Origin of the sequence: Nocardia arseniciresistens, assembly GCF_046764875.1 — a bacterium.
GTDB classification, from domain to species: Bacteria; Actinomycetota; Actinomycetes; order Mycobacteriales; family Mycobacteriaceae; genus Nocardia; species Nocardia arseniciresistens.
On the sequence record NZ_JBKORD010000010.1, the window covers coordinates 223,281 to 278,077 of the forward strand.

Below are 54,797 nucleotides of genomic sequence, written 5' to 3' on the forward strand. Positions count from 1 at the left end.
TCGTGGGCTGCAACTGGTGAACGTGGCATTGGGTGGCACGCTGATCCAACACCTGCCGGATGTGCTCGGGCATACCGACCATTCGCGCGTTCCGGGGGTCTTCACCATCGTGCGGGTCGCCACCGTGCCGGGCAGCCGTGTCGCCACCATCGCGGGCGCTGATCTGGAAGTGCACTGTCATCACCATCAGGCCATCGATGTGCTCGCGGCCGACCTGGTCGCTGTCGCGCACGCGACCGACGGCACGATAGAAGCGGCCGAGGCCATCGCCGGTCCATTCCTGGTCGGCGTGCAGTGGCATCCCGAAGCCAACGCCACCGACCGCCGCCTGATGCGAGCATTCGTCGAGGCCGCTGCGGCACACCGAAGCGAGCGAGCCTCGTGATCGAGCGTCAGCAGGTGGAATCGTGAGCGAGGGTGCGGACCACAGACACGGCGGCCCATTGAACACCGACGGAATCGAGCGTCGCGCTGATGGAATCGTGAGTACGGGGGCATACCGAAGGGAGCTGAATCGATGACGACGGCCAACGTGGTCAACCCCGCGACCGAACAGGTTGTGGCGACGATCGAAGCGACAACCGAGGCGCAGACCGATGCCGCCATCGAGCGCGCGCACCGAGCCGCGGTGCGGTGGCGCGAGGTCGCGCCGGGTGACCGGGCCCGGCTGCTGCGCCGATTCGCCGATGTCGTCGACGCGAATCTGGAGCAGCTCGCGCAACTCGAGGTCGCCAACTCCGGGCACACCATCGGCAACGCCCGCTGGGAGGCGGGCAATGTCCGCGACGTGCTGCACTACTGCGCCGGAATACCGGAACGGCTGCTCGGCAGTCAGATTCCGGTGGCGGGCGGGGTGAACATCACCTTCCAGGAGCCGCTCGGCGTTGTCGGCATCATCGTGCCGTGGAACTTCCCGATGCCGATCGCGGCATGGGGCTTCGGGCCCGCGCTCGCCGCGGGCAATACTGTGGTGCTCAAGCCCGCCGAACTGACCCCGATGACGGCGATCCGCCTCGGCGAGCTCGCGCTGGAGGCTGGATTGCCCGAGGGCGTGTTCCAGGTGCTGCCCGGCAAAGGGACGGTGGTCGGGCAACGGTTCGTCACCCACCCCGCGGTCCGCAAGGTCGTATTCACCGGTTCCACCGAGGTGGGCAAGCAGATCATGGTCGGCTGCGCGCAGCAGGTGAAGCGGGTGACCCTGGAATTGGGCGGCAAGAGCGCGAATATCGTCTTCGCCGACGCTGATCTGGAGCGGGCCGCCGCGACCGCGCCCTACGGCGTCTTCGACAACGCCGGCCAGGACTGCTGCGCCCGATCCCGGATCCTGGTGCAGCGCAGTGTCTTCGATCGTTTCATGGAGCTACTTGAACCGGCCGTGCGCGGCGTGCGGGTCGGCGACCCTGCCGACGAGACCACCGAGATGGGCCCGCTGATCTCGGCGGCGCACCGCGAGCGGGTCGCCGCGTTCGTCGAGCCGTCGACCAAGGTCGCCTTCACCGGCGAGCGGCCCGACGGGCCGGGATTCTGGTATCCGCCAACGGTTGTCCTGCCCGGCGCGCCGACCGATCGGGTGCTCACCGAGGAGGTGTTCGGCCCGGTGGTCGCGGTGGTCTCGTTCGAGGACGAGGCCGACGCGCTGCGGATCGCCAACGCCACCGAGTACGGCCTGTCCGGCTCCATCTGGACCAACGATGTCGGCCGCGCGCTGCGGGTTTCGCGTGGCGTCGAGGCCGGGAATCTGTCCGTGAATTCACATTCCTCGGTGCGGTATTGGACTCCGTTCGGCGGTTTCAAGCAATCCGGGCTCGGTCGCGAGCTCGGGCCGGACGCCGCCCTCGCGTTCACCGAAACCAAGAACGTTTTCATCGCAACCACCTGAGTCAGCACAAGTCGAAGAGGAGACACGTTGCAGCGCTTACAGGATCGAGTGGCCGTCGTCACCGGCGGCGGTAGCGGCATCGGCCTCGCCACCGTCCGCCGCTTCGCCGCGGAGGGCGCCAAGGTCGTCGTCGCCGACATCGACGCCACCTCGGGTTCAGCGGCGGCCTCGGAGGTCGACGGGTTATACGTGAAGGTCGATGTCACCGACGAGGCGCAGGTAGAGGCATTGTTCCAGGCCGCGGTCGATACCTATGGCGGTCTCGATGTGGCCTTCAACAATGCGGGAATTTCGCCGCCCGAGGACGACTCGATCCTCACCACCGGCATCGAGGCGTGGCGGCGCGTGCAAGAGGTGAATCTGACCTCGGTGTACCTGTGCAGTAAGTACGCGATCGGCCACATGCTGGAGCGTGGAAAGGGGTCGGTGATCAACACCGCCTCGTTCGTGGCGGTGATGGGCGCCGCGACCTCGCAGATCTCCTATACCGCCTCCAAGGGCGGTGTGCTCGCGATGAGCAGGGAGCTCGGTGTCCAGTTCGCCCGCAATGGGATTCGCGTCAATGCGTTGTGCCCCGGCCCGGTCAACACGCCGCTGCTGCGGGAGCTGTTCGCCAAGGACCCTGAGCGCGCCGCCCGCCGCCTTGTACACATTCCGGCGGGCCGGTTCGCCGAACCGGAGGAAATCGCGGCTGCGGTGGCATTCCTGGCCAGCGACGACTCGTCCTTCATTACCGCATCACAATTCCTGGTGGACGGCGGTATCTCGGGCGCCTACGTGACTCCGCTATAGCGCGGTGGGCCATGTACTGTTCGACCTTCGGCGCGACTACCTGCGCCGTCGTGGATCGACCGTTGTTCGTGGACGGCATAATTCGCTATTTGCCGCCGATCGGAGGAGGCTCCAAGAATGAGTCAGGAAGACGGGCAAGCACCCGGACTGTTCAGTCACGACGCGGTCCTGGCGGAGACATCTCCCGTCCCGGAGACCGACAAGGCGGATTTCCGCCCGGTCTTCAGCCGCTCCGATGGCTCGGGTCCGGGTGCGTACGTGCCCTCGGATGATCTGAGGTAATTCTCGCTGTGCTGTTCGGCGCTCAGGATGCGCCGAACAGCTCCAGCAGTTCGTTCTTTCCGAAGATCGCGGCCGCCTCTCGCGCTGAGGGCGTGCCGGCATCCGGATCCGCGCCCGCCGCGAGCAAGGCACGCAGGATTTCGGTTTCACCCTTGAAAACTGCTCCTGCCAACGGGGTTTGGCCCTTGTCATTGGCTCGGTCCGGCTCGGCGCCACGCGCGAGCAACACCGCGACGGCCTCCTGGTGGCCGTGATAGGCGGCCAGCATCAGCAAGGTGTCGCCCCTGTCATTGGTGAGATTCGCCGGAACACCGGCATCCAGATACCCACGCAGAGCCTCGGCTTCACCCTTGCGGGCGAAATCGAACACCTTCGTCGCCAATTCGATCAGTTCGGGATCGGTCTCGTCAGTACTCATCCATCCATTACTACCCGCCCCGGTGGGAGTCCCGCGAGTGGGACACGGTGCTGCATCGCTCGACTATGGTCTCTTCGGCTACCCGGGTGTGCCGAGACGGGCACCGCCGTCGACGCGGATGACTATGCCGGTGGTGAAGGTGTTGCCGACCAGGAACTCGATGGCGTCGGCGACGTCGTCGGCGGTGCCGACCCGCCCGGCGGGGGTGGCGGTGGCGATGGAGTCGAAGACACCGGCGCGGGCGTCCTCGGGCAGGAAGCTCCACCAGTCGGTGTCGATGACGCCCGGTGAAACCGCGTTCACCCGCAGCGGTGCCAGCTCGACCGCGAGCACCGGGACCATCGCTTCGACACCCGCGTTGATCGCCGCGAGCGCGGCCGTGGTCGGCATCGCGCCGCCTGCCGATGCCGCCGACACCAAGGTGACCGATCCGCCCGCGCTCAGGTGCGGGAGCGCGGCCTGCATTGTCGCGGTGTGCGCCATCAATTTTCCGGAGTAGTGCGCTTGTAGTTGCGCGAGGTCGATCTCGCGGAATGGGGTGGTGCCCGACGGGCCCGTCACCGTCACGACCAGGTGATCGATCGGTCCGACCTCGGCGAAGAGGCGCTCGAGGTCGGCCTCGTCGCGTGCGTCGACCCGCTGCCCGGTGGCACCGCTCCCCAGTTCCGCGAGCGCGGCGGCGAGACGTTGCTCGTTGCGCCCGGCGATCACCACGTCCATGCCGTCTTTCTCGAGTCGGTGCGCGGTTGCCAGACCGATGCCCGAAGTCCCGCCGACGATGACGACTTTCTTGCTCACAACAGCCTCCTGAATTACGAACCTCTGTGTCTCGAAATATAAACGAGGCACGGTGTCTTGTAAAGTGATCCGTATGACAGGTACCAGGGGCCGCCCCCGCAGCGAGGACGCCAGGCGCGCGATCCTGCACGCCGCGCTCGAACTGTGTGAGCGCGGCGGCTACCAAGACCTGACCATCAAGGCGATCGCCGATGCGGCGGAGGTCGGGCGGCAGACCGTGTACCGCTGGTGGCCGGACAAGGCCTCGATCCTCATGGAGGCGCTCGTCGATCTCGGGCACGAACACGAGGCGGTGCTTGTCCCCGCCGATTCCACCGACGTGCTCGGCGCTGTCGAACGGCTACTGACCACCACCTACGAGCTCGCGAGGAAGGTCACCGGACCGGCGCTCGTCGGCCTGATGGCGGACGCGCAGCGCGATCCTGTCCTGTCGAAGCGGTTGCAGGACAGCGTGATCGGACCGCGTCGCGTGGCACTACACGCGGTGCTGCAACGCGGCGTAGACACCGGCGAGCTGGTCGCCGCGGTGCCGCTGGACCTCGTCGTCGATTTCGCCTTCGGCGCAATGTGGTACCGGCTGCTGAGCCACCATGCACCGGTCGACGCGACCATGGCGAGTGCGGTCACCGAGGGCATCGCCGCGATGTTCGCGCAACGCTGAAAAATATTGGAGGTCTGGGCGTTACGCTGCGCCAATGGTTGATGAGGAGCTGGTCCCGGGTGGGCAGTTATCGGGTACAGCCCGAGTAGAAGCGTTCAGCGACGGCGTGATGGCGATCGCGATCACGCTGCTGATTCTGGAAATCAAATTGCCCGAATACGAACCGGGCCATTTGCTCGGCGCGCTCGGCCATATCTGGCCGTCGTACCTCGCCTATCTGGCATCTTTCCTGACGATCGGCGTCATCTGGATGAACCACCACGCGTTCTTCAGCAGGTTGCGCCATGTCGACCACGTGGTCCGCTGGTGGAATCTGATGATGCTGCTCGGCATCTCCGTATTGCCCTTTCCCACCATGGTTCTCGCGGAGAATGCAGTGCACGGCCACGGTAACGACGCGAAGGTGGCCGCCGCGCTCTACGGCATCGCCGGAGTCATAATGACGATTCCGTGGGCGCCGCTGTGGTGGCGGTTGGTGCGCAGGCCCGAACTGTTCGAGCCCCGTCCCGGTTTCGACTCCGCGTTCGCCCGCCGCGAGAGCATTCGCGCCTACCCGGGCATCGTGATCTATTCGATCTGTATCGGCGTCGGCCTCATCCAGCCGGTGGCCGCACTGATCCTCTACCTCGTTGTCGCCATCTTCTACGGCTTCACCAGCCAGGGATGGGGGACGAAGCAGGGCGACGACTCGGACTAGGTCGTCCCCGACAGCGCCCGCCGATCGGAAGACACCTTGTCGGGAGACACTGGATCGCTATGGATTTTCGAAGTGTGGGTTCTCAGGTGAGCGAGCGGGTCAGGAGTTTCCCGACGGGTCTGCTCGATGTCGTCATCGCCGTCGTGGTGACCGTCGCGTCGGTCGGGCCTGCCGTCGTCGCGGGCGCCTCATGGTGGATCGTCGGCGGTTCGGTTCTCGCCTCTACACCTGTCCTATGGCGTCGCCGCGCGCCGATTCTGGTGCTGCTCGTTGTCGGTCCTGCCATCACCGTGCTCGCCTGCCTGCACGCCATGCCCACGCTGCCCTACGGAACCGTCGTCTGCGTGTACACCATCGCCGCCTACAGTCCGGCCGTGCGGCGGCGATGCGCGCTCGTCGGTGTGAGTATCGGCGTACTTTTCTCGCTGGTCGTCCCCAACGAGAGTCCCGACTCCTACGGCTACGCCGCCATGTCCTTCGCTACCGCGTGGGCGCTCGGCGCCGGTGTGAGGGCTCGGCGGGCGCAGATCGAGATGCTGGAGGAGCGGGCCCTTCGGCTCGGCGAGGAGCAGGCCGCCGCGGTGGACAGGGAACGGTTGCGGATCGCCCGCGATATGCACGACATCATTGCGCACTCGGTCGGGCTGATGATCGTGCAGGCCGAGACCGGACCGCTGCTGACCAGGGTCGAACCGGCACGAGCCGACGCGACCTTCGCCGGTATCGCCGACACCGGAAGGGATGCATTGCAACAGCTCCGGCGCAGTCTCGGCGCCTTGCGCGGCGCGAAGGCCGACCCGCCGCATCAGCCGGGAATCGACGCGATACCGGACCTGGTCGAGATGTCGCGGCACACCGGGCTCGCCGCCACCTTCGACGAAATCGGGCAACGCCGACCGGTGACCGGCGAGGTCGCGATCACCGCGTATCGCGTGGTTCAGGAGGCGCTGACGAACACCAGGAAGCATGCGCGTGCTACGGCGGTGCGGGTGTCGCTGCTGTGGTCCGAGGACCGACTGACCGTGCGGGTGTCCGATGACGGCCGCGCCGCCGCCGACGGTGTGAGTAAGAGCGGGCACGGGCTGCTCGGTATGCGTGAGCGAGTCACCGAATCCGGCGGCACACTGCACCACGGCCCCTCGGGCAGCGGCTTCGATGTCACCGCAGAACTACCGACTGCCGCCGAACTAGTGACGACACAGGAGAGTTGAGTATGCGGGTGCTCGTTGTCGACGATCAGGACTTGTTCCGCGCCGGATTCCGGCTGATCCTCGATGCCCAGCCCGACATCACCGTGGTCGGCGAGGCCGCCGACGGGCTGGAAGCGATCGAGCGGGCCATCGAACTCGAACCGGACGTCGTGGTCATGGACGTGCGGATGCCGCGCTTGGACGGCGTCGGCGCAACCCGCCGCATCTGCGCGGAGACCGCAGCGAAGGTGTTGGTGCTGACAATGTTCGACCTCGACGAATACGTCTACGATGCGCTGCGGGCCGGTGCGAGCGGGTTCCTGCTCAAGGATGTCCGCCGCGAGGAACTGGTCGAGGCGGTGCGCGTGGTCGCCGCGGGTGAGGCGTTGCTCGCGCCCACCGTCACCCGGCGGCTAATCGCCGATCTCGCCCAACGTGGCCACTCCCGCCCCGAACTGGTCAGAAGGCTCGATGACCTGACCGAACGGGAACGAGAGATCCTGGGTCAGCTCGCCACGGGCCTGTCCAACGCCGAACTCGCCACGGCGCTCGTTGTCAGCGAGCACACCGTAAAAACCCATGTCAGTTCGGTGCTGACGAAGCTCGGGCTACGCGACCGGGTGCAGGCTGTGGTTTTCGCCTACGAGGCAGGCCTTGTCATCCCTGGTCGCACGCAGGAGTGAGCTGAAGACCGCTCGTCTCGGTGATGTGCGCGACGGCGCCGCACGAGGAGCATCGGATCGCATCCGATCAACGATCCGTGGGGTTCCTCGATGAAGCGTTTCCTGACCATGGCCGCGGCGGTCCTGGTGTCCGCGGTGCTGTGGTACTACGGCACCGGGCTACGGCCGATCCCCGGCATGGCATTCCTCGCGCCATTGCCGGTGCTGCTGCTCGCCCCGCGAGTATCGGCGAGCGCGGCGTTCCTCACCGGGGCACTCTCGTGGTTGGGTGGTGGGCTACAGATGTGGCCGTACTTCACCGACACCCTGGAGCAGCCGGTGCCGGTCAACGCCCTGCTGCTCGGGATCACCGCCGTCGTGTCCGGTGGATTGGTGGCGACGACCCGCGCGTTGCTGTTACGCGGCCGACCGGGCCTCGCGGCGCTCGCGCTGCCCACGGGCTGGGTGAGCTTCGAGTTCCTGCTCGCACTCGCGGGGCCGTTCGGCGCGTGGTGGAGCATCGCCTACACCCAGGCCGATGTGCTGCCGCTGGTCCAGACGGTGGCGCTGACCGGGCCGTGGGGGATCACGTTCCTGATCATGCTGGTACCCGCGACCATCGCGGTGCTTACCGCGCCCGCGGTGACACATACGCAGCGACTGCGCGTGGGCGCGGCAACCGCAGTGGTGTTCGTCGCGGTCGCCCTATTCGGGTTCTGGCACTTGGCCGTTGCGACCGAGCGCGACCAGGTGCGCGTCGGTCTGGTCGCCCTGTCCCAGCCGCCGGAGTACATCGCGGTGGACTCACCGGACGGCCGAGACATGGTGGCGCGCGCGGTCATCGAGATCGACCGTCTTGCCGACCAAGGTGTACAAGCTGTGGTGTTTCCCGAAAAAGCGTGGCGGGCAGACGAATCGACGCTGCCGCTACTCTCCGGACCGCTCACCGAGGTCGCGAACCGCCGAAACGTCCACGTCGTAGCGGGATTGACGCTCACTACCGGTGCCACGAGCATCAACGCGGCGATCGACTTTCCCTCCGGCGTCGTCTACGCCAAGCACTACCTGATCCCCGGACTGGAGGACGAGCTGACGCCTGGCACCCAGTGGCAACGCGTTCCCGGCGAACCATGGTCTCTGGCAGTGTGTTTCGATCTCGATCGACCGGGCCTCGTCCGCGAGAACCGAGAGCTGGGCGCGACGTTGCTGCTGGTGCCCGCACTCGATTTCACCGACGACCGCTGGCTGCACAGCCGGATGGCGGTGCTGCGCGGCGTCGAATCGGGCGTCGGTGTCGCGCGGGCACCGCAGCTCGGCGAACTGGTCGCCAGTGACTCGCGCGGACATGTCATCGCCTCGGCGCCAACGGATGTCACATTCACGCGCTCGGTAGCGGCGTCGATTCCCTTGGACTCGGGCACGACGATCTATGTGCGGTTCGGCGACTGGTTCGCATGGTTGTCGGTAGCGGTGCTCGCACTCGCGGGGGTAGCGGCGCTGTGGCTGCGGCCTACCGGTGGTCGCTCGCGAGGTCTCCGAGCCGGTCGTAGAGCACCGCGAGGTCGCGCCGATACTCCAAATTCCCTGGATCGGCCTGCACCAACTCTTCGGCGATGACCAAGCCGCGGCGGTAGAAGTGCGCCGCCTCGCCGAGACTGCCGTTGGCGCTCGCGAGGTTGCCCAACTTATCGCAGCTCACCAACAGGTCACGACGATTGCGCGGCTTGGCAGGGTCGGTGACGACGAGTTCCTCCGCGAGTGCCAAGGCATGGCGATAGCGGTCGGCCGCTTCGGTGCCCTCGCCCCGCGCGCGTGCGATATCGCCCAGTTTGTCGTAGGAGATCGAGAGATTACGGCGGTATTCGAGTTCGGAAGGGGCCGCTTCGACCAGGCTTGTGTCTATGGCCAACACATGTTGGTACAGGCGGTCCGCCTCGTCGAGATCACCGGTGGCGAAGGCGATGTCGCCGAGCTTGCTGTAGCTGATCGAGAGGTCGCGGCGGTAGCCGAGGTTGGTCGGCTCGGCCTTCACGAGTTCTTCCGCGATGGCGAGACCCCGGCGATAGAGGCCACCTGCCTCCGCGATGTTCCCGTCGGCGCTGGCCAGGTTGCCCACCGCGTTGCAGGAGATCATGAGGTCGCGTCGATACATGCGGTTGATGGGATCGGCGAGTTGTAGTTCTTCGGCGATCGCCAGGGTGTGGCGATATAGGCGGTCCGCCTCGGTGATATTGCCCGCGGAAAGGGCTAGAGCGCCCAATCTTTCGAAGCAGATCGAAAGGTCGCGCCGGTAGCGGAGGTTCGAGGGCTCGGCCGCCACCAGCTCTTCGGCGATGATATTGGCGTGCTGATAGAGCCGGGTCGCCTCGGTCGAATCGCCCACGGCGGTGGCGATGTCACCGACGGACTGATACGAGGACATCAGGTCACGCCGGTACATCAGGTTCGACGGATCGGTCTTGACGAGGACTTCGCTGATAGCGAGGGAACAGTGGTGCAGACGGACGGCCTCGTTGGAGTCACCGCGAGCGTGTATGAGGTAGGCGAGTTTGTCATAGCAGACCGAGAGATCGCGCTGATAGCCGAGATTGGCCGGTTCAGCCTGCACCAACTCCTCGCTCAGTGCCACCGCGCGAACTAAGTGCCGTTCGGTCTCGTCGAGATCGCCTACGGAGCGTGAGAGGTCACCCAGTTTGTCGTAGAGAATCGACAGGTCGTAGCGGTGCGCGAGGCTGTCGGGCTCGGTCTCCGCCAGTTCTTCGACGATCGTCACAGCCCGCCGATAGAACTCGATCGCACCGGCGGAATCGCCACGGGTGCGGGCATTTTCACCCAACTTGCCATAGGAGACCGACAGGTCGCGCCGATACTTGCCGTTGGTGGGTTCGGCCTCGACCAGGATTTCGGCGATGGTGAGTGCCCGGCGAAACAGCTCGGTTGCGGCCGCTGAATCGTCGGTGAGCGAACCGACCTTATTGCACGAGACCATCACGCCGCGTTGGTATCCGAGGTGTCCTGGTTCGGCTGCGACGAGTTCTTCGGCGATGGCGAGTGCGCGGCGATGCAACCGCGCCGCCTCCTCGAGGTTTCCTTCGAGCGTCGCGTCACCTGCGAGCGTGGAGTAGGAAATCGAGAGGTCGTTGCGGTACCGAAGATTCTCGGGTTCGGTTTCTACCAGCGCTTCGGCGACCGTCAGTGCGCGGCGATGCAACCGGGTGGCCTCAGTGGTGTCGCCGACCGACAGCGCGATTTCACCGAGCTTGTCGTAGGCGATCGACAGTTCGCGTTGGTATCCGAGGTTGTCGGGTTCGGCTGCGGCGAGCTCTTCGCACAGTGTCAGCGAGCGCCGATACAGTTCGGTCGCGGTGTCCGAATCACCCTGTGCGAGGGCGATTTCGCCCAGCATGTCACAGCAGATGGATAGGTCGCGGCGGTATCCGAGGTTGTCGGGTTCGGCGTCGGCGAGTCGTCCCGCGATGGTCAGTGAGCGGCGATAGAGGGCGACGGCCTGCTCGGAGCCAGCGGTGAGCGAGCCGACCTTGTTGCACGAGACCAGCAGGCCGCGTTGATATTTGAGGTTGTCCGGTTCGGCCTGCGCCAGTTCGTCGGCGATGGCCAGCGACCGATCGTGTAGGCGGCGCGCCTCGGCGGTGTCGCCCGCGGCGAGCACAACGTTGCCGAGGGTGAAGTAGGACACCGCGACATCGTTGAGATATCCGAGATTGCCCGGTGCGGCGGCGGCCAGCTCTTCGGCAATCGTCAACGAACGGCGGTAGAGCCGGCTCGCCTCGGTGGTGTCGCCATCGGCGAGCGCGAGGGCGGCCAACTTGTCGTGCGATATCAGCAGGTCACGGCGATATTTGAGGTTGCTGGGCTCGGCAGCGACCAGTTCCTCTGCGATAGTCGAGGAGCGGAGATACATCCGCTTCGCCTCGTGGACCCCGTCGTCGGACTCGATCATCCCCACCCCCGAGAAATTTGCGAACTTGGGCAAAGGCGTCTTTTGGTGAGCATATCAGCGCGGGCCGACAGGTAGTGCTGATTCAAGATCGCTTGGGGCACAAGAGGTTTGCCCGCGAAGTGCGATCCGCAATCGCCCGAATTCGAGTAGTGGTCAACCGTGCGCGTCCCGGTGCGGTACGTGGTAAGCACGTCCCGATATGCGCGGGGCGTCCGTGCAGCTGAACCGCGATTTCCGCTACAGTGACGACGCTCACAGTTGATGTTGTTTCCGCAGGTCGCGATGGCCACTTCGGCGGGTATCCGGGCCTGGCGGTTGTTTGCTACCCGCGAAACATGGGTAACGGGTTGTTTCGTGTCGAAACTCTGAAATTCGGAGTTGGCTGAACGAATTGATGTCCGCTGGGCTGGCGGGAGAGGAGCGCGCATGTCGGATCGCACCAAGGAGGCGGTGCCGTTAAAGCGCTCCGTTGCCGCCTCCGCCATGGGCAATGCCACCGAATGGTTCGACTACGGCGTATACGCGGCGACGGCCACCTACCTCACCGATGCGTTCTTCCCAGGTGAGCTCGGCACCATCGGCACCATGCTCGGCTTTGCCGTTTCGTTCGTGCTACGCCCGCTCGGCGGCATGGTGTGGGGTCCACTCGGTGACCGCCTCGGCCGAAAAGTAGTGCTTGCCACCACGATTCTGTTGATGGCGGCCGCGACGGGGGCCATCGGCCTGCTGCCGACGCACGCCCAGGTCGGTTGGCTCGCGCCGGTACTGCTCATCGCGCTGCGTGTTGTGCAGGGCTTCTCCACCGGTGGTGAATATGGCGGCGCGGCGACATATCTGGCCGAGACCTGCTCCGACAAGAGACGCGGCTTCTTCGGGAGCTTCCTGGAGTTCGGCACCCTCGGCGGCTTCGTAGGGGGCTCGGCGGTAGTGCTCGCCTGTCAGCTCGTAGTCGGTTCGGATGCGATGCACGACTGGGGCTGGCGCATTCCGTTCATGCTTGCGGTGCCGCTCGGTCTGATCGGCTGGTACCTGCGCTCGCACCTGGACGAATCCCCGGTCTTCACCGAGGTCGCCGAACAATCGCAAGCCCCGAAGGGCGGGCTGCTCGAGGTGGTGACCACCTATCGGCGTGAGGTGCTGACACTGGCCGGGCTCGTCGTCGCCCTCAACGTGGTGAACTACACGCTGCTCACCTACCAGCCGACCTATCTGCAGAAAACCATCGGCCTCGGGGATTCGACCACCACCGCGATGATGCTGATCGGTCAATTGGTGATGATGGTGGTGCTGCCGTTCTTCGGCAGGCTGTCCGACACGGTCGGGCGTCGTCCGATGTGGCTGTTCTCGCTGGTCGGTCTCGCCATTTTCGCCGTACCGATGTACTGGCTCATGGGCCAGGGAACCGGTTGGGCCATTTTCGGATTCGTCATTCTCGGTCTGCTGTATGTGCCGCAGCTCGCGACCATCAGCTCGACCTTCCCCGCGATCTTCCCCACCCACGTCCGCTACGCGGGATTTGCCCTCGGCTACAACGTCTCCACCGCGGTGTTCGGCGGAACCGCTCCGCTGGTCAACGAGGCTGTGATCGAGTCGACCGGCTGGTCGCTCTTTCCCGCGATCTACATGGTCGGCGCGTCGTTGATCGGCTTGGTCGCATGGAGGTACCTGCGTGAGACCGTGGGGACTTCCCTGCGCGGTACCGAGGTTCCCGATACCAATAGCGGCGAAATCCCCGTCGTCCCCAAGGAGGAGACCGCCAACGCGGCGACCGCTGCGGCCGCGACCGCTGAGGCCGCGACCTGAGAGACACTCAGGCTGCCGTGCGTATCGTGGTCTTTGCGGCCGGTTTGCTCAGCTCGCGCTCCGGCCGAGAAAGGTAATCGGGCGGCCGGTGATGGCTGCCTCCCCCTCGGAACGGAGACGCCTGTGCAGATCCTGATCAACACCGACAACCACATCGGTGGCGACACGAAGCTGATCGAGCGGGCGGAAGCGACGATCTCCTCGGTGCTCGATCGCTTCGGCGACCAGGTCACCAGGGTCGAGGCGCACCTGAGCGACCAGAACGCCGACAAGGGCGGACCGGGCGACAAGCAGTGCGTGCTGGAGGCCAGGATCGCGGGCCAGCAGCCGGTCGCGGTAACCAACCGCGCCGAATCCGCCGATGCCGCCGTCGGCGGCGCGGTGGACAGCATGGCGCATCTTCTCGACAGCCGCTTCGGCCGTCTGCACCACACCAAGGGTGGCGCCTCCATCCGTCACATGTCCCCCGAGTAGAGCGAGGTGCGGCGATATCGGCGGCCGCGTAGGGCCATTCGTTGAAGTAGGTGAACATCTTTGCCACCTGTTCGTCGAAGGCGCGAACCTGTTCGATCGGCACCTGGTGGCTGCGGCAGCGAGACCGGCTGCGCGGCCGAAGGTTTCGGCGATCTGCGGGGGAGTGAGGCGGTCACCCGCCAGCGCGACGGTGCGGCCGATGTAGTCCTCGGGTCGGTCGAAGGCAATCGCGGCGAAAGCGCCGATGTCGTATGCGAGAACCTTCGGTATCCGAGGAGTTGATGGACTGACACCGATGCTGCCGGACGATGGCCCGACCGGAGGACTGTTCGACGCCGCCGGGAATGTGCCCTGGTGATTCGAGCGGGTAGGTCACGCGACGCGCGACCTACCCGCTGCGATTACTGCGCGTTGTCCGTCGAGGCGTTCGCTCGCAGGACGCGGGTGGTGATGCGGGCGAGGGTGGCCATTTCGTCTGGGGTGAGGTGAGCGAGGAAGTCGCGCTCGACGATCTCCAGAGCAGTCTGTCGGGCCGCGGCGAGACGGACGCGGCCTGCGTCGGTGAGCTCGACATCCAGGGAGCGTTTGTCCTCGGCGTTGTGAGTTCGACTCAGCAACCCGGCTGCCTCGAGGGTGGCGAGGTGACGGGAGACCCTGCCGGTGCTCATGCCCAGATCTGCCGCGAGGTCGCGGGCTTGCGGCTGATCGCGTTCGTTGAGGCCGCCGAGCAGGCGCAGCAAGGTCAGGCTCAGCCCGTGTTCGGCGATCATTTCCCGATCGTGCTTGGCCGGGAGCAGACGTGAGATCTCCATGACACCGGCCCACGCGCGCCGCTGGTCGGAGTCCCAGCGGCTACTGAGTTCGTTGCCAAGCAGGTATTCGACGCTGAGCTCGACGGCATCGGCAGGATCTCGGGTGGTGTCGGTCATGGGGTTGGCTTCCAGAATCTCGAGGGGGTTGCCCGATGGACGGTGTCGTCAGCGTAGGTCAGCGGTGTCTGCTGCCGATCCATGGCAATCCTCTCAACCGGTGGGTGTCGGTTCAGGAGAAGGCCGGGGCATCGATCACGACACGCCAGGTTCCGTCCGGTTGGCGGCGGGAGACCTCGGCGGTGTTGATGGTGGTCGGCGCACCTCCTGCCTGGTCGGCCGGGATCGTGTAGGTCGTCGAGGTCAGCGCGATGTCATCGGCGATCAGGGCGGTGCGCTGGGTGCCGGCCATGCCGGTATCGGCCGTGAGCAGGCCGGTGAACATGTCACGGCGGGCATCGGCTCCGGTGAGCTGGGTTCCGTCGGGCTGTGCGGTGATCGCGTTCGGCTCGAAGAGGTCGAGGAGTGCGTCGATGTCGTGGTCGTGCATCGCCTTGGCGAAGGTGGCGTACATTTCTTCGGGTCGTGAGAAAGGCATTGTCGGATCCATTCGTGATGGGGACTGTGAAGTGCTGGTGGGGACTCAGCCGAAGATGACTTGCTCGGTGGCGTACAGGAATTGGGTCTTGGACCGGTCGAGGAAGTTGGCCTCGTCCTCGGCCACGACGGTCTGGTAGGTCTGCGAGGTGAACCACGCGGCGGCGTCGGCGACACTGTCGACCCAGAGCTCGGCCACACCGTCGACCGGGGCTGTCGCGATGCCCGGGATCGAGTCGCCGGTGGGCTGCAGCTGGACGTAGCGGTTCACCGTCACTTCGTCGCTGGGCAGTTGGGCCAGCAGTGGTGTGTGCTTCTGGGTCCAGTAGTCGATGAACTCGTCGTGGGTGAGGTCGCCGCGCCGGGTCAGCAGAATGGTGATCTTGATCATGAGCCGTTCTCCAAAGTAGTTGCCGGGGCAATAGATGCTGGGGCAACTATTGCACGCCGTCGAGTTCTCGCGCAAGAGGGCGGTGGATCTCGCCCCTTCGGGTGATTCCGGCTGTTCGATCAGCGGTATTCGGAGTTCTCGGTTCTCGACGTCGAAGTGCGGGCCAGCGGTCTCGAGGGCGCTGGTTACCTGGGCGGAGACGCTGCCAGCCGCTTTCGATGTTCGAGGGCAGTCGGAGGTGTCCAGTTCGATTTTGGCATAGACGAATTCGTTGAATTCGTCGAGTGGTTGACGCGGGGCTGGAGGGCTGGTGGCTCAGCCCTGTTCGAGTTCCCCGCGCACGGTGGTGGCGATGCGGGTGAGCGCGGTCCCGAGACTGCGGCGTTGAGCGGCGGTCAGTGGATCGAACACGAGTCGTTTTACTTGCGCGACGTGTTGGGGGGCGCTGTCGGCGAGCTTGCGGCGGCCGCCGTCGGTGAGGGTGGCGAAGGTGTATCGGCCGTCGCTGGGGTCCGGGCGGCGGGTGACCCAGTCGCGGGCTTCGAAGCGGTCCATCGCTTTCGACAGGCGGGGCTGGGTGCTGTCGCAGACACGGGCGAGCTCGCTCAGGCGCATCGTGTCGTCGTCGGCCATTGATAGCTGGGCCAGTACGCCGTACTCGAAATTGGAGATGCCCGCGTCGCGCTGGAGCTGTCGGTCCAGGGCTGCCGGGAGCGCGATGACGACCGTGAGCAGTGCCTGCCACAGATCCTGTTGGTCCTCATCGAGCCAGGGCACCGGGGTGTTCATGGACCCATCGTACTTGCCTGGGCAACTTGCACTTGCCTAGGCAAGTAATCCTGCGCTAGTTTCTTACTTGCCCAGGCAAGTTAAAAGAGTTGCCTGGGCAAGTTAAGGAGCCGATTATGATGACCACAAGCCCGGCCTCGCGCAACGGCCGGACCTCGCCCGGGCCAGCCGCCGCGTACGACGACCTCCTTGCGCGCGTGCTGCCACAGTCACGCGAGCAGCGCGTGTGGAGTCCGTCCGATGGGCCGCTGCCCAGCCTGTTCGTCAGCCATGGCGCCCCGTTCACCCTCGACGATCCGCAGTGGGTCGGTGACCTCTTCGCCTGGGCCCAGTCGATGCCCAAACCCCGTGCCATCGTGGTCATTTCAGCCCACTGGGAACACGCGCCCACCGCGATTACCGCAGCCGCGGCAGGCACCCCGCTCTACTACGACTTCAGCGGTTTCCATCCCCGCTACAAGACCCTTCCCTACGCCACCCCGGACGCCTCCGACCTCGCTCGCCGACTCACGGGCCTGCTCGGCAGCACGCCGGTGCACCAGTTCGCCGACCGCGGTCTCGACCACGGCGCGTTCTTCGCCGTCTTCCACCAGCCCGCACTCGCCGGCCAGACCGCGGCCTTCGACGAATGGGCCATCGACGCCCTCGCCCGAGGCGACGTCGACGCCCTCACCGACTACCGCAGGAAGGCGCCCGGTGCCGCGGTCGCCCATCCGAGTGCCGAGCACTTCGTTCCGTTGCTGCTCACCGTCGGCGCCGCCGATGACCCCGCCAGTGCCGTGAGCGCCATCGACCGCATGGTGATGGGCAATTCCATCCGCTCGGTCCAATTGACCTGAGCCTCGACTTCCCGACCTGATCGCCTCATCCCGGGGCGACGACATCGAAACACCCTGGAGGACAGTTCCATGAAGGCAATCCGTTTCCACGAGTTCGGTACCAGTGAAGTCCTGCGCTACGACGACATCGACCGTCCGGTTCCCGGCGTCGGGCAGGTCCTGGTGCAGGTGGCGGCCACCTCGTTCAACCCGGTCGACGACCACATCCGCGCCGGCCATCTGGCGGAGATGATCCCGATCGCGCTGCCCTACGTTCCTGGCATCGACCTGGCGGGCACCGTCGCCGAACTCGGTGCCGACGTGACGGGCCTGTCGGTCGGCGACCGGGTTGTGGCGATGCTGCCACTGGACTCCGCCGGCGGTGCGGCCGAATATGCACTCGTCCCAGCGGAATCCGTGGCCCCGGCGCCGCAGTCGACCGAGCTGGTCGACGCCGCGGCGCTGCCGCTGACCGGTCTCGCGGCCTGGCAGTTGACATTCGAGCTCGCCGAGCTGAAGCCCGGTCAGACCGTCCTGGTCAACGGGGCCGCCGGAGCGGTGGGCAGCCTCGTGGTGCAACTCGCCGTCGACGCGGGAGCGCACGTGACCGCGGTAGACGCGCCGCAGCACGCCGACCGCCTCCGCGGTTACGGCGCGGTCCGGGTCGAAGGCCCCCTCACCCTCGCCGATGGCCCGGACGCGGTGGGCGGTCCGTTCCAGGTCGTGGTGAACCATGTGCGTGTTTCCCCCGAGGAACTCGCACAGCTGACGAACTATGTCGCCGACGGCGGGATCGCCGCGAGCTCGGCAGGCCCGATTCCCGAGGACACCGCCCGCGGGGTCCGCAGCGAGAGCCTGTGGGTCCGTAGCGACGGAGCCCAGCTGAGTGAGCTGGTCGCCAAGGTGGACGCCGGCAAGCTCCACATCCACATCGCCGACCGTCGCCAGGTGGCAGAGCTGGCCGACGTGCACGCGGACGCCGGCGCCGGCCGCCTGACCGGTAAGACTGTCGTGCTCGCCCCCTGATCCCGCCCGATCGCACTCGATCGGGCCACCCACCGCTGGTTCTCCCGCCGGAGGGAGGAGGTCGCCGAGCTCGCGGGGGCGACATGTCGGTTACGCACTCCTTGGGAGCTCGGCTCGGCTGGTGAGCGAGGCGGGCGGGCGCAGCGATGATCTACCGAGACCATCACCGAGGCCGGACATAGCACGGATGCTGTCCAAGTAAGTCAAGGTCGACGGCCGGACTCCCTTTTTCGCTGGGCCAGGAACGCGTTCCTTCCCGTATACGGGGAACGGTGATTCATCGTTTCTACTTGGGAGTGTGTCTTGCGATCCTAAGTCCGTGCAGCGGACCGTTTACGACCGATTAGGGAATAAACAGAACAAATCGGATGAAAGCACCGGCATTGCTGCGGGGTGGCCGGCACGGCGGCGTCTTGTCGTGCAGCGGCTGCGGGCGTGGCGGGCCGCCATTGAGGCTGCCGCGGTTGTGGTAGTGGTGATTCTGGCGACCGGGGCGGCTTCTGCCGAGCCGCCGACGTCTGGTCCGGAGCTCGGCCCGCCGGGGGGATACCAAGCACCCGCCGAGAGCGCTGGTCTACCTGCCCGGCCGGCCATCGTCCGGATCGAGCCGATTACTAACCGGTGGCTGCGGGTGTTCGTGCGGTCATCGGCGATGAACCGGGTCGTGCAGGTGCAGGTGCTACTGCCGGTCGACCGCAGCCGGCTCCGACCCGCCCTGTACCTGCTCGACGGGCGCGGTGCCCCCGAGAACGCCAGCAGTTGGACCGAGCACGGGCATGCGGTGGACTTCTTCGCCGACAAGAACGTCAACGTCGTGTTGACCACCGGCGGACCGGCCAACCTCTACACCGACTGGCAAAAGCGCGACCCCGTCCTGGGCACCAACAAATGGGAAACCTTCCTCACCCGCGAGCTGCCCCCGTTGATCGACGCCCAGTTCGAGGGCAACGGACGTAACGGGATCGAGGGGGTTTCGATGGGTGGTGAGGCCGCGATGATGCTCACCATGCGCAACCCGGGCCTGTACCGGGCGGTGGCCGCCCACAGCGGCTGCTACACCCTCGCATCCGGGGCCGGCCAAGCCCAGGCCCGCGCGATCGTAAAAACCTACGGCGGCGACCCCGACAACATGTTCGGCCGACCGGATGATCCCGACTGGCTCGCCCACGACGTCATGACCCACGCGGCAGCATTGCGCGGCACCGCGATCTACCTGTCCAGCGGCAGCGGCATCCCTGGCGAACACGACGTACCCGGGCAAGTCGACCTGCCCGATGCCATCACTGTCGGCGGCCCCCTCGAGGCCGGGGGCTATGCCTGCGCTGTGGCACTCGCCGATCGGCTCACTCGACTCGAGATTCCCGCGACGGTGAACCTGCGGCCCACCGGCACCCACTCCTGGCCCTACTGGGCCGACGAACTGGCCCGGTCCTGGCCCACCATCGCCCACGCACTCGACATCGACAACTGACACGAGGACCTTGGCTCCGGGCGTGCAGGAAGCGTCCAGCCGTAAAGAATAAGCGATTCGAAAGACGAGGATCTCCCGTTCGTTGAAGTAGGTGACAGGGATGTTCTGGAACAACACCATCTGCTTGGCATCGCTCAGTGCGTTGGCGAGGTTGGTTACGCACTCCTTGCGCGCCGATGTCAGCTCCGGCGAAAGTCTGATGCTCTCGACATCCGGCGTTTGATCATGGTGATCCTGTTGACGTTGCCCGGGATGTCGACTGCTCGTCGTAAACCCGACGCGCCGAATCGATCTCGTGTCGGTGACGATCGGCCCAGCCCGTCAACACCAGCAGCGTCTCATAGAGTTCGCGGGCCATCGGTGTCGCTTCGTATTCGGTCCTGGGCGGCACTGTTGGATAGACCGTCCGGACCAATAGGCCGTCGCGCTCGAGGTTGCGGAGGGTCAGCGTCAACATTCGGCGACTGACACCCTTGATTTCGCGCTCGAGATGCGTGAAGCGCATCGGACGCTGCGTGGTCAGCAGTAAGACGCCGATAGCCCATTTGCCGCTGATCCGGTTGAGCACTTCCAGCACCGAACACGCCTTGTCGATGGATGAGCCCTCAGCTTCGCCAACTCTGATTGCCTCGACCTGCGCTGGAACATCAATGTGCCCCTGAGACATGAAAGTGCCTCCTTCCGCTGAACGTGCTGGTGACAGATCATGCACTTAGTTACAAATAGTGCACCATGACAGCGGAGGACAGCCTGTGACCGACAACCATGAAACCTCGTACGAGCCAGGCCGCGGAGCGCCGCCGACACGACTCTCCGCAGAGAGGTTGGAGCGTTTTCTCGGCGCTAACCGGATGGGGGCGCTGGGTACGATCAAGCGTGACGGGCACCCGCATCTGTCGACGGTTGCCTACAGATGGGATCCGGCCACGCGCATGATCTCGATCGGTTCGACAGCCGATCGCGTCAAAGTACGCCAGCTCACCCGGGATCCGCGTGCCGCGCTCTATGTGAGCAGCGCTGACCAGCTCACTTTCGCGGTCGCCGAGGGCGCGGCCGAAATCTCCCCCGTCAGCACTACTCCCGGAGATGCCACCGGCCGCGAAATGCTCTCGATGTTCCCCGAATTCGACAACCCTGACGACGAAGCGACTTTCCTGGCGAACATGGTCGAGGACAAGCGACTGGTGATCAGGCTTCGTGTGTCCAAGCTGTACGGAGACACCCTCGCCGCCGGGCACTGACCAGGCGAGAGTGCATGGGGGTGCTCGCGGTAGCGGTTCGGTTCCCCACCTCGGGCGGCGCGTGTTAGTGCACCGCTCGTCATCACGCTTGCGGCACAACGGATTTCGCGGGGACTGACCGGATTCCCCGCACATCCAGCGACGCGACTTCGGCAGGCATCTGCGGCGCGGGGCTCCAGGAGTGGGGCGCGGCCGCTGAGTTCGGTGACAAGACCGGACCGAGCTCAGCGACCGGGGTGGAGAGTGCGCCGAGTAGGCGCATCTCTACCGCCGTGCTGACAGCGCACGCCGGAACAGCGTTACTCGAAGAGCTTCAGGTCATTCGCGACCACTTGGAACCGCTGCCCGGTGAGGCGATCGCTTCCTGGTGGGCGCGATTTGAGGCAAACGCCTCATGCGACCACGGTGGCGGCGGACCGATGATCAGGGCATGACGAAGCGAGTTCAGGAATCACGGAGATCACCGGTCATGACCGAATTGACATTCGAACCACCGACCATCGAGCGGTTCGATACGCGCACTTCAGATCACGCACCTGGAGTGCCGGACGGCGGGCGAGTCGATGCAGTCAACGTAAGCCGGCATGTCGGGGTGCGGCAGATTCTCCAGGAGCTGTCGTTGTCGGTCGAACCAGGCGAGTTGGTTGCCATTGCCGGCGGCAGTGGAGCAGGAAAGAGCACATTGCTGGAGATCCTCGCGGGACTGCGACCACCGTCTGCCGGGGAGGTTCGGCATGATGGCGTCGTTCGCGGGGCCCGAGTAAGCGCCGATTCCCGTATCGGCTACGTGCCCCAGGAGGACATCATCCACCTCGAGATGCCCCTGCGCCGCACGCTGCGCTACGCGGCGCGGCTGCGGCTGCCCGCAGGCACATCGGCTGCCGAGGCGGACCGGGTAGTCGAAGAGACCATGCATGACCTCGACCTGGCTGATCGGGCCGAGGTGCCGGTCCGTGCGCTCTCCGGTGGCCAGCGTAAACGGGCCAGTATCGCCGTGGAGCTACTGACCCGGCCACACCTTTTCTTTCTCGACGAACCCACCTCCGGGCTCGATCCGTCGACCGCAGCCGACGTGATGCGCCTGCTGCGCCGACTCAGCCAGCGCGGGGTCACAGTCGTCCTCACGACGCATGAGCCGACCGGCATCGACCGCTGTGACCGGGTGGTATTCCTGGCGCGCGACGGCCACCTTGCCTTCACCGGCAGCCCGACCGAGGCTCGGCGTTACTTCGGCGTCGAGGGTCTCGCCGAGGTGTACGACCGGCTGGCTCGTGAGCACACCCCCCAGATCTGGGCGAAGCGATTCGCGGACAGCGGTGGGAAGTCGAAAACCCAGCCTGGCCTGGCTCTACTGCCCCCCGCCACCCGTTCAGACGTCAAGCGCATAGACATGGTCCGGCAATGGTTGCTACTTACACGACGCAATGTCGATGTTCTCCTTCGCAACCGGCTGACCCTGGCGGTCCTGCTCGGCTCACCGGTGCTGGTCACTGCGATGATGGCGACGCTGTTCAAGCGAGACGCGTTCGATCCGCGTAACGAAGCCGACCTCGGCCCGGTCCAGATCGTGTTCTGGATCGCATTCGCAGGCTTCTTCTTCGGCCTTACCTACGGCCTGCTCCAGATCGTCGGGGAGATGGCCGTCTTCCGGCGGGAGCGCCTGGCCGGGCTCAGCGTGGGCGCCTACGTGGCATCCAAGATGACAGCGCTGCTTCCGGTGCTGGCTGGAGTGAGTGCGGTGCTCCTCGGTGTGTTGCGTGCGCTCGGTCGGCTCCCCGCCGTTGGATGGGACGTGTCCGCCTTCCTGTTTGTGACGATTGTGATCGAGGCGACCTCGGCACTGGCCCTCGGATTGCTCGCCTCGGCCGCGGTCTCCAACGCCGCGCAGGCCGCCCTCGCCCTGCCGATGCTCTGCTTCCCTCAGGTTCTGTTCGGTGGCGCCATAGTCCCCGTTGACGAGATGGCCCTCCCGGGACGCCTGATGAGTCTCGGCCTATCCAACCGCCACGCATTCGAAGCGCTGGGTCGCGACCTGGATCTCGAGCGGTACACCGCCACGCTGCCGGCCATGTCCGCCTACGGCGACACCTTCCACGGAGGCTCCGGCGCCAGTCTCATCGCGCTCGCCTCGTTTGCCGTTGGCCTCATGCTGGCCACGATATGGGTCTTGGACCGGCGGTCCCGGCCCAGCGCATCCCGGCGATGAAGGCTCCGCGCAGTCGGTCCCGTTGTCGGCTCGGCCAACCCGTTACCGGGTCCCGACTGTGCGTAATCAGCCGGGTCTCCGGCGCGCTCCGCATGCCGACCTGCTCGTCAACCGGCCGCGCATCGACTACGCCGTTGAGCCATGTGACATCAAATATCGCACCGGGCAACATCATTGGTGGTTGCCGAGCTGAAGTGCCCGGCGCAGCGGATGCTTCAATTTCCGACGGCCGCATTGACCGGGAACCCCGCCAGACCCCGATCGATCGCGGCGAGACTGGCCTGAGTGCGGTTGTTGACGCCGAGCTTGGCGTAGACACGTTCGACGTGGTTGCGTGCCGTTTTCTCGGCGATGAACAGTTCGGCGGCGATTTCTCTGTTCGATCGGCCCTGCGCGACGAGTCGCAGGATCTCGACCTCGCGGTCGGTCAGCCCGGCCGGCCAGGGCGTCCGCCGCGAGATCCGCGGACCTGTCACCGCAAGCACGGCCGCAGCCGACTCGGCGTCGAAGCGTCCGGCGCGCGCCTTCTTTCGTAGCTGATCGGCAGCGCCGCGAGGATCGAGCGGCGGCCGGTAGGGACGCGGCTCGAGCAGTCGCTGATAAGCCTCTGCCGTGGCAAGCAGCCGGTCCTGCGCGGTCAACTCCGCGCCGGCGATCCCCCGGGGAAAGCCGGACCCGTCGATCCGTTCCCGGTGCTTCATCGCGATGGGCACCACCGACTCCAAGCCGTTAACTCGACTCAGGATCCGGCCGGTCAGATCCGGATACATCCGTACCCGTTCCCATTCAGCCGTAGTGAGCGGCCCCTTCTTCTCCCAGATCTGGTTGGACACTCCCATTTTGCCAAGGCCGTGCACTAGGCCGGCACGGTAGAGATGCGTGACGTCCGACGGCGACATGCCCAGGTGTCGGGCTGCCCCGGCCACCAGGTTCGCGACGCCACGCGAATGCCCCAGAGTGAAAGGAGATTTGAGATCGGCGAAATCAGCGATGGCCTCGAGTAACTCGCCGCTCTCCTCGGCCGTCAGGGTTCGGTCACGATCCGGTGCTTGGGCCAACGCTGCTGTCCAGACGTCGATTTCGAGCAACCCGTCCACGATCGCCGCCGCGTCGCGATCGAACACCGCCGCCACGGCTGGGCTGAACTGACTGCCGCGCCGAGAACGGACAACATCCTTCGCGTGCTCGAGCCCTCCCGTCCGCAGGTGCACCTCGACGACGTCTGCGACGTGAGCGATGTGGATCTCGACCGGGATATCGTCTCCGCGGGAACCACTGGGCAACCCCCGGCCATCCCAGCGTTCGAAGGCATGGGCCAGCGCCTTTCCGACCTGCTCGTCCAAGCCCATCCGATCGGAGAGAACCCCGGCGGAACTGCAATGCGACTGGATGAGTGTGGCGACCTGGCTGCGAGCCGTGACCAGAAAGGCAGTGGCACGGATGCCGCGCTCCCAGCCCGGCAATCCGTGGCCGACATGACTCATCATCAGCCGCAGAAACGGCAGGCCGGTCATGTCCACCGTGTAGGTGTCGGCCCGAAACGCGATGTCGTCGCCGAAGAGTGCCGAGAGTTCGTGGGAGTCGGCGTGACAACCGATCCACCCGACCAGATTGGCGTAGTAGACGGTCGCCCGCTGTTGCAGGTCGAGCCTCATCCGCTCGGCGATCCGTGTCGCGATCAAGGACGACCGAAGCATGTGTTCCATCGGCTGACCCAGACCGAGATCGATCGCGAGCGATATCGCGGCGAGCAGTTCGGCTCTGCTCAGACCCTTACCCGAGCCGGGCACCGTCCCGTGCAGGTGCATCTTCCCATTGTCCACCCCAACATCGGCCATCTCTGCGCGAAAGACGAGACCACCGTGTCTCCGCCCCCGCAGCACGCGGGCCGTGACCAGCGCGTCGATTACGCAGGACTCGCGCGGGTCCGTCCCACTGAAGGCAACGCAACAGCTCGACGCCGGTCAAGACCGGCACCGCCGCAATTGCCGGGAGGCCGCCGCACCACCGTCGCAGCCTGACATAGTCGTCGGGCAAAAACACCGGCATGCCTCGGGCGAAGTCCGGAGGTGCGTATTCCAACCTGCCGTGGTGGATGTATCAGTCAATGGCCTTGGCAATGGCCGCCATCAATTTCTCAGGCGGGAGGTTCATCAGGTCGGTGGACAGCCACAGCGTGCGCAGGCCGTCTTCGTTCACATTTTCGTAATCCATGTAGGTGTCGCCTTTTATTGTCCCGGCCTCGGTGAATCTGATCTGCCAACGGTTGGCACGCAGGTTGCGGATCGCTAACTCCGCCTCGGGATCTCCCGGTAGGTAATCGCCATTCGGATCCATCAACTTGTCGAAATTGCCGGGCAGGCCGGTGTCCAGCGGTCCTTCGAGGTACTTCCGCCATTCTTCCGGAGCGGCTTCCTTTTCCCGCTTGCTCTGCTGGTCCGTCGGAACACTGCCGTCGCCATCCTGCTGGTCACCGCCGCCGTCACCGCCGCCGCCGGATCCACCGTCTCCGCCCGCACCAGAGGCTGCCCCGATCCCTACACCTATGAGCGCGGCAATGCCTACCCAATGAACGAGCTTCACGGGTTTGTCCACCAATTCCTTCATGTCGGGGTCACCCATGCGATTGACTTTCGAGCTGCCCAGAACGGATGCGGCACTTCGGCTATCCGCGCTCCCCAGGGTCGGCACAATGCCCTTCGGTCCGGCGAGGTGATCGCTGGTGGATGACAGCCGGGTACCGAGACCCCTGCACAAATTGGCTGTGGCCGCCGAGAGCCGGTTCACCCCGCCCAGCAAGAGCGTAGTCGGGTGGGGCGAACCGAAAGTGTCTCCGTGCCCGCCGAGTGCCAGTTTTGGTTGCAGGGCCATACGATTTCATCCCAACCGGTGCCATTCGGACATCTTGCGCCACATGGGTTTCGACAGTGCAGGCACCCTGAGGTCAGGGTAATGAGCCTCTCCGAGGACGAAAAGGTCCTGGGAGCACACTCTTTCGGGCGGGCTTCGTGCTTCCTGCACATCTACCGCCCGGGATGGTGCTGCGCGTCATACCGAGTGTCGATGGGAACGATGGCGAAGGCATTCTCGTAAATGACCCTCGCAAAACCGTCCGCGAGGGAGTATGGGTTGCGGCTCAGCGACCGACACACCGAACGCGCCGGGCCTCAACAAAGCACGATCAGCGCTTGTTGTCTACCTTGATGTCGTACTTCACGTTGTCACCATCGACTTCGGTGACATTCAGCGTCAATCCGATCGTGTCCTTGCCTTTGGTCAGGGTGCACCGCATGGTCGTACCCACCTTGCCCTCGAGACCGCCGGGACAATCAATGGCGTCGGGCTTTTGGCCCACCTTCTCGATCAGCGTCTTCTTTACCTGGTTCTCCAAATTCGCTTCTTTGATCTCGGGTTTACTGCCGACCTCGACGGAGCACCCGACGACCACGCACACGAGCACAGAGATCATGGCAAGACTGCTAATTCTCTTCACGGTCATAAAATGGCATGGCAGCGGTGAATCACTAGCCACCAACGGGAAGCTGCGGCGGTGAGGTGCAAGAGTGCGACCCATGTCGGAAGCGCAGCCAACCTCTCACCCCGCCCCGTTGCCCGGTGCGTCCAATGCGTACGGACCACCGCAGGCCCGGGAGGTGAGTGTCGCCTACCGGCGATGGGCAAATATCCTCGTCTGGATCGGCGCAGTCATCGCGGGCCTCGTGGTGGTTGCGCTCGTGGCGAGCGTCGTCCTCCTTGCGCACGCGGACGCGGACGTGGACAACGCCGTCTACGGCTACCTCGCCATCTACATCTGGGTCGGGATCATTGCCGCTATCCCGGCCCTGCTCGCGGTTGGCATCCCCGGTTTGGTCATGAAGTTGCGCGTGCGGCAGCAGGCTCAGGCATCCAGCGGTCTGTGACGGCCGCTTGGCAGCCGGGGCAGGCCCCCGGCGGCGCCCGGAATCACCGCAACGGCGGCGGGGTACTGCTTGGCTCGCCAGTGAGCGTCGGCATGGCGCGCGGTGGTGAATCGCTCCGGCTTTCTCGCCCTGCGCTGCTCGCCTCGGTGTCGGCCCTCTCGTGCGCGCTGGGTGCATTCGCGTTCGCGCTGTTGGTTTTTCGACCGGTTCGTCACATGTCCCCCGAGTAAGCGGTTCGGTAGGAAGAGCAGTCGGGCCCCGACCGGCGTGCGATCGGGGCCCCGACGGAGCCCGCTTCGAGCGGCAGCCAGACGCGAACCGTGATGCACGCCCGCCAGCTCGAAAGGCGACCACACATCGACCACGCAGGGCGTGCGCTCGATTGCTCGCCTACTTTGTCGCCGCCAGGCTGATCAGCTCACTGACCGCGCCGGGCGTGGAAACGCTGACCGCATGTGAGGCCGCGACCTCGACGGTGTGCGCAGAGGCCCGCTCGGCCATAAATCGCTGTGTCTCAATCGGAATGTTCCTGTCCTCGGTGGTCAGCAGGGCGAACGCCGGAATGTTCCGCCAAGCCGCCGTACTCGCGGGTTCTTGCAGAGCCGTCAACGCGACCGGACGTTGAGTCGTGGCCATCAGGTCGGCGATTGCGAGGGGAACGTCAGCCGCGAACTGCGTCGGGAAGTCCTCCTGTCGGATATACAGTTCGGTGCCCGAACTCAGGTCGGCCAGTGGGTATTGCGCCGGGCTGGTGGTCGGCCCGAGCGTGGAACCGGGGAATCTATCGGTCAGCCCCAGCGCGCTTTCCCCCTCTGCGGGGATGAACGCGGCGATATAGACCAGTGCGGTCACGTTCGCCTTCGTGGTGGCGGCGACGGTGATGACGCTGCCACCGTAGGAATGGCCGACCAGGACAACCGGGCCCTCAATGCTGTCCAGAACCGCCCCGATATACGCGGCGTCACTGGCGAGGCCGCGCAGCGGGTTGGCTGCGGCTATCACGGAATACCCTTGTGCACGTAGGTTTGCGACCACACCGTTCCAGCTGGAGGAGTCGGCGAACGCGCCGTGGACCAGCACGATAGTCGGGGTGGTTTCGGTGCTCACGAATGTCTTCCTTCGAGTCGATGTGGAACCGGGCGTTGGTCAGTCGGTGTGGAGTGCCGCCCGCAGCACCGAGACAGCCTGGGCGACAGCTGCTTTGGCGGCATTCGTATCGTGCATGGAATTAACCATGACGAAGTCATGGATGATGCCTCCATAGCGAACCTGGGTCACGGGAACGCCCGCGGCACGCAGCTTCGCGGCGTAGGCCTCGCCTTCGTCACGCAGCACATCGGCCTCGCCGGTGATGACCAGCGCGGGCGGTAGCCCGGCCAGCTGCTCGGTGGCGGCGCGCAGCGGTGACGCGGTGATCTGTGCGCGATCCTCTTCGCTGGTGGTGTACTGGTCCCAGAACCATTGCATGCCTTCGCGAGTCAGGAAGTAGCCCTCGGCGAACTGCTGATAGGACCCGGTATCGAAGTTGGCGTCGGTGACCGGATAGAACAGCACCTGCTGCGCGAACGAGACGTCGCCACGCTGCTTGGCCATGAGAGTCAGTGCGATGGCCATATTGCCGCCGACCGAATCACCGGCGACGGCGAGACGCGAGGAATCCAGTCCCTTGTCCGCACCCTGGGACGAAACCCATTGCGCGACACGGTAGGACTGCTCATTGGCGACCGGGTAGCGCACATCGGGGGAGCGGTCGTATTCGGGGAAAACTACGGCCGCGTGCGCACCGACTGCGAGGTCGCGCACCAGGCGGTCGTGGGTGTGCGCGTCACCGAAAACCCAGCCGGCACCGTGGGTATAGATGATCACCGGCAGTGTCTCGGCCGCTCCCCGTGGCTTGACGATCCGGACGCGCACCGACCCGGTCGGACCACCCTCGACGGTGATCCACTCCTCGTCGATCTCGGGCTTGAAAATAGGTGAATCCTGAACCGAATCAACCGCTTTGCGGCCTTCTTCCGGGGCCAACTGATAGAGGAACGGAGGCTGCGAAGTTGCGTCGACGAACTCCTGCGCCGCCTGCTCCAGTGCGATTCCTAGCGGGTTTCCTGTCATCGTCGGTCCTTTCCGTAGAAATTGAGGTGTTGTGTTGCCGGCGGTTCCGAGGGACTACGCCAGTTCGGCGAGAGCGTTTGTGATGACCGTGGTGACCTCGTCGGGATGGGTCTGCATGACCAGGTGCGGTGCGTCGATCTCGATGACCGATCGCAGCGCGGCCCGCTTGTAGCCGAACCGTTCGACATCGGGGTTGATGGTGTGGTCGGCGCTCGACACGATTCCCCAGCCTGGCTTCGTCTTCCACGCCGCGGTGCTCGCGGGCTCACCGAACGCGAACGCCGACAACGGCCGCTGTGAGACTGCGAGAACCTTCGCCACGGTCGCATCGACGCCCGCCGCGAAGACTTCTGGGAAGGCTTCGACATCGACGGAGACATCGGTGCCCTGTTCGCCGTCGCCGGCCGGGTACGGCGTATAGACCAGGTGGGCGGCAAGCTCGGAGTCCGGGAAGCCGCCCTGCAATTGCCCCAAGCTCTCGCCGTCGTCGAGGGCGTAGCCCGAGACGTAGACGAGGCCGATGACATTGTCGGCGACCCCGGCGACGGTGATGACTGCGCCGCCGTAGGAATGCCCGGCCAGTAGCACCGGTCCGTCGATCTGCTCGATGACGGACTTGATGTAGGCCGCGTCCGCGGAGAGGCTGCGGTTGAAGACCGGGGGCGCGATGACCCGGTGTCCCTGAGCGAGTAGCCGCTCGGTAACCGGGTGCCAGCTAGAGGCATCGGCGAACGCGCCGTGCACGAGAACGATGGTGGTCGCGGAGTTCATGGAGGGTCCTTCTCGATCGCTCGAACCGATATAGGTGGCTTTGCCGAGCATTCAGTTTCCAGTGCGCGATTGACTTCGTGCCCCTCTTCACCGGCCGTGAAAACCCCCGATCAGGACATGGCCGCCGCGCTCGGCACGTCGAAAACAGCGACCGAGTTGGTGGAGCGGTAACGCTGCTGGTACTCGCGCGGCGAGATTCCAAGTCGGGCTACGAATGCGCGACGCAAGGCTTCGCTACTACCGTATCCGGCGCTCATGGCGGCCTCGGTGACACTGCGTCCGGCATGCAGCATGTCCCTAGCGACGCCGAATCGTATGAAGGCTACGTATTCGGCGGGCGAGCGTTCGAGCTCCGCGCGGAATAGTCGCGCCAGGTGCCGGACACTGACGCGGGCGTGCGCGGCCAAAGTCTGGACCGTGTGTGGAAACGCTGGGTCCGCGCAGATCAGGTCGACCGCCTTACGCACGATCGGGCCGCGAGGCACCGGTCCGGCCAGTGATGCCGAAAACTGCGATTGTCCGCCGGAACGCTGCATGTACACCACCAGCAGCTGCGCGACCCGGCGTGCGACACCGGCACCGTAATCCTCCTCGACGAGCGCCAACGCGAGATCCACGCCGGCAGCCACACCCGCCGAGCTGTACAGGTTGCCGTCGCGCACGAAGATCGCATCCGGTTCCACCACGATCGTCGGGTATCGCCGCGCGAGGTCCGCCGCGAATTTCCAATGCGTGGTCGCCCGTCTCTCGTCGAGCAGGCCGAGCTCGGCCAGCACTACAGCGCCACTGCAGATCGAGGCCAGTCGCCGCGTGTTCCACGAAAGGTGTCGTGCCGCGGCTAGCACCTCCGGGGTGACGAACTCGGTAACGGGCAGTTCGCTGCCCGGGATGACGACCGTGTCGAAACGACCAGCGTCGGCGGCCGTGGCGCTCACTTCGATCCGTGCGCCGATCGAGGTCTGCGCCGGCTTCCCGTCGGCCGAGACGAGGACTACATCGTAGCCGGGCACGATCTGGTTGGCCTCTACGAAAACTTCTGCGGGGCCGACGAAGTCGAGCATTTTGACGCCGTCGAAGACAAGAATGCCCACCCGGCGGCGAGGCATCTCCATGAAGTTGGTGGCCATGTCATCCATTATTCTGGAGGCATGACTCCAAAACAAGTGATGTGGGCGATCGCACGTCCGGTACGGTGAAACCCATGGGACGGCCACGCCAGTTCGACGAATCGGGCCTACTCGACGCCTCCACAGAGTTGTTCTGGGCGAGGGGTTTCGACGAGACCTCGGTGGAGGACGTCTCGCGGGCAACCGGCGTTGGAAACGGCAGTATCTACGCCGCCTACGGTAATAAGCGCGGCTTGTTCCTCGCCGCGTTCGAACGCTACTGCCAGCGTCGCGCCCTGTTCGTACGCGATGTGGTCGGCTCCGCTCCGGGCTCGGCCCGCACCGCGGTGCGGACGCTCTTCGAGGCGATCATCGAGGAGTGCACCTCGCATCCGGATCAGCGTGGTTGCCTGATGATCAATAGCATCGCCCAACTCGGCAGCCGAATCCCCGAGGTCGTTATCATCGGCGCTCAAACCACTGCGAGCATGGAACAGGGCGTCGCCGAACGACTACGCAGGTCTGCCCGCCTCAGCGACGGCAGCCTCGACGATGCTGCACTCTCCGCGCACAGTGCCAATATCGTGGTAGTGGCGCAAGGTCTGATTCAACTGAGCCGCTTGGGAATTCCACGGCAACGACTACGCGAAATCGCCGACATATCGAACCAGGCGCTGCCTTCGGCATGGGCAGATGCGTAATGCGCCGTTGTTGAACGACATGCTGAGCGACTGGCTGCCGTCGTCTACTCGTCTTCTGGCCAGTCGATATCGTTGTCTTCGGGCCAGTCCGGCTCGATGATCAAGCGGCCGGTTCGGAGCGCGTCGGCGTACTGTTCGGCGACGAGATCCGTTGGGTAGCTCGGCCAGTAGGAGACAGCTCCGGTGGACTTGTCGATGACGCTGACCGAGCCGCCGATGGCGGGCGGCGCCGGGCGGGCGTGCGGGTCGGTGCCGGGAGGCGGTGGAAAGATCGCGACAACGGTGAAGCAGCAGTCGAATTCGGTGAGCAGGTTCGTGATGCCCCGCTCGACGTCGTCGTCGCCGGATAAGTACCGGTCGGCGATGCGCTCGGCCTCGGTGAGATCCACCGGTGTGCTGGCTTTGGTGGGGTAGGCATGGATATCCATGCACATCTGACGCGTCCGGGCCGCGAATGGTTCCGCATCCGCCGGATTCGGAACAATATGTGGCTCAATCGAACTGGACCTGCAGTGTTGCCACCCACCACCGGAAAATCTTTCGCGGCGCGTGCTGAGGCGATTAGTCGAAGGTGACGGCGGCGAGCATGTGCCGGGCCAGGGCCTCGGGGTCACCGCTGGCGACTGCTTGCGGGTCGGTCGAAATGGCACCGCTCGGGCCGAGGGTCGAATTCTTCAGTGCGCCCTCACGCCAGAGTGCCGCGAAGCCGTGCACGAGAGACCAGGCCGCGAGTTGTCCGGCAGGCTGGCCGGTGCCGGAGGTCAGTACCGCGCGGGATCGGGCGCGGGCGGTGGCCAGGCGCGGATCGTCGGTGTGCACCAGCTCGTGGCGGAACATCACGTCGAAATGGCCGGGGTGCTCCCGGGCGAAGCGAATGTAGGCGACCCCGACCTCGCGGAAGTCCGGCCCGGCCGCTGCCAGCTGATCGGCGAGCAGGTCGAAGCCCTCGATGGCCAGTTCGGTCAGCAGGCCCGACCGATCGCCGAAATGATGGGCGGGCGCGGCGTGTGAGACGCCCGCCCTGCGAGCAAGTCCGCGCAGCGAGATCGCGTCGACGCCGTCGGTGGCTATCTGTTCCGCGGCCGCCGCCAGGATGGTGGCTCGCAGGTCGCCGTGGTGGTAGCCGCTCTTTGTCATGTTTCTGATGGTGGCCGAAAATCTAGTCATTGACAAGTTTGGCCGATCGAGCTTAATCTAGCCACTGTCAAGATTGATTGTTCGACATTCAGGAGATCCCATGGCCCCGCTGGTTGCACTCGTCGTCGTCGCCGGACTGGCTCGGCTCATCGGCTGGCTCGGTGATATTGCCTGGCTCGACTCGTGGTCACATGCCGCCGCCCTCGGACTCGCGGCAATGTTCGCGCTGACCAGCAGCGCCCACTTTCTCGAGCCGCGGCGCAGCGCACTGGTCGAGATGGTGCCCCCTCGCCTGCCCAACCCGACCGCGTTGGTCGCCCTCACCGGGGTGCTCGAGATCGCGGGTGCCATCGGTCTGCTGATCCCGCCCTTCGCGAAACTTGCCGCGGTGGGCCTGTTGTTGCTGCTGATCGTAATGTTTCCCGCGAACGTTCGCGCCGCGCGCGGTGGCATCGGAGTCAAGACGATGCCGCTGCCGTTGCGCACCGTCGTTCAGCTGATCTTCATCGGTGCCTGCGTGCTCGTACTGGTCGGCTAGTAGTAGACCAAGGCCCATCCACGCATCGGATTCTGATGTGCGGGTGGGCATTTGGCTCATCTATCGCTCGAGAAAGCCTTGTCAGCGGCGGGGCGTACTGAGCTGGGTCAGGAATTCGGCGTTGGTCGGCGCTTGGCGCAGACCTTCCAGTAGTAGATCGGTGGCCTGGTGGCCGTCGACCGCGTTGAGGGTCCTGCGCAGTAGGTGGGTGGCGGCCAATTCGTCTGGGGCGAGCAGTAGTTCGTCTTTTCGGGTGCTGGACTGGGCGATGTCGACGGCGGGGAAGACGCGTCGGCTCGCGGTGGCGCGGTCCAGTTTCAGTTCCGCGTTGCCGGTGCCTTTGTATTCCTCGAAGATCACCGTGTCGGCCAGCGATCCGGTTTCCACCAGCGCGGTGGCGATGATGGTCAGCGAACCGCCGTTCTCGATATTGCGGGCCGCGCCGAGGAAGCGCTTGGGTGGCGCGAGCGCGGCGGCGTCGACGCCACCGGAGAGCACGCGGCCGGAGGAGGGGGCGGCGTTGTTGTATGCGCGGGCGAGGCGGGTCAGTGAGTCGAGCAGTACCACCACGTCGCGGCCCATCTCGACCAGGCGTTTAGCCCGTTCGATGGCCAGTTCGGCGAGCGCGATGTGCTCCTTGGGTGCCTGGTCGAAGGTGGCGGCCGCGACATCGGCGGGTACCGACCTGGCCAGGTCGGTGACCTCCTCGGGGCGTTCGCCGACCAGTACCAGCATCAGTTCGCATTCCGGATGGTTCTTCGCGATGCCGTGCGCGATCGCTTGCAGCACAGAGGTTTTGCCCGCCTTCGGCGGTGCGACGATAAGTGCGCGCTGGCCCTTGCCGATGGGCATGACGAGGTCGGTGACCCTGGTCGTCAGGGCGTGCGGTTCGGTCTCGAGGCGCAGGCGTTGGTTGGGGTAGATGGGGACAAGGTCGGCGAAGTGCGGACGTGACTTCGCGCGGCGCGGATCGTGTCCGTTGACGGTCTCGATCACCGCGAGCGGGTCGAGTTTGTCGCCGCGAGCGCCGGGCTGGGCGGTGCCGACGATGAAATCGCCACGGCGCAAACCATATTCACGGATCATGCGGGGCGGGACGTGCAGGTCGCGTTGGCCTGGCAAGTAGCCGTCGACGCGCAGGGCGGCATTGCGGTTGTCCACGATGTCGAGGATGCCGCTGACGGAGCGCCGCGGCTGGTGTTCGGGTTCGGCTGTTGCGAGCCCATCGGGTACATGGTTGGGAGAAGTATTATCGTTCATGGTGTTACTTTCTGAATGTTTGTGTGGGATACGGCGAACAGCCGTGCCGGGCAGCGGCGGAATGCACGCTGCGGAGGAAGATCCCTTGCTTCTGGTGGAAACGATTTCGATGCGGCAGATTCAGCGGCCGGTATCGAAAGGAATCTCAGAACGTCTCGGTGGGAGGTACTCCTACATCCACTGGGAGACATCGGTGACAGTACACGGTCGAACGTCTGTGCGCAATGGTGCAAGGTAACGGCCCGGCCACGGAAGGTGGCAGCCGTGGCCGGGCCGGATACGGATTCGCATCGTTGCGCGAATGGCGTGAACGGCTTCGCGGCGTGTCGCGCTTTAGCTGGTGACCGGAGACGGCAGGAGATACGTGATGACCGACCTCAAACCCTTCTACCAGCAAGTCCAGGCGCACTACGACGTGTCCGACGAGTTCTACCAGTTGTTTCTCGACCCCTCGATGACCTATAGCTGTGCCTATTTCGAGCGCGACGACATGACGCTGGAGCAGGCCCAGCTCGCCAAGATCGACCTCGCGCTCGGCAAGCTCGGCCTGGAACCGGGCATGACGCTGCTCGACGTCGGATGTGGCTGGGGCGCAACGATGTTTCGAGCGGCGAAGCAGTACGGCGTAAAGACCGTCGGGCTCACGCTGAGCCGTAATCAGTTCGAGCACGTCCAGTCGGAGATCGACAGGAGGGGCGTCACAGACGTGAAGATTCGGCTCCAGGGCTGGGAGGAATTCAACGGCAGTGCCGACCGGATCGTCAGCATCGGCGCGTTCGAACACTTCCGGCGCGAGCGGTACACACCGTTCTTCGAGCTGTGCTACCGGATAATGCCGCCCGACGGCCGGATGCTGCTGCACACCATCGTCGGACACACCCTCGCCGACCTGCGGCGCATGAAGATCCCGGTGACGCGGGAGGATGCCTTGTTCCAAATCTTCGTCAAGCGGCAGATCTTCCCCGGCGGGCAGCTGCCGCATGCCGCCGAGGTGACCCGCCTCGCGGGCCGGGCAGGGTTCGGCACCGAGCGGATCGATCAGCTGCGGCTGCACTATGCGCGCACTCTCGACCTGTGGGCAGCGAGGCTGCGGGACAGGCACGACGACGCGGTGCGTGTCGCATCAGAGGAGATCTACGAGCGATATATCAAGTACCTCACCGGATGTGCGGCGTACTTCCGCAGCGGTCATTTCGACATCATGCAGTTCACGCTGGTGAAGTAGGCCTGCGCGCTCGGTCAGAGAACCGCTTGGGTCTGCGTCACCTTGGCGACGAGTTTGTCTGTGCCGTCATGGATTTCGGTTTCGACGATGATGAACGAGCGCCCCGCGTGCAGTGGCCGCGCGGAGGCGATCGCGTGACCGGAGCGCACCGCCCGCAGGAAGTTCGACTTCGACTCGACCGTCGTCGTGCCCTGCTTACCCTCGGGCAGATTGAGGAACGCGCAGACCGCGGCGGTCGCGTCCGCGAGCGACATCAGCACGCCGCCGTGCAGCACGCCACCCAGTGTGCACAGCGACTCGTCCCAGGCGATGCGACTGCGCACCAGTGCGGGCCCGTGCTCCAGAACTTCGACACCGAGCCGTTCGGTGAACGGCATCGACTGGTGGAAAAGCTTGGTGCCCGTCTCATCGATCATGGAGTTCAGCTTGCCTTATGGTTCGCCGCGCGTCGATTACTCCGGAGGTAACGACGAGGACGAGCAGCGCGGTCGCGCCGCCGAGGAGCATGACCGTCGAGGGCGAGGTTCGATCCACGATGATGCCGCCGACCAAGGCTCCGAGCGAGAATGTCGCTTGGAACGAGGCGGTGAACAGTACCGACGCCACCTCCGGGGTGTCACGCACCGCGTTGGCGAACCAGGTCTGCACGGCCACCGGGACCGCACCGTATCCCACACCCCAGACGATCAGCAGAACACCCGCGCCGATTTCCCACCGCCCGAACGTCGGCAGCAACAGCGTCGCGCAGGCCATCAGCGCCGCGGCGCACGCGAGGGTGACTCGTGGTCGGCGGCCGACCAGCGCGCCGCCGAGGAAATTGCCGACAATGCCCGCGATGCCGTAGATCAGCAGCAGGACGGTGATGGTTGCCGCGTTGACACCGGTGACCTGCTCCAGGAACGGCGTCACGTAGGTGTAGGTGCCGAACTGTGCGAGGACGACGAAAAACGTTGCGAGCAGGGCTGATCGGACACCGTTGCCGCGCAGTCCGGCTCGCAGCGTCGACAGGCGAACCACCTGGACCGCGGGCAGCGGCGGCAAGGCGATCAACAGCAGCAACAGCACTCCGGCCGACAGGATGCCCAGCACCACGAACGCCGCGCGCCAGCCTGCGAGGTTACCGACGAAGGTGCCCGCCGGCACGCCGAGCACCGAACCGAGCGGAACCGATGCGAAGATCACCGCCGTCGCGCGGGCGGTGGACTCCGGCGGAACCAACCGTCCCGCGAGCCCGGCCGCGATCGACCAGTAGCCGCCGATGGTGATGCCGATCAGCACTCGGGAGATCAGCACCAGCCAGAAGTCGGGCGCGATCGCGGCGACGGCATTGGCGAGCACCAGCAAGAGCGTGCATGCGCACAGCAGCAGTTTGCGGTCGATGCGCGCGGCCGCGACCGTGATCAAGGGTGCGGCCACGGCGGCGAGCAGGCCGGGCATGGTCATCATCAGCCCGGCCATGCCGTCGGAGACGGTGAAGTCGGCGCCGATCGAGGTCAGCAATCCGATCGGCAGGATCTCGGTGGTGACGATCGAGAATATGCCGAGCATGACGGCAACAACCGCGAGCCATCGCAGCATCGGCGGCCGGATTGTCGTGGCGAGGGCTTCAGAGGAGTCGAGGACAGTGGGCATGCGCTCCAGTTCAGCGATCGCGTCCGTAGATATCCGGCGGGATTGAGACATCACCGTGACGGCCGCCGATGCCCGGCAGGTGACGGGAAGGGCGTCAACTGCCGGGCATCGGAGGGGTTTGGTCTTACGGCGCGTAAACCGCGTTGTAGAACTGGATCGGGCTGGCGATGCCGACCGGAACACCGACCACGATCATGCCCGCGGCAGCGCCGAGGGTGATGCCGATGCCCGCACCGGCCAGGCACAGGCCGATCGGGCCTGCGAAGAAGGTCGGAACAACCAGCGGCGCCCCGATGATGGCGCCCGCGACACAGCCGAGGGCGCCGCTGACGATGGTGCCGACCAGCGTGCCGACCGCGGTAGCAAGGCCGAACTGGGTCGCCGCGGCGCTCAGCGCGGTGTTGAAGTCGGCGCCGCCGAAATTCTCAGCCGATTCGCGCGACGACCGAAACCGGCAGGCGTGGCAGCACCAGATCGATCAGCCGCCACGGCCAGCCCGGCACACAGGCCCGCGTCTTTTCCCGCTCGATCGCACTCACCATCGCCGCGACACCCTTGTCCAGCGGTGCCACCATTCGCGCGTCGCCCGCCTTGGCGGCCATATCGGTGGCGATGAAGCCGGGCAGCAGGGTCGTAATGGCGATCGGCGACTTGGCCAGATCCGTCACGAGCGCCTCGCCGAGTGCCGCAAGTCCGGCCTTGCTCGCCGAATAGGCGGCCTTCTTCCCCGGCAGTCCACGGACCGCACTCATCGAGGACACCAGCACCAGATGCCCTGACTTCTGTGCGCGGAAAATTTCGAGCGCCGCCTCGGCTTGCGCGAGCGCGCTGACGAAATTCGTTGTCGCGGTGGCGAGATTGGCATCGGCGCGCCCGCCGCCGATTACCGCGCCCTTGCCGATCCCCGCGTTCACGATGACCCGGTCGAGGCCGCCGAGTTCGTCGCGCAACTCGCCGAAGATTCGCGGCACCGCCTTGTGATCGTCGACGTCCAGCGCGCGGACCGCGACCGTAATTCCCGGATGTGCCGCGACGAGCTCGTCACGCAGCGACTCGAGCGCGTCGAGTCGCCGCGCGCACAGCCCTACGTCACGTCCTTTGGCCGCGAAATTCCGCGCCATCGCCGCACCCAGCCCGGCGCTGGCGCCGGTGATCAGGATCTTGCTCCTCGTCATGGTGCCGACCCTAGCGGCGCAGCCGGACGAAGTCCGTGCGCGGACCGTGCGTGGGTGTGTGCGATTCAGCCGCCGGACGAACCGGTCCGTGGCGGCGGGGGTACCAGGTGCCAGGGGCCGCAGTTCTCGGTCTTGAACGCGACATCGGTCGCGCTGATCTCGGCACGCACCGGTGTGACCCGAGTGAAGTTGTTATTGATGATGTAGTGCTGATCGGTGTTGTCGCCCTCCACCTTGCGCAGCCGCCGCCAGTCGCAGCCGTTGGCCTGGTCGGGGGTGCCGGGGGCCTCCCAGATGCCGGGCAGAATATCGACGCCGACCAGATAGAGGCCGTCTCCCGGCATGGTGGCTACCGGATCGGCGGCCGCGGTTCCGGAGCCCAGCAGTGTCACCGCGGAGGCCATGGCTCCTGCGATCATGAGCGTGCTTGCACGCATGGTGATTTCTCCTCGGATCATGCTCTCGCTGCCCGAGAGCAGCTGACCTGCGGAGATACCCGAATCTCCCGGGCAAGATCTACCAGAGTCGGTGATGGATTTCGGCCGAATCGGAGATTCCTGTCACCTGGACAACATTTCGCGCATCACAAGGTGGCTTGTCCGACATGGCGGAAAGAACCGGGTTTCGGTGCCGGCGTTGTCACTTCGCGCAGTCGCCGCGATATCTGTTGTATGAGAGTTATTCGGTCGATCACCGATGCCGCGGCCCAGCGCCCCGCGTGCGGGGCAGGTTGCGCGGGACTGTGTACGGACGACGGCATTGCCGCGGTGCTGACGGCCGATCGAGCGCTGTTGCACTGGCGGGCGATGCGTGGACTCGGTGACTCCGGCTTGGCCGAACAGGCGGTGCAGGAGACGCTGCTACGCGCTTGGCGTTCGTGTGCGAAGTTCGATGCGGACAAGGGCACTGTTCGCACCTGGATGTTGGCGATCCAGCGCAACGTGATGATCGATATCGCTCGTGCCCGCGCGGTCAGACCTGGTGACACGGGCTGGGACGAGGTCGAAGATCTCAGCGATGTCCGCTACGCCGATCCGGATTTCTCCGAGGGGCTCGTCGACGGACTATTGGTCGCGCAATTGCTGGAGCGCCTGCCCGCGTCGCAGCGCGAGGCGGTGGTGGAGGTGATCCTGCGTGACCGCGCGTATAAGGACGTCGCCGACGACATCGGCGTTCCGGTCGGCACCGTGAAGACGCGGGTGCACTACGCGCTGCGCTCACTGCGACAGTTGCCGATCGGTGCCTGAGCAGGTGCCGCGCGCGTTCTCGGCGCTGCGGACGGCCGGTCGGACACGATGGTTCGGCGCGTTGACGATGTAGTCGGACGGGACGAGGGAACTGCCCGGCAGCAGGAACTCATCCGCTGCGAGCAGTCCGGACCAGGCTGCGGCGAAACCTGGGATGCGCGCGTCGAGCGGTGTCGGATCGCTGATGCGCACTCCTCGGCGCAGTAGACCGAGCAGCAGCGCCGACATAGCCACCGTGAGGTCACCGCCGTGATCGATCGTCGTCGGCGGTCCGTCGAAGCCCGGTTCGATGTGGACGCGGCCGCGGCGGTCAGCGGCTCGCAGTCCGAGCCGCAGGCATGCCGCCGTCGATTCGTCGGAGGCGGCCTCGAGTGGGGTCAGCACGCTGGTTTCCGGTGCTCGGGCGGCGGCAACCGCGTACAGCGGGAGGGTGGCAGCGGGGACGACGCATCGGAACGGCGTCAGCTCACCCGCGGACGCCCGTGAGGTGGCCGTCAACCCGCTCGCGGTGGACACCACGTATGCGCCGGTCTCGGCGATCAGGTGTCGGGTGCGGCGAACGACGTCCGCCGACACGGGCAACGGGGCGCGGGCCAGCACCGTGCCGCCGGTGACCACCCCCGCCAATAGCATTGCGGTGAGCGCGATTTCGATGGCGCACCGATCGCCGGTCGCGTCCAGAACTGTAGGAAGCGTGATGCGCCCACGCACCGGAACCGGGGTGAACGGCACGGCGACCGACGCGGTCACGAGACCTCCTCGCGGGTCAGCGGGAGTGCCGGAGTATTGCTGTAGCGCTCCTTCACCCGCACGAGGTGGACCCAGCTGTCCACCTCGAGTACCGGGCGTAGCGCGCGGAGGGTGTCGAGGGTTGCCACGACGTCCTCGAGCGCGGTGGTGTGGATCGTGCCGACCGCATCGAACCTCCCGATCGTCGCGGCCAGGAAGCGCAGACCGGGAAGTTCGGCGATGAGCGGTGTGAGCCCAGAGATGCGACCGCTGGTCCGGACGCCGAATCCGACGGCATACTCGGTGTCGGCCTGACCGGGTTTCGACAGTGCGCTGATCCGGACGATGCCCTCATCGATCAGGCGCAGCACCCGTATCCGCGCGGTGCCCGGCGAGGTGCCCGCCGCCGTGGCCAGTGCCGCGTACGACGCGCGCCCGTCTTCTTGCAATACCGTGAGCAAGCGCATGTCCAGCGCGTCGATGGTCGCCACGGATGCCTGCTCCGGCTTGCCGATATCGATGATCAAGTCCGAATAGAACAGTGTGTTGGTGTCACGCACGCCGTCGATGCTGCGGATACGGTCGAGCGCGGCCGCGAGCTGCTGCGGGCCCGGGGTGCGGATTTCGGCGATCAAGGGGTACCGGCCGCTGGTCAGCGAGACATACGGAATATCCGACAACGCGGCCACCCGCGCCGCGACCTGCCGAACCGGTTGATCGACGCTGATCGAGACGTGGGCGAGTGCCTCCAGGCCGATCGTCGACGGATGGACGATGCCGACCACGTGCACCGGCCCCGCCGTAAGCAGGACATTGAGCCGCTTGGACACCGTCGGCCTCGAAACGCCGAGCTTGGCGGCGAGTTCGTTGCGGCCGATCCGCCCATCGATCCGCAGTTCCTCGAGGATGCGCGTGTCGAGATCGTAGGTGCCCGACGTTACGGACGCGGTCATCGGAACTTAACAATCAAAGAATCGAACACTGTGGGTTTACCGATCATTAGGTCTCGCTAGTCTTGATGGCGAAAAAGTAACGCCGGGTGGCTGGAAGATTCACAGAACAGCAGTCTGTGAGGCATGCATCTCAGATTTACGTGTGGACCAAACCTATCGCAGTTTCTATCGTTCCTCTCAGTCGAACGAGAACCGTTCAGCGCAGAAGCATTGGCACTACCGCTGCCGCGGCGACAGGAGATTGATCAGATGAAAACGCTGGGTGTGGTGGCGATGGGGGCGGGTGCGGCGCTGTTGATCGCGGGCTGTGGGAGCGGGTCGGGAGGTAGCGCCGCCAGCGGCGCGGCACCGGCCGGTCTGCTGCGCGGTGGTGAGGTGAGGGTCTGCACCGACCCCGAATACGCGCCGATGGAGTACTTCGAGGACGGCAACACCACCGACCCCGTCGGGTTCGACTCCGATGCCGCGCGAGCCCTCGCCGACCTGTGGAAGGTGAAGGTGACATGGCAGGTCACCTCGTTCGACGGACTCATGCCCGGCTTGCAGGCGGGGCGGTGTGATGTGCTGTGGTCGGCTCTCTACGTCAGCCCCGAACGCACGAAGGTCGCCGACGCCACACCGTTTCTCCGGACCGGCCCCGGTCTGATCGTCCGCACCGGAGAGAAGACGATCACCGGCGCAGCCGATCTGGCGGGCAAGACCGTCGCCGTACAGGGCGGTGGTGCGAATGAGCAGACTCTGCAACGGCTTTCGGAGAAGTTACAGGCCGAGGGCAAGGCGAGTATCACGATCCAGGCGTATCCGAAGACCGCCGAAACGGTCGCCGCGGTGACCAACGGCAAGGCGGATGCGCTGATCGAGACCGATGTCGCAGTGGTCGACATGGTTGGCAAGTCCAACCACGCGCTGACCGCGATTCCGGCCGTATTCGCCGCGGACACGGTGTTCGGTGTCTTCACCAAGAAGGGTTCGCCATTGAGCGCGCCGGTGGCCGCGGCGGTGCGGACGCTTGTCGAGAACGGAAGTCTCGCGAAGATCGCCACCGAGTACGGCCTCGACCCGGCGCGGATCACGGCGGGGTAGCGCCATGACCTTCGACCGCGATATCTTCTTCTCCGCCCTGACCTCGTCCGAATTTCTGCACGGCGCTTGGCTTTCCCTGGCCCTTGCCGCCGTCTCGATGATCTTCGCGACGGTGATCGGTTTCGGGGTCGCGCTGATGCGCATCAGCTCGCGGACCATTCCGCGCGTGCTCGGTGGCGGCTATGTGTGGTTCTTCCGTGCCATTCCCACGCTGTTGGTGCTGCTGCTCATCTGGAACGCGGGCCCGCAGCTGTTGCCTGGTCTGCGCGAGAACTGGTTCACGCCGTTCATCGCCGCGTTCGCGGGATTCGCCGTGGTCGAGGCCGCCTATATGGCGGAGATTCTGCGGTCGGCGCTGCTCAGTGTCGATGAGGGGCAGCACATGGCGGCGCGCGCGATCGGACTGCCGCCGCACAAGGTCCTGCTGAAAGTCATACTCCCGCAGGCGGTGAAGGTCGCGCTGCCGCCAACCGGGAACGAATTCATCGCCATGCTCAAATACACCTCGCTGGCGTCGGTGATCTCGTTGCGCGAGTTGCTCACTACCGCGCAGGTCGGTGTCTCGGTGACGTTCCGGTATGCCGAGTACTACAGCGCGGCGCTGATCTACTACCTGGTGATCGTCAGCGCACTGATGGGCGTGCAAAGCCTGATCGAGCGCCGCTACCGCTGGGTCTCCACGGGCGCCGACCGGGTCGTGACCACCACCAGGAAGGGCACGGTGCCCGCGTGAATGTTCCACTGCTGCAAACGATCGGACTGCGCAAGAGTTACGGCGCGAACGCGGTGCTCGAGGGCGTCGATTTCGACATCGCCGCAGGGCAGGTGAAGGCGGTACTCGGCCCTTCCGGCTCGGGCAAGTCCACCATGCTGCGCTTGATGTCCTTGCTGGAGCCCGCGGATGATGGGGCGATCCTGTTGTACGGCAAGGAAATCGGCGTCGAGATCGGCAGGACCGGTAATCCGGTGCCGATGCCGGAGCGCCGCTCGGCTCGTCAGCGTGCCGATATCGGCATGGTCTTCCAACGCTTCAACCTCTTCGCCCACCTCGACGTCTTGCGCAATGTCACGCTCGGTCTGACGGGCGTTCGTGGTCTCGGCAAGGCCGAGGCCGCGCAGCGCGCCGAGGCCATGCTGGAGCGGGTCGGTATGGCTGATCGTATGCGGCATTACCCCTCGGAGCTGTCCGGTGGGCAGCAACAGCGTGTCGCCATAGCCAGGGCGCTCGTGCTCGAACCGGCGGTGATGCTGTTCGACGAACCGACGTCCGCGCTGGACCCCGAGCTCGTCAACGAGGTGCTTGCGGTGATGGAAGACCTTGCGGCCCAAGGAATGACGATGATCGTGGTTACCCACGAGACCCGATTCGCCCGTCGGGTCGCCCACGAGGTCGCCCTGTTCGATTCGGGTGTCATCGTCGAGCAGGCGCCGCCCGAACAGTTCTTCACCCACCCCGAGCACGAGCGAACTCGCGCGTTCCTCTCGCACGTCCACTGATCCTGTCCCCGAAGGGAATTCGCATGCCGTCCCCGATCGCGGTCTACACCGACCTCGATGATCTCGACCCAGGCCCCGGCGTGGCTCTGCTGGAGGCCGAGGGATTCGAGGTCCGCGTACTCGAAACACGTGACCCCGACGTCATCGCCGGTGCCGCCGTGGACGCCGCCGCGTTGCTCGTCGGCTACGCGCGAGTCGACGACGACCTGCTGGCTCGCCTCCCGAGGTTGCGAATCGTTTCGTTGCTGTCGCGCGGAGTCGACTCCATCGATGTCGAGGCGGCCACCGCGCGGGGCATCTGGGTCGCCTCGGTGGGTGAGCTTGCCTCCGCCGAGGTCGCCACCCACACCTGGGCGCTGGCGCTCGCAGCGGTGCGGCGGCTCGATTTCTTCGTGCTGCACGGGCGTCGCGGTTGGCTGGATCGACCGGAGCACGCCCCGCGCCGATTGTCGGAAGTCACGCTGGGGCTGGTGGGACTCGGCCGGATCGGGACCAAGGTCGCCGAACTCGCCGCCGGTTCGGTCGGCCGTATCCTCGGCCACGACCCGGCCGGGCGTGCCATGCCCGCGGGTGTCACCGCGGCCCCGCTGGCCGATGTCGTCGCGGCCTGCGATCTGGTCTCCATTCACTTGCCGCTCGATGCCACCACGCGGCGGCTCTTCGATGCCGAGCTGCTCGCGTCGATGCGGCGCGACGCGTGGTTGATCAACGTATCCCGCGGTGGCATCGTCGATTCGGCGGCGCTGGCCGACGCGCTGGACGCCGGGCAGCTGGCGGGCGCCGCACTCGACGTACTGGACACCGAACCGCCCCCGGCCGGTGATCGGCTCGCCGAACACCCCAATGTCCTGCTGACCCCGCACGTGGCCTACCTGTCCGACGTGACCGCGCGCGACTATGTGCTGACCCAGGCCCGCAACGTCGTGCACTGGCACCGCGGTGGCCGTCCGCTCACCCCCGTCGCCGAGCCGACCGGGGTGCGCACATGACGGTATCGCTGCGGATCTTCAATTCCCTATGGGCCATGGAAGATCTGCCGTGGCACGCGGCGTTGCGCTGGAGTCTCCCCGAACAGTTGGATCGACTCGTCGAGGCCGAATTCGACGGTGTCGCCATCGATCTCGGTGCCCGCCGCCGACCCGACGCGCTGGTGCTCGCACCGCTACTGCGTGAACGTCGCCTGGACGCCGCGGTGTTCGCGTTCGTCCGCGACGACGACGATCTCGATGCCGCGCTGCGCTACGCCGACAGTGTCGATGCGGACCGAATGGTGGTGTGCGGCTGTGTCTTCGACACCGACATCACCGCAGTCGCGGACACCGTCGGTCGTTGGCGCCGACGCTGCGCCGCCGCCGGGGTCCGGATGCAACTGGAGACCCATCGCAACACTCTCACCGACGATATGCGCACGACAACCCGGCTGCTGAGCGAACTGGATGACGAGGTGAACTTGGCGATCGACCTCTCCCACTATGTATGCGGCAGCGAGATTCCGCTCCAGCCCACCGAGGAGATCGAGGGCCACCTGCGGGCGCTGTTCGCCCGCGCCGAATCCGTGCAGGGCCGCATCGCGACCCGATGCCAAGTCCAGATCCCGCTGGGCTTCCCACAACACCGTGAATGGGAAGAACTGTTCCAGGACTGGTGGATTCGCGCCTTGACCGCCGTTGTCGACCGCCGCCGCCGCACCGCGAGCAGCGAACCGGTCATGTTCTGCACCGAACTCGGCCCTACGCCCTACGCCATCACCGATCGGGACGGTCAGGAACTGTCGGACCGCTGGGCCGACACCCTGACCCTGCGTGAGCGCGCTACCGCCGCGTTCGCCGAGGCCCTGCGCCGCGTCCCGACCCCTCTCTCGTCAGGAACAACGCCATGAGTGACCCGAAATACCCACTGGCCCAACGGTTGATCACCTCGACGGGAAACGTCGTCGTCGACGGTCCGCTGCCAGAGCGGCCCACCGGTCGCGCGCTCGTGCCCGCCCGCGCATACACCGGAGTCGAGGAGTTCCGGCTCGAAGAGGCCCGTATCTTCGCCGCCGGGTGGGTCTGGGCCGGGTACGCCCATTGGGTCGCCGAGCCCGGCGCGGTGCACCCGGTCACGATCGGCGGCAAACCACTGCTCATCGTGCACGGCGACGACGGCCGGATTCGGGTGTTCCACAACGCGTGCCGACATCGCGGGATGGCGCTGACCGAGGAGCCGATGGTGGTGGCACGCCGGATCCAGTGCGCCTACCACTGCTGGTCCTACCAACTGGACGGTGCGTTGGCCGCCGCACCGTTTTACGGGCGTGACCGCCGCTCGAAGGTGGATCCCGCCGTCGCCGACGAGCTCGGTCTGCTTGCCGTGGCCAGCCACGTGTGGGCCGGTCTGGTGTTCGTCGATCTGTCCTCGGTGAACACCGATCCGCAGGCGTGCGCGGACGACTTCACCCACCGCCTCGGTCCGATCCTGAACCGGTGGTCACATATCGATTTCGGCCGGATCCACTTCGCCGAGGAGCGCCGCTACGACATCGACGCGAACTGGAAACTGGTGGTGGAGAACTTCCTCGACTTCTACCACCTGCCCTTCGTCCATCCGCAGGTAGGCCCGGTTACCGCGTCGCTGGACATCGACGATGTCGCGCTGCACCCCGACATCATGGGCGGCACCTACCCGCGCGGCGCCGCGGGCAAGGCGGATAAGACCGAACGGCCGCTGCCGTGGCTCGGCGCCGTCCCTGCCGACCGGCTCGAGCAGCAGGACATTTTCTGTGTCTTCCCCAATGCGCTGTTGTTCCTCGAGGCCGATTGGTTCCAGGTGATCGGTTTCCATCCGCTTGCCCCGGACCGCACCGTCGAGCACATGGCGGTATTCGTCGATTCCGCGGCGGCCGGTGCGGAATTCGCCTCGGCACGCACGCAGCTCACCGACGCACTGTGGCGGGTCAACGAACAGGATCTGCCGATCCTGCATCGCTTGCAGGTCGGACGCCATTCGCCCGCCTCGGATCTGACGAATCTGGTCTCGCACTGGGATCAGATCGGCGCGCTGTTCCAGCAGCGAGTCGCGCAACGGGCGGGTTACCGATGATCGTGGTGAAAAACGATCACGACGCCGCGGAGATCCGGCTGCGCCGTGAACTCGCCGCCGTGTACCGCCTTGTCGCCCACTTCGGCATGGCCGACCTGATCTTCACCCATATCTCGCTGCGGCTGCCCGGGCCGACGCCTCGGTTTCTGATCAACCCGTATGGGCTGCTGTTCGAGGAGATCACCGCCTCGAGCCTGGTGGTCGTCGACCCGTCCGGTCGACCCGTCGGCGCGTCCGGTCAGCCGGTCAACCCCGCCGGGTTCGTGATCCACGGCGCGATTCACGCCGCGCGACCCGACGCCCACTGCGTCCTGCACACCCACACCCGTGCGGGCTGCGCGGTCGCGGCGACCTCCGAGGGGCTGCTGCCGGTCAACCAGATGTCGATGGAGTTCTACGGCCGCATCGGATATCACGACTACGAGGGCGTCGCCCTCGACCTCGACGAGCAGGCTCGGCTGGTGCTCGACATCGGCGAGCATCCGGCCCTTATCCTGCGCAACCACGGTCTGCTGACGGTCGGAACCACTGCGGCGCAAGCCTTTCTACGCATGCACTACCTCAACCGCGCCTGCGAAATCCAGGTGACGGCGGCCGCCGCGGGCACTCTGATACTGCCGCCGTCGGACGTGTGTGAACGCAGCGCACGTCAGCTCACCGGTGCCGACGACGGAGACGACTACACCGATACCGCCGGATACGACCTCGCCTGGGCCGCCCTGCTGCGCCTGCTCGATCGCGTAGCGCCCGGCTACACCGACTGATTCCGGGTTCCCGCCCGAATCGCATCTCTGAGAGGAGCTTCGACCATGTGCGCTGTAGGACCTGTCGACGCCACCACCGTCCCGCGCTACGGCGGATCCGCGACCTTCGCGCGATTGCCGCGTATCGACGAGGTCACCGGTACCGACGTCGCGATCGTCGGTGTCCCGTTCGATACGGGTGTGAGTTACCGACCAGGGGCCAGGTTCGGTCCCAGCCATGTGCGTGCCTCCTCCAAACTGTTGCGTCCTTACAATCCCGTCGCCGATATCTCGCCGTTCGATGTGCTACAGGTAGCCGACGCCGGTGATATCGCGTGCAACCCGTTCGATATCGAGGCGGCGATCTCCGAGATCGAACGCGGCGCCGACGCACTCACCGGCAGCGGAGCCCGACTGCTGACGATCGGCGGCGACCACACCATCGCGCTGCCGCTGCTGCGGTCCATCGCGCGACGGCACGGACCGGTCGCGGTGGTGCACTTCGACGCGCACCTGGACACCTGGGACACCTATTTCGGCGCGTCCTACACCCACGGAACCCCGTTCCGGCGCGCCTCGGAGGAGGGCCTGATAGACCGCGAGGCGAGTATGCACATCGGCACGCGCGGTCCGCTCTACGGCGATCACGATCTCAGCGACGATCGGCAGCTCGGATTCTCGGCGATCACCGCGCCCGAGATCGAAATCGACGGCGTGCGTGCGGCGGTCGAGCGGATGCGAGCGCGGATCGGGGATCGGCCGGTGTACGTCTCGGTCGACATCGACGTCCTCGACCCCGCTCACGCCCCCGGCACCGGAACCCCCGAAGCGGGTGGCCTGACCAGCCGTGAGCTGCTGCATATGCTGCGCGCCTTCGGCGCGAGCAACCTCGTAGGCGCCGACGTCGTCGAGGTCGCACCCGCCTACGACCATGCCGAGATCACCGGTATCGCCGCGGCGCACGTCGGATTCGAGCTCCTGTCCGCGATGGCGGTGCGCGGATAGCCGAATCCAGTGCTCGCCCGGCTATTGACGCTATGCTCTCCTGTAACAACAGCACCAGCAGTAACACCGGGAGCGCCGCCACCTAGGTCGATTGGCTGGAACCGCTCACGGGACCACCACGGGACTAGGGAGCTGCTTTGTCTATCTACCAGGCGTTTCGTATCAAGCCGAGCATCGTCGAGGCTGGTCTGTGCACCGCCGTCACGGCCGCGGTAGCTGTGACGCTCTCCGGGCTGGTCCCGGTCACCGCACTCGCCGAGCCGCCGTCGTCGGATATGGCCGACAAGCTCGCAGGCAAGACGGTATTCCTCGACCCTGGTCATCAGGGGTCGAACCACTCCGAAAACTTGGCAAGGCAGGTGGACAACGGCCGCGGCGGTCTGAAGGACTGCCAGACAACCGGCATGACCACGATGAACGGCGTGCCGGAGCACACCGTCAACTGGAATGTATCGCAGCTGGTCAAGACCTCGCTGGAGAGCCTCGGCGCCCGCGTGGTGCTCAGCCGCCAGGACGACTCGGGCTGGGGCGGTTGTGTCGACGACCGCGCGAAGGCCGCCAACCAGTCCGGTGCCGATGTCGCGGTGAGTATCCACGCCGACAGTGCCCCCGCACAGTTCCGCGGCTTCCACGTGATCATTCCGGAGCTGCCGATTCCCGACGCGAAGGTGGACCAGGTCCAGGCCGGCGCTGGTCTGGCCGCCTCGAAGTCGGTGCGTGACGCGTACCTGAATGAAGGTTTTCCTTCGGCCAACTATGCCGGTGTACAGGAAGGCTTGCAGACCCGCGCGGACGTGGCCGGTCCCGCGCTGACCGCGGTGCCCGATGTGTTCGTCGAGATGGGCAACGGCGGCAATGCCGAGGACGCCGCGCTGCTGGAGGGCCCGGACGGGCAGCTGAAGCACGCCATCACCATCACAACGGGACTCGTCGGTTATCTACTCGGCGCGCCGTCGGCGGTGGGACGGAGTGGCACGGCCACCGATCGCCCGGCCGCCGCCCAGTCGCCGAACGCGCAGACCGCACCGCAGGTGCAAGCTGCGCCGCAGGGCCAGACCGCACCGCAGGCTCAGGCCCAGACCGCACCACAGGCTCAGACGGCACCGCAGGCCCAGGCGCAGGCGGCACCGCAGGCTCAGGCCGCACCGCAGGCCCAGGCTCAGGCCGCACCGCAGGCCCAGGCTCAGGCCGCACCGCAGGCGCAGTCCGCTCTCGCGCCGAACGCGTCGCTGGCCGCTCCCGCTCGACCCAACTCCCCGCAGTCCAAGACGGCACCGCAGCGGTCCAATTCGCCACAGTCGCAGACGCCTGGCACCGCGCCGAGCCAGACAAAGCCGGGTGCGAGCGACTCGCTGAGCGGACTCGTCAGCACGGTTATGAAGATGTTGCTGCCGCTGGCGTCCTCGCTCGGCATGGACAACACGGTGATCACTTCGCAGCTGATCAATCTGGCCTACACCCTGGCCAGCACGCTGCTCGGCCCCGCGAAGTAGTCCCGCGCACCGCGCCGAACGCCACCCATGGCACTCGCCAGAGGTGGCGTTCGGTCGTGCTGTGAGGTGTCGCCGTCGCGCACTAGGGTGAGCCGGGTGGCAGACCGGATTCCAGTTCTGATCGTCGCCGGGTTCCTCGGATCCGGGAAGACGACGCTGCTCAATCATCTGCTGCGCAACAATCGGGGCACGCGGATCGGCGTGGTGGTCAACGACTTCGGCGCCATCAATATCGATTCGATGTTGGTGGCGGGGCAGGTCGACGCCATGGTGTCGCTGGGCAACGGATGTGTCTGCTGCGCGGTGGACGTCAGCGAGCTCGACGAGCTGTTCACCAAGTTGGCCGAACCGCGCGCCCGTATCGATGTGATCGTGGTGGAGGCCAGCGGTCTCGCCGAACCGCGCAACCTGATCCGGATGGTTGTCGGCAGCGAGAATCCGCGTATTCGGTACGGCGGGCTGGTCGAAGTGGTCGATGCCGAACAGTTCCCGGCCAGCCGGCAGCGGCACCCCGAGTTGGCCACGCATCTGCGCCTGGCAGATCTCGTGGTGGTCAACAAGGCGGATCGGGTGCCGCAGGCGGACCTGGAGCGATTGCGGCAGGAGATCGCCGAGCGGATCGGGAAGGTACCGGTGTACGCGACAACGCACGGTCGCATCGATCCCGGGCTGTTGTTCGACGAGCCGATGCGGGAAGCGCCGCGGGTGGCCGAGCAATTGAGCTTCGACGAGCTGCTCGTCGATCACGACCACGACGCGCACGACCACCGGCATCTGCACGACGACTACACCAGCGTGAGCTTCACGAGCGAGCGGGAGTTGGACCCGCGCCGCCTGATCGGCTTCCTGGAGGACCCGCCGCCCGGCCTGTTCCGGGCCAAGGGGTTCGCCGCGTTCGGCGTTGCCGAGGAACGCCGAAAGTTCGTCCTGCACATGGTCGGCAACCACATCGTGTTCGAGCCGGACAGCTGGCGGCGCGGCGAGGCGCGCACCAGCCAGTTGGTGCTCATCGGTGCGGGGCTGCCGACCGAGACCGCGCTGCGGCGGCTGCACGAGACGGTGCACACGGCGGCCGAACCACTCGATCCACAGGCCATGCTCGGCGTCTGGCGCTACACGCCGCACTGAGCCGTTCCTACGCGCCACAAGTCGGCGCATCAGATTGGCGCGTTCGACGCGAACTTGGCGCGTTCGGCCCTTCCGCCTTCGGCAAGCGGGCCAGAGACTGACTGGCGTGCCCGCCGCGCGGTGTCGGTTCCGCGGCACCGAACCGTGATCGACCGTATCGCTCTGCGACCCATTGGAGAGTTCCGTGTCCCAGACTGTAGAAAGCGCCACCGCATTTGTGATTGCCGCGCTGGAGGCCAAGGGCTCCGCGACGCGCCACGACTTCGACGTTCCCGCCATCGTTGCCGCGACCCACGACATCACCGACAGCTGGGACTTCCAGTCGATCGAGGGCGAGACGTTCTGGCGAATCGCCGCGAGTTACCTGAAGATATGAACCCTCGCCGGTCCGGGTGCTCAGGCGGGCCGGTCGGTGCGGAACCCGTACGCGGGGCCGGACCAGCGCCGAGCCGCACGACGCAGCGAGCCCGCGTCCGCGTAGCCGAGCAGTTCGGCCTGCCGCGATCTGGTCAGCGGGCCGTCGGCCTCGGCCAGCCGGGCACTGCGTGCCCTCGACAATTCATTTCGCCAGGTCGTGCCCGATTCCATCAGCCTGCGTTGCAGTGTGCGCGGACTGGTGGCCAGTCGGCGCGCCACCCGTTCCAGCGACACATTCCCGTCCGCGAGCGCGTCGGCCAAGGCGGCCGCGACGCGATCGGGCCACGCTTCGGCCAGCGGCGGCGGTGGCGGCAAGGCCTCGGCGAGCGGTTGCAATACCGCGGCCAACATGGGGTCGCTGCTGGTCAGCGGAATGTCCATGTCAGAGGATCGGAAGGTCATCGCATCGACAGGGGCGTCGAATTCTATTGCGGTGGTGCCGAATACCTCGGTGAAGGTGTCCAACTTGCTCGGCGCGTGCTGTCGCAACATCACCCGCAACGGAACCACCGGACGCGTGGCGACCTGTCGCGCCCGGCTCAGCACCGCCGCGAGCCCCCACAGCTGGGTGAGGTCACGGCCACGGCCTTCGCCGGTGATCATGTCGAGGTAGAGGGTCACTTCGCTGTCGTTCTCTGCGATGAGCTCGAAGCGATGATTGGTGGTGACAGCGGCGACGTAGGGTCCGCAGGTCGCAAGACCCGCGCCGAGCGTCGGCGCGGTCGAGAACAGGTAGTCGTAGAGGCCGAGGCTGGACAACTTGTAGCGGCGGGCCACATTCAGTGCGACATCGGGATCGGCGAGTCCGTGCTCACCGATCTCCCACAGCCGCGAGAAAGTGGTGCTCGGCAGGTGCACGTCCTCACCCGCCATCGTCCAGTCGGGTAGACCGGTCTCGCGAATCAGCCGATCCCGATCCAGCCCCGCGGCTGTGAGTTCGGAGATCACAAACCTGTGCAGCAATACCTGATCGGTGCCCACGGTGTCCTCCTATCTCGGAGTCGGACGAGCCTTTGCGCGCGACGCTATCGCGGGCATGTTTTCACGTCATCGGAATCGAATGACGATGCGGTAAATCTCGGGCAGTTCACCCGCAGGCGTTGACCCATTCGGACAAACCGTCGGCGAATAGCTGGCGTTTCCAGATCGGTACCTCGTGCTTGATCCGGTCCACCAATTCCGCACAGGCGGTGAAGGCTTCGGCGCGATGCGGTGCGGCGACCGCGACGACGATCGCGAGATCGCCGATGGTCAGTTGACCGATGCGGTGCGCGGCGGCAACCGGAAGACCGGAGGATGCGGCCAGCTCGGCGCAGCAGTTCCGTAGGAACCGTTCGGCTTCGGGGTGGGCCGAGTATTCCAACGCGGAAACGGCCTGTCCGCCATCGTGGTTGCGAACCTTGCCGGTGAAAACCACGACCGCGCCATGCGCGGGCCCGGTGACCGCCGCCTCGACCTCGGCCGGGTCCAACGGCCGGTCGCTGATGGCCGCGAGGCGCACGGACGCGTGTTCACTGGTTGTCATGTTTGCCGCCTCCGGCTACTTGCGCGAGCAGATGGTCGAGCAGCGGTTCGAGCACCGCCATACCATCCTGCACCCCGCCGGGGGATCCTGGCAGGTTCGCGATCACCGAGCGGCCCGCCAACCCCGCGACACCACGGCTGAGCGCGGCGAGCGGGAATTTCGCGGTGCCGCGTTGCCGAATCGCCTCGGCGACACCGGGCAGTTCGCGATCGATGACCGCCAGCGTCGCCTCCGGCGTCGCATCGGTCGGGGAGGCACCGGTCCCACCGGTGGTGATCACCAGTGTCGGCGTGAGACGCAGCGCATCCGCCAATCCGACGGCGATCTCGGCATCGGCATAGACCAGCGGTCCGCGCACCGAGAAGCCCAGTCCGGTAAGCCATTGTGTGAGGACGGGTCCGGTGGTGTCGATTCGGGAGCCCGCCGCCGCGCCGGTCGAGGCGACCAATACCACTGCCGATCGTGCTTCGGGGTTCGAAACAGCATGCGGCGTAAGCTGCTGTGGATCGCTTTCGGCGAGCGGGCTCGGCCCGACCGCAAGGGACTGTGCCACTTGGTTACCCGTGTCGGCCCGCACCCAATGTCCGTGCTTCCCGCCTTCTTTGGTGAGCAGCCGCACGCCGTTGAGGGTCGCCGCGGGGTCGACCGCCTTCACCATGTCGTGCAGGGTGAGTCCGGCGACGGCGACCGCGGTGAGCGCCTCCATCTCGACGCCGGTGGGACCCTTGGTCTTCGCGCTGGCCTCGATCGTGATGGTGGTGTCGGTGAACGCGAACTCGACCGTGACCGACGACAGTGCGAGCTGATGGCACAGCGGGATGAGTTCCGAGGTCTTCTTCGCTCCCGCGATGCCCGCGATCCTGGCCGTGGACAGCACATCGGCCTTCGGCATGTCGTCGGCGCGCACCAGCGCGACAACTTCGGCGGTGGTCTGTAGCTCACCCGCCGCGACCGCGATCCTGGTGGTGTCGGTCTTCGCGCTCACATCGACCATGCGGGCGCGGCCCTCTCGGTCGACATGGGACAACTCACTCATGTTGTCCACACTCGCACAGCGCGGCATCCGCGGGCGGAGGGGACCTGTGCGCCGACGTCATATGACCGATCGTCGGCGTTCACAGCGATCGGACCAGCACGGTCGCGCCTGCCGGGACCGAGGTGGCCGCCGCGGGAATGTCGATCAGGACCTCCGCCCATGCCATCCCGGCGACCAGGTGCGAACCCGGTCCCGAGACCGCTTCGACACCGGCGTCGGTCACCCGGCCACGCAGGAATTGGCGTCGCCCCGCAGGCGATTTCACCGGTTCCAGCAGCGGAAGTTCGCGAATGGTGACCTCGGGCAGTCCCGCGAGTT

General features: G+C 65.9%; 59 protein-coding genes and 1 pseudogene (2 of these 60 cut by a window edge). 32 read left to right on the forward strand and 28 right to left on the reverse strand.

Annotation, left to right across the window (positions count from 1 at the left end):
• The 4 genes from ACLMAJ_RS20095 to ACLMAJ_RS20110 form a co-directional block, all read left to right on the forward strand.
• Nucleotides 1-385 carry the 3' portion of a gamma-glutamyl-gamma-aminobutyrate hydrolase family protein gene (locus tag ACLMAJ_RS20095; RefSeq protein WP_412015284.1) on the forward strand. Its footprint begins 371 nt before the window's first position, so the window shows 385 of its 756 coding nt (coding positions 372-756); the start codon falls outside the window, past its left edge; the stop codon is at nt 383-385.
• A 132-nt stretch (nt 386-517) separates the two neighbouring features.
• On the forward strand, nt 518-1,879 hold the full coding sequence (locus ACLMAJ_RS20100; RefSeq protein WP_412015285.1) for an aldehyde dehydrogenase family protein: 1,362 nt from the start codon (nt 518-520) through the stop codon (nt 1,877-1,879).
• Between the two features lie 27 nt (nt 1,880-1,906).
• The gene (locus tag ACLMAJ_RS20105; RefSeq protein ID WP_412015286.1) at nt 1,907-2,671 is read left to right on the forward strand and encodes a 3-oxoacyl-ACP reductase; all 765 of its coding nucleotides are present in this window, start codon (nt 1,907-1,909) and stop codon (nt 2,669-2,671) included.
• A gap of 117 nt (nt 2,672-2,788) precedes the next feature.
• A complete protein-coding gene (locus ACLMAJ_RS20110) occupies nt 2,789-2,953 on the forward strand; it encodes a hypothetical protein (RefSeq protein ID WP_412015287.1) in 165 nt (54 codons plus the stop codon).
• Between the two features lie 22 nt (nt 2,954-2,975).
• Here ACLMAJ_RS20110 and ACLMAJ_RS20115 read toward each other — a convergent pair whose 3' ends face one another.
• Together ACLMAJ_RS20115 and ACLMAJ_RS20120 are read right to left on the reverse strand one after the other, a co-directional pair.
• Nucleotides 2,976-3,371, reverse strand: coding sequence for an ankyrin repeat domain-containing protein (locus ACLMAJ_RS20115; protein WP_412015288.1), 396 nt, complete (start codon nt 3,369-3,371; stop codon nt 2,976-2,978).
• A gap of 78 nt (nt 3,372-3,449) precedes the next feature.
• Nucleotides 3,450-4,169 carry an SDR family oxidoreductase gene (locus ACLMAJ_RS20120; protein ID WP_412015289.1) on the reverse strand — a complete coding sequence of 240 codons (720 nt, stop codon included), beginning with the start codon at nt 4,167-4,169 and terminating at the stop codon, nt 3,450-3,452.
• A gap of 73 nt (nt 4,170-4,242) precedes the next feature.
• Between ACLMAJ_RS20120 and ACLMAJ_RS20125 the strand changes: the two genes are divergently transcribed.
• The 5 genes from ACLMAJ_RS20125 (at nt 4,243) to ACLMAJ_RS20145 (ending at nt 8,996) form a co-directional block, all read left to right on the forward strand.
• Nucleotides 4,243-4,830, forward strand: a complete 588-nt coding sequence (locus ACLMAJ_RS20125; RefSeq protein ID WP_412015290.1) for a TetR/AcrR family transcriptional regulator — start codon at nt 4,243-4,245, stop codon at nt 4,828-4,830.
• A gap of 34 nt (nt 4,831-4,864) precedes the next feature.
• Nucleotides 4,865-5,527, forward strand: a complete 663-nt coding sequence (locus tag ACLMAJ_RS20130) for a TMEM175 family protein (protein WP_412015291.1) — start codon at nt 4,865-4,867, stop codon at nt 5,525-5,527.
• Between the two features lie 59 nt (nt 5,528-5,586).
• Nucleotides 5,587-6,738, forward strand: a complete 1,152-nt coding sequence (locus tag ACLMAJ_RS20135; RefSeq protein ID WP_412015292.1) for a sensor histidine kinase — start codon at nt 5,587-5,589, stop codon at nt 6,736-6,738.
• Nucleotides 6,735-7,400, forward strand: coding sequence for a response regulator (locus tag ACLMAJ_RS20140; RefSeq protein WP_412015293.1), 666 nt, complete (start codon nt 6,735-6,737; stop codon nt 7,398-7,400). Before ACLMAJ_RS20135 ends, ACLMAJ_RS20140 begins: the two co-directional genes overlap by 4 nt.
• Nucleotides 7,401-7,490: 90 nt before the next feature.
• On the forward strand, nt 7,491-8,996 hold the full coding sequence (locus tag ACLMAJ_RS20145; RefSeq protein ID WP_412015294.1) for a hypothetical protein: 1,506 nt from the start codon (nt 7,491-7,493) through the stop codon (nt 8,994-8,996).
• Here ACLMAJ_RS20145 and ACLMAJ_RS20150 read toward each other — a convergent pair.
• Nucleotides 8,890-11,340 carry a tetratricopeptide repeat protein gene (locus ACLMAJ_RS20150; protein ID WP_412015295.1) on the reverse strand — a complete coding sequence of 817 codons (2,451 nt, stop codon included), beginning with the start codon at nt 11,338-11,340 and terminating at the stop codon, nt 8,890-8,892. The two genes, ACLMAJ_RS20145 and ACLMAJ_RS20150, sit on opposite strands and share 107 nt — an antisense overlap.
• A gap of 426 nt (nt 11,341-11,766) precedes the next feature.
• On the opposite strand from ACLMAJ_RS20150, the gene ACLMAJ_RS20155 reads away from it, so the two are divergent.
• Nucleotides 11,767-13,143 (forward strand): MFS transporter, encoded by a 1,377-nt coding sequence (locus ACLMAJ_RS20155; RefSeq protein WP_412015296.1) that lies wholly within the window; start codon nt 11,767-11,769, stop codon nt 13,141-13,143.
• A gap of 123 nt (nt 13,144-13,266) precedes the next feature.
• Nucleotides 13,267-13,617 carry a ribosomal subunit interface protein gene (locus ACLMAJ_RS20160; protein ID WP_412015297.1) on the forward strand — a complete coding sequence of 117 codons (351 nt, stop codon included), beginning with the start codon at nt 13,267-13,269 and terminating at the stop codon, nt 13,615-13,617.
• Nucleotides 13,618-14,018: 401 nt separating this feature from the next.
• Here ACLMAJ_RS20160 and ACLMAJ_RS20170 read toward each other — a convergent pair whose 3' ends face one another.
• From ACLMAJ_RS20170 to ACLMAJ_RS20185, 4 genes are all read right to left on the reverse strand, one after another.
• A complete protein-coding gene (locus ACLMAJ_RS20170) occupies nt 14,019-14,546 on the reverse strand; it encodes a MarR family winged helix-turn-helix transcriptional regulator (protein ID WP_412015298.1) in 528 nt (175 codons plus the stop codon).
• 112 nt (nt 14,547-14,658) lie between these two features.
• Nucleotides 14,659-15,024, reverse strand: a complete 366-nt coding sequence (locus ACLMAJ_RS20175) for a YybH family protein (protein WP_412015299.1) — start codon at nt 15,022-15,024, stop codon at nt 14,659-14,661.
• A 45-nt stretch (nt 15,025-15,069) separates the two neighbouring features.
• Entirely contained in the window at nt 15,070-15,414 is a 345-nt protein-coding gene (locus ACLMAJ_RS20180; RefSeq protein ID WP_412015300.1) for an EthD domain-containing protein, read from the reverse strand.
• 315 nt (nt 15,415-15,729) lie between these two features.
• On the reverse strand, nt 15,730-16,203 hold the full coding sequence (locus ACLMAJ_RS20185) for a MarR family winged helix-turn-helix transcriptional regulator (RefSeq protein WP_412015301.1): 474 nt from the start codon (nt 16,201-16,203) through the stop codon (nt 15,730-15,732).
• Nucleotides 16,204-16,319: 116 nt separating this feature from the next.
• Between ACLMAJ_RS20185 and ACLMAJ_RS20190 the strand changes: the two genes are divergently transcribed.
• The 3 genes from ACLMAJ_RS20190 to ACLMAJ_RS20200 all read left to right on the forward strand — a co-directional run bounded on the left by ACLMAJ_RS20190 (nt 16,320) and on the right by ACLMAJ_RS20200 (nt 19,518).
• The gene (locus ACLMAJ_RS20190) at nt 16,320-17,042 is read left to right on the forward strand and encodes a dioxygenase family protein (protein WP_412015302.1); all 723 of its coding nucleotides are present in this window, start codon (nt 16,320-16,322) and stop codon (nt 17,040-17,042) included.
• Nucleotides 17,043-17,111: 69 nt separating this feature from the next.
• Entirely contained in the window at nt 17,112-18,047 is a 936-nt protein-coding gene (locus ACLMAJ_RS20195; RefSeq protein WP_412015303.1) for an NADP-dependent oxidoreductase, read from the forward strand.
• Between the two features lie 319 nt (nt 18,048-18,366).
• Nucleotides 18,367-19,518: an alpha/beta hydrolase gene (locus tag ACLMAJ_RS20200; protein WP_412015304.1), complete on the forward strand. Its 1,152-nt coding sequence runs from the start codon at nt 18,367-18,369 to the stop codon at nt 19,516-19,518.
• A gap of 223 nt (nt 19,519-19,741) precedes the next feature.
• On the opposite strand, the gene ACLMAJ_RS20205 is transcribed toward ACLMAJ_RS20200, so the two are convergent.
• Nucleotides 19,742-20,230: a winged helix-turn-helix transcriptional regulator gene (locus ACLMAJ_RS20205; RefSeq protein ID WP_412015305.1), complete on the reverse strand. Its 489-nt coding sequence runs from the start codon at nt 20,228-20,230 to the stop codon at nt 19,742-19,744.
• A gap of 40 nt (nt 20,231-20,270) precedes the next feature.
• On the opposite strand from ACLMAJ_RS20205, the gene ACLMAJ_RS20210 reads away from it, so the two are divergent.
• Together ACLMAJ_RS20210 and ACLMAJ_RS20215 are read left to right on the forward strand one after the other, a co-directional pair.
• Nucleotides 20,271-20,759, forward strand: coding sequence for a TIGR03618 family F420-dependent PPOX class oxidoreductase (locus tag ACLMAJ_RS20210; RefSeq protein WP_412015306.1), 489 nt, complete (start codon nt 20,271-20,273; stop codon nt 20,757-20,759).
• 394 nt (nt 20,760-21,153) lie between these two features.
• The gene (locus ACLMAJ_RS20215) at nt 21,154-22,965 is read left to right on the forward strand and encodes an ABC transporter ATP-binding protein/permease (protein WP_412015307.1); all 1,812 of its coding nucleotides are present in this window, start codon (nt 21,154-21,156) and stop codon (nt 22,963-22,965) included.
• A 215-nt stretch (nt 22,966-23,180) separates the two neighbouring features.
• Here the strand turns inward: ACLMAJ_RS20215 and ACLMAJ_RS20220 are convergent, their stop codons facing one another.
• From ACLMAJ_RS20220 to ACLMAJ_RS20230, 3 genes are all read right to left on the reverse strand, one after another.
• Nucleotides 23,181-24,773, reverse strand: a complete 1,593-nt coding sequence (locus ACLMAJ_RS20220) for an HD domain-containing phosphohydrolase (RefSeq protein ID WP_412015308.1) — start codon at nt 24,771-24,773, stop codon at nt 23,181-23,183.
• 292 nt (nt 24,774-25,065) lie between these two features.
• Nucleotides 25,066-25,587 (reverse strand): hypothetical protein, encoded by a 522-nt coding sequence (locus ACLMAJ_RS20225; protein WP_412015309.1) that lies wholly within the window; start codon nt 25,585-25,587, stop codon nt 25,066-25,068.
• 559 nt (nt 25,588-26,146) lie between these two features.
• Nucleotides 26,147-26,434 (reverse strand): DUF4333 domain-containing protein, encoded by a 288-nt coding sequence (locus tag ACLMAJ_RS20230; protein WP_412015310.1) that lies wholly within the window; start codon nt 26,432-26,434, stop codon nt 26,147-26,149.
• Between the two features lie 103 nt (nt 26,435-26,537).
• Between ACLMAJ_RS20230 and ACLMAJ_RS20235 the strand changes: the two genes are divergently transcribed.
• Nucleotides 26,538-26,885: a hypothetical protein gene (locus tag ACLMAJ_RS20235; RefSeq protein WP_412015311.1), complete on the forward strand. Its 348-nt coding sequence runs from the start codon at nt 26,538-26,540 to the stop codon at nt 26,883-26,885.
• 390 nt (nt 26,886-27,275) lie between these two features.
• Here ACLMAJ_RS20235 and ACLMAJ_RS20240 read toward each other — a convergent pair whose 3' ends face one another.
• The 4 genes from ACLMAJ_RS20240 to ACLMAJ_RS20255 all read right to left on the reverse strand — a co-directional run bounded on the left by ACLMAJ_RS20240 (nt 27,276) and on the right by ACLMAJ_RS20255 (nt 30,895).
• Nucleotides 27,276-27,992, reverse strand: a complete 717-nt coding sequence (locus ACLMAJ_RS20240; RefSeq protein ID WP_412015312.1) for an alpha/beta fold hydrolase — start codon at nt 27,990-27,992, stop codon at nt 27,276-27,278.
• Between the two features lie 39 nt (nt 27,993-28,031).
• Nucleotides 28,032-28,997 (reverse strand): alpha/beta hydrolase, encoded by a 966-nt coding sequence (locus tag ACLMAJ_RS20245; protein WP_412015313.1) that lies wholly within the window; start codon nt 28,995-28,997, stop codon nt 28,032-28,034.
• 54 nt (nt 28,998-29,051) lie between these two features.
• Entirely contained in the window at nt 29,052-29,768 is a 717-nt protein-coding gene (locus tag ACLMAJ_RS20250) for an alpha/beta fold hydrolase (protein WP_412015314.1), read from the reverse strand.
• Between the two features lie 110 nt (nt 29,769-29,878).
• Nucleotides 29,879-30,895 carry a GlxA family transcriptional regulator gene (locus tag ACLMAJ_RS20255; protein WP_412015315.1) on the reverse strand — a complete coding sequence of 339 codons (1,017 nt, stop codon included), beginning with the start codon at nt 30,893-30,895 and terminating at the stop codon, nt 29,879-29,881.
• Between the two features lie 74 nt (nt 30,896-30,969).
• On the opposite strand from ACLMAJ_RS20255, the gene ACLMAJ_RS20260 reads away from it, so the two are divergent.
• On the forward strand, nt 30,970-31,575 hold the full coding sequence (locus ACLMAJ_RS20260) for a TetR/AcrR family transcriptional regulator (RefSeq protein ID WP_412015316.1): 606 nt from the start codon (nt 30,970-30,972) through the stop codon (nt 31,573-31,575).
• Nucleotides 31,576-31,619: 44 nt separating this feature from the next.
• On the opposite strand, the gene ACLMAJ_RS20265 is transcribed toward ACLMAJ_RS20260, so the two are convergent.
• Complete coding sequence (locus ACLMAJ_RS20265) at nt 31,620-32,003, reverse strand: hypothetical protein (RefSeq protein WP_412015317.1); 384 nt, start codon at nt 32,001-32,003, stop codon at nt 31,620-31,622.
• Nucleotides 32,004-32,136: 133 nt separating this feature from the next.
• Nucleotides 32,137-32,712 (reverse strand): TetR/AcrR family transcriptional regulator, encoded by a 576-nt coding sequence (locus ACLMAJ_RS20270; RefSeq protein WP_412015318.1) that lies wholly within the window; start codon nt 32,710-32,712, stop codon nt 32,137-32,139.
• Nucleotides 32,713-32,812: 100 nt separating this feature from the next.
• Between ACLMAJ_RS20270 and ACLMAJ_RS20275 the strand changes: the two genes are divergently transcribed.
• Nucleotides 32,813-33,250, forward strand: coding sequence for a DoxX family protein (locus tag ACLMAJ_RS20275; protein ID WP_412015319.1), 438 nt, complete (start codon nt 32,813-32,815; stop codon nt 33,248-33,250).
• Between the two features lie 81 nt (nt 33,251-33,331).
• Here the strand turns inward: ACLMAJ_RS20275 and ACLMAJ_RS20280 are convergent.
• Nucleotides 33,332-34,477: pseudogene (locus ACLMAJ_RS20280) on the reverse strand (transcription termination factor Rho, short form); the annotation flags it as partial.
• Between the two features lie 400 nt (nt 34,478-34,877).
• Here ACLMAJ_RS20280 and ACLMAJ_RS20285 point away from each other — a divergent pair.
• Nucleotides 34,878-35,735, forward strand: a complete 858-nt coding sequence (locus ACLMAJ_RS20285; protein ID WP_412015320.1) for a cyclopropane mycolic acid synthase family methyltransferase — start codon at nt 34,878-34,880, stop codon at nt 35,733-35,735.
• 14 nt (nt 35,736-35,749) lie between these two features.
• Here the strand turns inward: ACLMAJ_RS20285 and ACLMAJ_RS20290 are convergent, their stop codons facing one another.
• From ACLMAJ_RS20290 to ACLMAJ_RS20305, 4 genes are all read right to left on the reverse strand, one after another.
• Nucleotides 35,750-36,151 carry a PaaI family thioesterase gene (locus ACLMAJ_RS20290; protein WP_412015321.1) on the reverse strand — a complete coding sequence of 134 codons (402 nt, stop codon included), beginning with the start codon at nt 36,149-36,151 and terminating at the stop codon, nt 35,750-35,752.
• A complete protein-coding gene (locus tag ACLMAJ_RS20295; protein WP_412015322.1) occupies nt 36,141-37,418 on the reverse strand; it encodes an MFS transporter in 1,278 nt (425 codons plus the stop codon). The genes ACLMAJ_RS20290 and ACLMAJ_RS20295 overlap by 11 nt, the downstream gene beginning before the upstream one ends.
• Before the next feature lie 374 nt (nt 37,419-37,792).
• Nucleotides 37,793-38,542, reverse strand: a complete 750-nt coding sequence (locus ACLMAJ_RS20300; RefSeq protein WP_412015323.1) for an SDR family oxidoreductase — start codon at nt 38,540-38,542, stop codon at nt 37,793-37,795.
• 65 nt (nt 38,543-38,607) lie between these two features.
• Nucleotides 38,608-38,979 (reverse strand): Rv1352/Rv1906c domain-containing protein, encoded by a 372-nt coding sequence (locus ACLMAJ_RS20305; RefSeq protein WP_412015324.1) that lies wholly within the window; start codon nt 38,977-38,979, stop codon nt 38,608-38,610.
• 234 nt (nt 38,980-39,213) lie between these two features.
• Here ACLMAJ_RS20305 and ACLMAJ_RS20310 point away from each other — a divergent pair, with 234 nt between their 5' ends.
• Nucleotides 39,214-39,789, forward strand: a complete 576-nt coding sequence (locus ACLMAJ_RS20310) for a sigma-70 family RNA polymerase sigma factor (RefSeq protein WP_412015325.1) — start codon at nt 39,214-39,216, stop codon at nt 39,787-39,789.
• On the opposite strand, the gene ACLMAJ_RS20315 is transcribed toward ACLMAJ_RS20310, so the two are convergent.
• On the reverse strand, nt 39,760-40,539 hold the full coding sequence (locus ACLMAJ_RS20315; protein WP_412015326.1) for a hypothetical protein: 780 nt from the start codon (nt 40,537-40,539) through the stop codon (nt 39,760-39,762). The two genes, ACLMAJ_RS20310 and ACLMAJ_RS20315, sit on opposite strands and share 30 nt — an antisense overlap.
• Nucleotides 40,536-41,471, reverse strand: coding sequence for a winged helix-turn-helix transcriptional regulator (locus ACLMAJ_RS20320; protein WP_412015327.1), 936 nt, complete (start codon nt 41,469-41,471; stop codon nt 40,536-40,538). Before ACLMAJ_RS20320 ends, ACLMAJ_RS20315 begins: the two co-directional genes overlap by 4 nt.
• A 249-nt stretch (nt 41,472-41,720) precedes the next feature.
• Here ACLMAJ_RS20320 and ACLMAJ_RS20325 point away from each other — a divergent pair, with 249 nt between their 5' ends.
• From ACLMAJ_RS20325 to ACLMAJ_RS20375, 11 genes are all read left to right on the forward strand, one after another.
• Nucleotides 41,721-42,554, forward strand: a complete 834-nt coding sequence (locus ACLMAJ_RS20325) for a transporter substrate-binding domain-containing protein (RefSeq protein ID WP_412015328.1) — start codon at nt 41,721-41,723, stop codon at nt 42,552-42,554.
• Between the two features lie 4 nt (nt 42,555-42,558).
• On the forward strand, nt 42,559-43,287 hold the full coding sequence (locus ACLMAJ_RS20330; protein ID WP_412015329.1) for an amino acid ABC transporter permease: 729 nt from the start codon (nt 42,559-42,561) through the stop codon (nt 43,285-43,287).
• Nucleotides 43,284-44,051 carry an amino acid ABC transporter ATP-binding protein gene (locus tag ACLMAJ_RS20335; protein WP_412015330.1) on the forward strand — a complete coding sequence of 256 codons (768 nt, stop codon included), beginning with the start codon at nt 43,284-43,286 and terminating at the stop codon, nt 44,049-44,051. Before ACLMAJ_RS20330 ends, ACLMAJ_RS20335 begins: the two co-directional genes overlap by 4 nt.
• A gap of 23 nt (nt 44,052-44,074) precedes the next feature.
• On the forward strand, nt 44,075-45,040 hold the full coding sequence (locus ACLMAJ_RS20340; protein ID WP_412015331.1) for an NAD(P)-dependent oxidoreductase: 966 nt from the start codon (nt 44,075-44,077) through the stop codon (nt 45,038-45,040).
• Nucleotides 45,037-45,930: a hypothetical protein gene (locus ACLMAJ_RS20345; protein ID WP_412015332.1), complete on the forward strand. Its 894-nt coding sequence runs from the start codon at nt 45,037-45,039 to the stop codon at nt 45,928-45,930. The genes ACLMAJ_RS20340 and ACLMAJ_RS20345 overlap by 4 nt, the downstream gene beginning before the upstream one ends.
• On the forward strand, nt 45,927-47,132 hold the full coding sequence (locus ACLMAJ_RS20350; protein ID WP_412015333.1) for an aromatic ring-hydroxylating oxygenase subunit alpha: 1,206 nt from the start codon (nt 45,927-45,929) through the stop codon (nt 47,130-47,132). The genes ACLMAJ_RS20345 and ACLMAJ_RS20350 overlap by 4 nt, the downstream gene beginning before the upstream one ends.
• On the forward strand, nt 47,129-47,896 hold the full coding sequence (locus ACLMAJ_RS20355) for a class II aldolase/adducin family protein (RefSeq protein ID WP_412015334.1): 768 nt from the start codon (nt 47,129-47,131) through the stop codon (nt 47,894-47,896). Before ACLMAJ_RS20350 ends, ACLMAJ_RS20355 begins: the two co-directional genes overlap by 4 nt.
• 45 nt (nt 47,897-47,941) lie before the next feature.
• Complete coding sequence (speB, locus tag ACLMAJ_RS20360; RefSeq protein WP_412015335.1) at nt 47,942-48,880, forward strand: agmatinase; 939 nt, start codon at nt 47,942-47,944, stop codon at nt 48,878-48,880.
• Nucleotides 48,881-49,017: 137 nt separating this feature from the next.
• Nucleotides 49,018-50,373 (forward strand): N-acetylmuramoyl-L-alanine amidase, encoded by a 1,356-nt coding sequence (locus tag ACLMAJ_RS20365; RefSeq protein WP_412015336.1) that lies wholly within the window; start codon nt 49,018-49,020, stop codon nt 50,371-50,373.
• Between the two features lie 96 nt (nt 50,374-50,469).
• Nucleotides 50,470-51,501, forward strand: coding sequence for a CobW family GTP-binding protein (locus ACLMAJ_RS20370; RefSeq protein WP_412015337.1), 1,032 nt, complete (start codon nt 50,470-50,472; stop codon nt 51,499-51,501).
• A 184-nt stretch (nt 51,502-51,685) separates the two neighbouring features.
• Complete coding sequence (locus tag ACLMAJ_RS20375) at nt 51,686-51,877, forward strand: hypothetical protein (RefSeq protein ID WP_412015338.1); 192 nt, start codon at nt 51,686-51,688, stop codon at nt 51,875-51,877.
• Between the two features lie 20 nt (nt 51,878-51,897).
• Here ACLMAJ_RS20375 and ACLMAJ_RS20380 read toward each other — a convergent pair whose 3' ends face one another.
• The 4 genes from ACLMAJ_RS20380 to ACLMAJ_RS20395 form a co-directional block, all read right to left on the reverse strand.
• On the reverse strand, nt 51,898-52,899 hold the full coding sequence (locus ACLMAJ_RS20380) for an AraC family transcriptional regulator ligand-binding domain-containing protein (RefSeq protein ID WP_412015340.1): 1,002 nt from the start codon (nt 52,897-52,899) through the stop codon (nt 51,898-51,900).
• 106 nt (nt 52,900-53,005) lie between these two features.
• Nucleotides 53,006-53,443 (reverse strand): molybdenum cofactor biosynthesis protein MoaE, encoded by a 438-nt coding sequence (locus tag ACLMAJ_RS20385; RefSeq protein ID WP_412015341.1) that lies wholly within the window; start codon nt 53,441-53,443, stop codon nt 53,006-53,008.
• Entirely contained in the window at nt 53,430-54,479 is a 1,050-nt protein-coding gene (gene moaCB / locus ACLMAJ_RS20390) for a bifunctional molybdenum cofactor biosynthesis protein MoaC/MoaB (RefSeq protein WP_412015342.1), read from the reverse strand. Before moaCB ends, ACLMAJ_RS20385 begins: the two co-directional genes overlap by 14 nt.
• A 79-nt stretch (nt 54,480-54,558) precedes the next feature.
• On the reverse strand, nt 54,559-54,797 hold the 3' portion of the coding sequence (locus ACLMAJ_RS20395) for a molybdopterin molybdotransferase MoeA (RefSeq protein WP_412015343.1). It continues 967 nt past the right edge of the window; only the last 239 of its 1,206 coding nucleotides appear in the window; the start codon falls outside the window, past its right edge; the stop codon is at nt 54,559-54,561.

Bases quoted from the DNA above. Each gene is read 5' to 3' on its own strand.
- ACLMAJ_RS20155 (WP_412015296.1), top strand. From the start codon at position 11,767: ATGTCGGATCGCACCAAGGAGGCGGTGCCGTTAAAGCGCTCCGTTGCC.
- ACLMAJ_RS20345 (WP_412015332.1), top strand. From the start codon at position 45,037: ATGACGGTATCGCTGCGGATCTTCAATTCCCTATGGGCCATGGAAGAT.
- ACLMAJ_RS20305 (WP_412015324.1), bottom strand. From the start codon at position 38,979: ATGCGTGCAAGCACGCTCATGATCGCAGGAGCCATGGCCTCCGCGGTG.
- ACLMAJ_RS20255 (WP_412015315.1), bottom strand. From the start codon at position 30,895: ATGGCCACCAACTTCATGGAGATGCCTCGCCGCCGGGTGGGCATTCTT.
- moaCB (WP_412015342.1), bottom strand. From the start codon at position 54,479: ATGAGTGAGTTGTCCCATGTCGACCGAGAGGGCCGCGCCCGCATGGTC.
- ACLMAJ_RS20250 (WP_412015314.1), bottom strand. From the start codon at position 29,768: ATGAACTCCGCGACCACCATCGTTCTCGTGCACGGCGCGTTCGCCGAT.
- ACLMAJ_RS20220 (WP_412015308.1), bottom strand. From the start codon at position 24,773: ATGCACCTGCACGGGACGGTGCCCGGCTCGGGTAAGGGTCTGAGCAGA.
- ACLMAJ_RS20170 (WP_412015298.1), bottom strand. From the start codon at position 14,546: ATGACCGACACCACCCGAGATCCTGCCGATGCCGTCGAGCTCAGCGTC.
- ACLMAJ_RS20350 (WP_412015333.1), top strand. From the start codon at position 45,927: ATGAGTGACCCGAAATACCCACTGGCCCAACGGTTGATCACCTCGACG.
- ACLMAJ_RS20245 (WP_412015313.1), bottom strand. From the start codon at position 28,997: ATGACAGGAAACCCGCTAGGAATCGCACTGGAGCAGGCGGCGCAGGAG.
- ACLMAJ_RS20225 (WP_412015309.1), bottom strand. From the start codon at position 25,587: ATGGGTGACCCCGACATGAAGGAATTGGTGGACAAACCCGTGAAGCTC.
- ACLMAJ_RS20180 (WP_412015300.1), bottom strand. From the start codon at position 15,414: ATGATCAAGATCACCATTCTGCTGACCCGGCGCGGCGACCTCACCCAC.
- ACLMAJ_RS20130 (WP_412015291.1), top strand. From the start codon at position 4,865: ATGGTTGATGAGGAGCTGGTCCCGGGTGGGCAGTTATCGGGTACAGCC.
- ACLMAJ_RS20310 (WP_412015325.1), top strand. From the start codon at position 39,214: ATGAGAGTTATTCGGTCGATCACCGATGCCGCGGCCCAGCGCCCCGCG.
- ACLMAJ_RS20300 (WP_412015323.1), bottom strand. From the start codon at position 38,542: ATGACGAGGAGCAAGATCCTGATCACCGGCGCCAGCGCCGGGCTGGGT.
- ACLMAJ_RS20190 (WP_412015302.1), top strand. From the start codon at position 16,320: ATGATGACCACAAGCCCGGCCTCGCGCAACGGCCGGACCTCGCCCGGG.
- ACLMAJ_RS20320 (WP_412015327.1), bottom strand. From the start codon at position 41,471: ATGACCGCGTCCGTAACGTCGGGCACCTACGATCTCGACACGCGCATC.
- ACLMAJ_RS20355 (WP_412015334.1), top strand. From the start codon at position 47,129: ATGATCGTGGTGAAAAACGATCACGACGCCGCGGAGATCCGGCTGCGC.
- ACLMAJ_RS20215 (WP_412015307.1), top strand. From the start codon at position 21,154: ATGCGACCACGGTGGCGGCGGACCGATGATCAGGGCATGACGAAGCGA.
- ACLMAJ_RS20185 (WP_412015301.1), bottom strand. From the start codon at position 16,203: ATGAACACCCCGGTGCCCTGGCTCGATGAGGACCAACAGGATCTGTGG.
- ACLMAJ_RS20175 (WP_412015299.1), bottom strand. From the start codon at position 15,024: ATGCCTTTCTCACGACCCGAAGAAATGTACGCCACCTTCGCCAAGGCG.
- ACLMAJ_RS20135 (WP_412015292.1), top strand. From the start codon at position 5,587: ATGGATTTTCGAAGTGTGGGTTCTCAGGTGAGCGAGCGGGTCAGGAGT.
- ACLMAJ_RS20340 (WP_412015331.1), top strand. From the start codon at position 44,075: ATGCCGTCCCCGATCGCGGTCTACACCGACCTCGATGATCTCGACCCA.
- ACLMAJ_RS20275 (WP_412015319.1), top strand. From the start codon at position 32,813: ATGGCCCCGCTGGTTGCACTCGTCGTCGTCGCCGGACTGGCTCGGCTC.
- ACLMAJ_RS20295 (WP_412015322.1), bottom strand. From the start codon at position 37,418: ATGTCTCAATCCCGCCGGATATCTACGGACGCGATCGCTGAACTGGAG.
- ACLMAJ_RS20230 (WP_412015310.1), bottom strand. From the start codon at position 26,434: ATGATCTCTGTGCTCGTGTGCGTGGTCGTCGGGTGCTCCGTCGAGGTC.
- ACLMAJ_RS20285 (WP_412015320.1), top strand. From the start codon at position 34,878: ATGACCGACCTCAAACCCTTCTACCAGCAAGTCCAGGCGCACTACGAC.
- ACLMAJ_RS20325 (WP_412015328.1), top strand. From the start codon at position 41,721: ATGAAAACGCTGGGTGTGGTGGCGATGGGGGCGGGTGCGGCGCTGTTG.
- ACLMAJ_RS20270 (WP_412015318.1), bottom strand. From the start codon at position 32,712: ATGACAAAGAGCGGCTACCACCACGGCGACCTGCGAGCCACCATCCTG.
- ACLMAJ_RS20290 (WP_412015321.1), bottom strand. From the start codon at position 36,151: ATGATCGATGAGACGGGCACCAAGCTTTTCCACCAGTCGATGCCGTTC.
- ACLMAJ_RS20145 (WP_412015294.1), top strand. From the start codon at position 7,491: ATGAAGCGTTTCCTGACCATGGCCGCGGCGGTCCTGGTGTCCGCGGTG.
- ACLMAJ_RS20385 (WP_412015341.1), bottom strand. From the start codon at position 53,443: ATGACAACCAGTGAACACGCGTCCGTGCGCCTCGCGGCCATCAGCGAC.
- speB (WP_412015335.1), top strand. From the start codon at position 47,942: ATGTGCGCTGTAGGACCTGTCGACGCCACCACCGTCCCGCGCTACGGC.
- ACLMAJ_RS20235 (WP_412015311.1), top strand. From the start codon at position 26,538: ATGTCGGAAGCGCAGCCAACCTCTCACCCCGCCCCGTTGCCCGGTGCG.
- ACLMAJ_RS20260 (WP_412015316.1), top strand. From the start codon at position 30,970: ATGGGACGGCCACGCCAGTTCGACGAATCGGGCCTACTCGACGCCTCC.
- ACLMAJ_RS20115 (WP_412015288.1), bottom strand. From the start codon at position 3,371: ATGAGTACTGACGAGACCGATCCCGAACTGATCGAATTGGCGACGAAG.
- ACLMAJ_RS20265 (WP_412015317.1), bottom strand. From the start codon at position 32,003: ATGGATATCCATGCCTACCCCACCAAAGCCAGCACACCGGTGGATCTC.
- ACLMAJ_RS20195 (WP_412015303.1), top strand. From the start codon at position 17,112: ATGAAGGCAATCCGTTTCCACGAGTTCGGTACCAGTGAAGTCCTGCGC.
- ACLMAJ_RS20110 (WP_412015287.1), top strand. From the start codon at position 2,789: ATGAGTCAGGAAGACGGGCAAGCACCCGGACTGTTCAGTCACGACGCG.
- ACLMAJ_RS20100 (WP_412015285.1), top strand. From the start codon at position 518: ATGACGACGGCCAACGTGGTCAACCCCGCGACCGAACAGGTTGTGGCG.
- ACLMAJ_RS20150 (WP_412015295.1), bottom strand. From the start codon at position 11,340: ATGATCGAGTCCGACGACGGGGTCCACGAGGCGAAGCGGATGTATCTC.
- ACLMAJ_RS20125 (WP_412015290.1), top strand. From the start codon at position 4,243: ATGACAGGTACCAGGGGCCGCCCCCGCAGCGAGGACGCCAGGCGCGCG.
- ACLMAJ_RS20330 (WP_412015329.1), top strand. From the start codon at position 42,559: ATGACCTTCGACCGCGATATCTTCTTCTCCGCCCTGACCTCGTCCGAA.